Source organism: Arthrobacter sp. NEB 688 (genome assembly GCF_013201035.1).
GTDB lineage: Bacteria > Actinomycetota > Actinomycetes > Actinomycetales > Dermatophilaceae > Phycicoccus.
In genome coordinates this window covers 3,348,064-3,403,988 of the sequence record NZ_CP053707.1, presented here as the reverse complement: position 1 = coordinate 3,403,988, position 55,925 = coordinate 3,348,064, and the positions used below count along the sequence as shown (strand labels likewise).

General features: G+C 74.3%; 55 protein-coding genes (2 of these 55 only partly in view). 24 read left to right on the top strand and 31 right to left on the bottom strand.

The features are described from left to right. On the top strand, positions 1-418 hold the 3' portion of the coding sequence (locus tag HL663_RS16030; protein ID WP_173029298.1) for a VOC family protein. It extends 26 nt beyond the left edge of the window; the window shows 418 of its 444 coding nt (coding positions 27-444); the start codon falls outside the window, past its left edge; the stop codon is at positions 416-418. 151 nt (positions 419-569) lie between these two features. Here the strand turns inward: HL663_RS16030 and HL663_RS16025 are convergent, their stop codons facing one another. The 4 genes from HL663_RS16025 to HL663_RS16010 form a co-directional block, all read right to left on the bottom strand. Then, positions 570-950: a RidA family protein gene (locus HL663_RS16025; RefSeq protein WP_173029297.1), complete on the bottom strand. Its 381-nt coding sequence runs from the start codon at positions 948-950 to the stop codon at positions 570-572. Positions 951-1,002: 52 nt separating this feature from the next. Next, positions 1,003-2,658 carry an HNH endonuclease signature motif containing protein gene (locus tag HL663_RS16020; protein WP_173029296.1) on the bottom strand — a complete coding sequence of 552 codons (1,656 nt, stop codon included), beginning with the start codon at positions 2,656-2,658 and terminating at the stop codon, positions 1,003-1,005. Positions 2,659-2,805: 147 nt separating this feature from the next. Next, positions 2,806-3,294: an SRPBCC family protein gene (locus tag HL663_RS16015; RefSeq protein ID WP_173029295.1), complete on the bottom strand. Its 489-nt coding sequence runs from the start codon at positions 3,292-3,294 to the stop codon at positions 2,806-2,808. A gap of 1 nt (position 3,295) precedes the next feature. Then, positions 3,296-3,625, bottom strand: a complete 330-nt coding sequence (locus HL663_RS16010; RefSeq protein WP_173029294.1) for an ArsR/SmtB family transcription factor — start codon at positions 3,623-3,625, stop codon at positions 3,296-3,298. 238 nt (positions 3,626-3,863) lie between these two features. On the opposite strand from HL663_RS16010, the gene HL663_RS16005 reads away from it, so the two are divergent. After that, positions 3,864-5,009 (top strand): acyltransferase family protein, encoded by a 1,146-nt coding sequence (locus HL663_RS16005; RefSeq protein WP_173029293.1) that lies wholly within the window; start codon positions 3,864-3,866, stop codon positions 5,007-5,009. 18 nt (positions 5,010-5,027) lie between these two features. On the opposite strand, the gene HL663_RS16000 is transcribed toward HL663_RS16005, so the two are convergent. The 9 genes from HL663_RS16000 to HL663_RS15960 form a co-directional block, all read right to left on the bottom strand. Further along, positions 5,028-5,600: a 1-acyl-sn-glycerol-3-phosphate acyltransferase gene (locus HL663_RS16000; protein ID WP_173029292.1), complete on the bottom strand. Its 573-nt coding sequence runs from the start codon at positions 5,598-5,600 to the stop codon at positions 5,028-5,030. 61 nt (positions 5,601-5,661) lie between these two features. Then, positions 5,662-5,919 (bottom strand): formate dehydrogenase subunit delta, encoded by a 258-nt coding sequence (locus HL663_RS15995; RefSeq protein WP_173029291.1) that lies wholly within the window; start codon positions 5,917-5,919, stop codon positions 5,662-5,664. Then, complete coding sequence (gene fdhF / locus HL663_RS15990) at positions 5,916-8,807, bottom strand: formate dehydrogenase subunit alpha (protein WP_173029290.1); 2,892 nt, start codon at positions 8,805-8,807, stop codon at positions 5,916-5,918. Before fdhF ends, HL663_RS15995 begins: the two co-directional genes overlap by 4 nt. After that, positions 8,804-10,384 carry an NADH-ubiquinone oxidoreductase-F iron-sulfur binding region domain-containing protein gene (locus HL663_RS15985; protein WP_216842601.1) on the bottom strand — a complete coding sequence of 527 codons (1,581 nt, stop codon included), beginning with the start codon at positions 10,382-10,384 and terminating at the stop codon, positions 8,804-8,806. Before HL663_RS15985 ends, fdhF begins: the two co-directional genes overlap by 4 nt. Then, positions 10,381-10,866 carry an NAD(P)H-dependent oxidoreductase subunit E gene (locus HL663_RS15980; RefSeq protein ID WP_286175716.1) on the bottom strand — a complete coding sequence of 162 codons (486 nt, stop codon included), beginning with the start codon at positions 10,864-10,866 and terminating at the stop codon, positions 10,381-10,383. The genes HL663_RS15985 and HL663_RS15980 overlap by 4 nt, the downstream gene beginning before the upstream one ends. A 164-nt stretch (positions 10,867-11,030) precedes the next feature. Continuing rightward, the gene (fmdA, locus tag HL663_RS15975; RefSeq protein WP_173029289.1) at positions 11,031-12,284 is read right to left on the bottom strand and encodes a formamidase; all 1,254 of its coding nucleotides are present in this window, start codon (positions 12,282-12,284) and stop codon (positions 11,031-11,033) included. Between the two features lie 53 nt (positions 12,285-12,337). Next, a complete protein-coding gene (locus HL663_RS15970) occupies positions 12,338-12,958 on the bottom strand; it encodes an AmiS/UreI family transporter (RefSeq protein WP_173029288.1) in 621 nt (206 codons plus the stop codon). 40 nt (positions 12,959-12,998) lie between these two features. Further along, on the bottom strand, positions 12,999-13,286 hold the full coding sequence (locus HL663_RS15965; RefSeq protein WP_173029287.1) for a zinc ribbon domain-containing protein: 288 nt from the start codon (positions 13,284-13,286) through the stop codon (positions 12,999-13,001). Positions 13,287-13,385: 99 nt separating this feature from the next. Further along, positions 13,386-13,754, bottom strand: coding sequence for a MarR family winged helix-turn-helix transcriptional regulator (locus HL663_RS15960; RefSeq protein WP_216842600.1), 369 nt, complete (start codon positions 13,752-13,754; stop codon positions 13,386-13,388). A 24-nt stretch (positions 13,755-13,778) separates the two neighbouring features. On the opposite strand from HL663_RS15960, the gene HL663_RS15955 reads away from it, so the two are divergent. From HL663_RS15955 to HL663_RS15945, 3 genes are all read left to right on the top strand, one after another. Continuing rightward, a complete protein-coding gene (locus tag HL663_RS15955) occupies positions 13,779-14,927 on the top strand; it encodes a substrate-binding domain-containing protein (RefSeq protein ID WP_216842599.1) in 1,149 nt (382 codons plus the stop codon). Between the two features lie 352 nt (positions 14,928-15,279). After that, positions 15,280-15,549, top strand: a complete 270-nt coding sequence (rpsO, locus tag HL663_RS15950; RefSeq protein ID WP_173029286.1) for a 30S ribosomal protein S15 — start codon at positions 15,280-15,282, stop codon at positions 15,547-15,549. A 196-nt stretch (positions 15,550-15,745) separates the two neighbouring features. Continuing rightward, entirely contained in the window at positions 15,746-18,184 is a 2,439-nt protein-coding gene (locus HL663_RS15945) for a polyribonucleotide nucleotidyltransferase (RefSeq protein WP_173029285.1), read from the top strand. Between the two features lie 163 nt (positions 18,185-18,347). Here the strand turns inward: HL663_RS15945 and HL663_RS15940 are convergent, their stop codons facing one another. Continuing rightward, entirely contained in the window at positions 18,348-18,485 is a 138-nt protein-coding gene (locus HL663_RS15940; protein ID WP_173029284.1) for a hypothetical protein, read from the bottom strand. Between the two features lie 143 nt (positions 18,486-18,628). Between HL663_RS15940 and dapB the strand changes: the two genes are divergently transcribed. Genes dapB through HL663_RS15925 form a run of 3 tightly spaced genes read left to right on the top strand, consistent with a single transcriptional unit; the run spans position 18,629 to position 21,295 of the window. Continuing rightward, positions 18,629-19,375, top strand: coding sequence for a 4-hydroxy-tetrahydrodipicolinate reductase (gene dapB, locus HL663_RS15935; protein ID WP_173029283.1), 747 nt, complete (start codon positions 18,629-18,631; stop codon positions 19,373-19,375). Beyond that, positions 19,372-20,610, top strand: a complete 1,239-nt coding sequence (gene cobA, locus HL663_RS15930) for a uroporphyrinogen-III C-methyltransferase (protein ID WP_173029282.1) — start codon at positions 19,372-19,374, stop codon at positions 20,608-20,610. Before dapB ends, cobA begins: the two co-directional genes overlap by 4 nt. Beyond that, positions 20,603-21,295, top strand: a complete 693-nt coding sequence (locus HL663_RS15925; protein ID WP_173029281.1) for a sirohydrochlorin chelatase — start codon at positions 20,603-20,605, stop codon at positions 21,293-21,295. Before cobA ends, HL663_RS15925 begins: the two co-directional genes overlap by 8 nt. Position 21,296: 1 nt before the next feature. On the opposite strand, the gene HL663_RS15920 is transcribed toward HL663_RS15925, so the two are convergent. The 4 genes from HL663_RS15920 to HL663_RS15905 are packed head-to-tail and all read right to left on the bottom strand — an operon-like array spanning position 21,297 to position 23,714. After that, a complete protein-coding gene (locus HL663_RS15920; RefSeq protein WP_173029280.1) occupies positions 21,297-21,611 on the bottom strand; it encodes an AzlD domain-containing protein in 315 nt (104 codons plus the stop codon). Continuing rightward, on the bottom strand, positions 21,608-22,354 hold the full coding sequence (locus HL663_RS15915) for an AzlC family ABC transporter permease (protein WP_173029279.1): 747 nt from the start codon (positions 22,352-22,354) through the stop codon (positions 21,608-21,610). Before HL663_RS15915 ends, HL663_RS15920 begins: the two co-directional genes overlap by 4 nt. After that, positions 22,351-22,980 carry a GNAT family N-acetyltransferase gene (locus HL663_RS15910; protein ID WP_173029278.1) on the bottom strand — a complete coding sequence of 210 codons (630 nt, stop codon included), beginning with the start codon at positions 22,978-22,980 and terminating at the stop codon, positions 22,351-22,353. Before HL663_RS15910 ends, HL663_RS15915 begins: the two co-directional genes overlap by 4 nt. A gap of 2 nt (positions 22,981-22,982) precedes the next feature. After that, entirely contained in the window at positions 22,983-23,714 is a 732-nt protein-coding gene (locus HL663_RS15905) for an enoyl-CoA hydratase-related protein (RefSeq protein ID WP_173029277.1), read from the bottom strand. Positions 23,715-23,776: 62 nt separating this feature from the next. Between HL663_RS15905 and HL663_RS15900 the strand changes: the two genes are divergently transcribed. Further along, positions 23,777-24,715, top strand: a complete 939-nt coding sequence (locus tag HL663_RS15900; RefSeq protein WP_173029276.1) for an SMP-30/gluconolactonase/LRE family protein — start codon at positions 23,777-23,779, stop codon at positions 24,713-24,715. Here the strand turns inward: HL663_RS15900 and HL663_RS15895 are convergent. Together HL663_RS15895 and HL663_RS15890 are read right to left on the bottom strand one after the other, a co-directional pair. Further along, complete coding sequence (locus HL663_RS15895; RefSeq protein WP_173029275.1) at positions 24,700-25,167, bottom strand: dihydrofolate reductase; 468 nt, start codon at positions 25,165-25,167, stop codon at positions 24,700-24,702. The genes HL663_RS15900 and HL663_RS15895 overlap by 16 nt on opposite strands. Then, entirely contained in the window at positions 25,164-25,973 is an 810-nt protein-coding gene (locus tag HL663_RS15890; RefSeq protein ID WP_173029274.1) for a thymidylate synthase, read from the bottom strand. The genes HL663_RS15895 and HL663_RS15890 overlap by 4 nt, the downstream gene beginning before the upstream one ends. 34 nt (positions 25,974-26,007) lie before the next feature. On the opposite strand from HL663_RS15890, the gene dapA reads away from it, so the two are divergent. From dapA to HL663_RS15870, 4 genes are all read left to right on the top strand, one after another. Then, positions 26,008-26,904 carry a 4-hydroxy-tetrahydrodipicolinate synthase gene (gene dapA / locus HL663_RS15885; protein ID WP_173029273.1) on the top strand — a complete coding sequence of 299 codons (897 nt, stop codon included), beginning with the start codon at positions 26,008-26,010 and terminating at the stop codon, positions 26,902-26,904. Beyond that, entirely contained in the window at positions 26,901-28,586 is a 1,686-nt protein-coding gene (locus tag HL663_RS15880; RefSeq protein WP_173029272.1) for a ribonuclease J, read from the top strand. The genes dapA and HL663_RS15880 overlap by 4 nt, the downstream gene beginning before the upstream one ends. 745 nt (positions 28,587-29,331) lie before the next feature. Continuing rightward, complete coding sequence (locus tag HL663_RS15875; protein WP_173029271.1) at positions 29,332-32,076, top strand: FtsK/SpoIIIE family DNA translocase; 2,745 nt, start codon at positions 29,332-29,334, stop codon at positions 32,074-32,076. A gap of 34 nt (positions 32,077-32,110) precedes the next feature. Beyond that, the gene (locus HL663_RS15870; RefSeq protein ID WP_173029270.1) at positions 32,111-32,812 is read left to right on the top strand and encodes an ion channel; all 702 of its coding nucleotides are present in this window, start codon (positions 32,111-32,113) and stop codon (positions 32,810-32,812) included. A gap of 12 nt (positions 32,813-32,824) precedes the next feature. On the opposite strand, the gene HL663_RS15865 is transcribed toward HL663_RS15870, so the two are convergent. Next, on the bottom strand, positions 32,825-34,018 hold the full coding sequence (locus HL663_RS15865) for a dipeptidase (RefSeq protein ID WP_173029269.1): 1,194 nt from the start codon (positions 34,016-34,018) through the stop codon (positions 32,825-32,827). A gap of 58 nt (positions 34,019-34,076) precedes the next feature. Here HL663_RS15865 and rimO point away from each other — a divergent pair, with 58 nt between their 5' ends. From rimO to HL663_RS15845, 4 genes are read left to right on the top strand one after another with little or no spacing between them, the layout of a single operon-like run. Next, entirely contained in the window at positions 34,077-35,492 is a 1,416-nt protein-coding gene (gene rimO, locus HL663_RS15860; RefSeq protein WP_173029268.1) for a 30S ribosomal protein S12 methylthiotransferase RimO, read from the top strand. Continuing rightward, the gene (gene pgsA / locus HL663_RS15855; protein WP_286175714.1) at positions 35,489-36,232 is read left to right on the top strand and encodes a CDP-diacylglycerol--glycerol-3-phosphate 3-phosphatidyltransferase; all 744 of its coding nucleotides are present in this window, start codon (positions 35,489-35,491) and stop codon (positions 36,230-36,232) included. Before rimO ends, pgsA begins: the two co-directional genes overlap by 4 nt. After that, on the top strand, positions 36,229-36,501 hold the full coding sequence (locus HL663_RS15850; protein WP_173029267.1) for a CinA family protein: 273 nt from the start codon (positions 36,229-36,231) through the stop codon (positions 36,499-36,501). Before pgsA ends, HL663_RS15850 begins: the two co-directional genes overlap by 4 nt. After that, positions 36,498-36,806 (top strand): helix-turn-helix domain-containing protein, encoded by a 309-nt coding sequence (locus tag HL663_RS15845; RefSeq protein WP_173029266.1) that lies wholly within the window; start codon positions 36,498-36,500, stop codon positions 36,804-36,806. Before HL663_RS15850 ends, HL663_RS15845 begins: the two co-directional genes overlap by 4 nt. 311 nt (positions 36,807-37,117) lie before the next feature. Here the strand turns inward: HL663_RS15845 and HL663_RS15840 are convergent, their stop codons facing one another. Both HL663_RS15840 and HL663_RS15835 read right to left on the bottom strand, forming a co-directional pair. Then, a complete protein-coding gene (locus HL663_RS15840; protein ID WP_173029265.1) occupies positions 37,118-37,999 on the bottom strand; it encodes a DNA-formamidopyrimidine glycosylase family protein in 882 nt (293 codons plus the stop codon). Positions 38,000-38,005: 6 nt separating this feature from the next. Beyond that, complete coding sequence (locus HL663_RS15835; protein ID WP_173029264.1) at positions 38,006-42,709, bottom strand: ATP-dependent helicase; 4,704 nt, start codon at positions 42,707-42,709, stop codon at positions 38,006-38,008. Positions 42,710-42,810: 101 nt separating this feature from the next. Between HL663_RS15835 and HL663_RS15830 the strand changes: the two genes are divergently transcribed. After that, positions 42,811-43,740, top strand: a complete 930-nt coding sequence (locus HL663_RS15830) for a TIGR03619 family F420-dependent LLM class oxidoreductase (RefSeq protein WP_173029263.1) — start codon at positions 42,811-42,813, stop codon at positions 43,738-43,740. 10 nt (positions 43,741-43,750) lie between these two features. On the opposite strand, the gene HL663_RS15825 is transcribed toward HL663_RS15830, so the two are convergent. The 4 genes from HL663_RS15825 to HL663_RS15810 form a co-directional block, all read right to left on the bottom strand. Further along, positions 43,751-44,224: a GNAT family N-acetyltransferase gene (locus tag HL663_RS15825; protein WP_216842598.1), complete on the bottom strand. Its 474-nt coding sequence runs from the start codon at positions 44,222-44,224 to the stop codon at positions 43,751-43,753. A 3-nt stretch (positions 44,225-44,227) separates the two neighbouring features. Continuing rightward, on the bottom strand, positions 44,228-44,857 hold the full coding sequence (locus tag HL663_RS15820) for a dihydrofolate reductase family protein (RefSeq protein ID WP_173029262.1): 630 nt from the start codon (positions 44,855-44,857) through the stop codon (positions 44,228-44,230). A 71-nt stretch (positions 44,858-44,928) separates the two neighbouring features. Continuing rightward, positions 44,929-45,966: an agmatine deiminase family protein gene (locus HL663_RS15815; RefSeq protein ID WP_286175711.1), complete on the bottom strand. Its 1,038-nt coding sequence runs from the start codon at positions 45,964-45,966 to the stop codon at positions 44,929-44,931. Positions 45,967-45,969: 3 nt separating this feature from the next. Beyond that, positions 45,970-46,941 (bottom strand): nitrilase-related carbon-nitrogen hydrolase, encoded by a 972-nt coding sequence (locus HL663_RS15810; protein WP_173029261.1) that lies wholly within the window; start codon positions 46,939-46,941, stop codon positions 45,970-45,972. 68 nt (positions 46,942-47,009) lie between these two features. Here HL663_RS15810 and HL663_RS15805 point away from each other — a divergent pair, with 68 nt between their 5' ends. After that, positions 47,010-47,234 carry a DUF3046 domain-containing protein gene (locus HL663_RS15805; protein ID WP_173029260.1) on the top strand — a complete coding sequence of 75 codons (225 nt, stop codon included), beginning with the start codon at positions 47,010-47,012 and terminating at the stop codon, positions 47,232-47,234. Between the two features lie 3 nt (positions 47,235-47,237). Here the strand turns inward: HL663_RS15805 and HL663_RS15800 are convergent, their stop codons facing one another. The 4 genes from HL663_RS15800 to HL663_RS15785 form a co-directional block, all read right to left on the bottom strand. Beyond that, positions 47,238-48,254 (bottom strand): NBR1-Ig-like domain-containing protein, encoded by a 1,017-nt coding sequence (locus tag HL663_RS15800; RefSeq protein WP_173029259.1) that lies wholly within the window; start codon positions 48,252-48,254, stop codon positions 47,238-47,240. Positions 48,255-48,404: 150 nt separating this feature from the next. Continuing rightward, entirely contained in the window at positions 48,405-49,334 is a 930-nt protein-coding gene (locus HL663_RS15795) for a SpoIID/LytB domain-containing protein (RefSeq protein ID WP_173029258.1), read from the bottom strand. Then, the gene (locus HL663_RS15790) at positions 49,331-50,200 is read right to left on the bottom strand and encodes a peptidoglycan DD-metalloendopeptidase family protein (protein WP_173029257.1); all 870 of its coding nucleotides are present in this window, start codon (positions 50,198-50,200) and stop codon (positions 49,331-49,333) included. The genes HL663_RS15795 and HL663_RS15790 overlap by 4 nt, the downstream gene beginning before the upstream one ends. Before the next feature lie 73 nt (positions 50,201-50,273). After that, positions 50,274-51,107 (bottom strand): peptidoglycan-binding domain-containing protein, encoded by an 834-nt coding sequence (locus HL663_RS15785; protein ID WP_286175710.1) that lies wholly within the window; start codon positions 51,105-51,107, stop codon positions 50,274-50,276. 218 nt (positions 51,108-51,325) lie between these two features. On the opposite strand from HL663_RS15785, the gene HL663_RS15780 reads away from it, so the two are divergent. The 5 genes from HL663_RS15780 to recA all read left to right on the top strand — a co-directional run. Then, a complete protein-coding gene (locus tag HL663_RS15780; protein ID WP_173029256.1) occupies positions 51,326-52,255 on the top strand; it encodes an ABC transporter ATP-binding protein in 930 nt (309 codons plus the stop codon). Then, on the top strand, positions 52,255-53,124 hold the full coding sequence (locus tag HL663_RS15775; protein WP_173029255.1) for an ABC transporter permease: 870 nt from the start codon (positions 52,255-52,257) through the stop codon (positions 53,122-53,124). Before HL663_RS15780 ends, HL663_RS15775 begins: the two co-directional genes overlap by 1 nt. Beyond that, complete coding sequence (locus HL663_RS15770) at positions 53,121-53,936, top strand: ABC transporter permease (RefSeq protein WP_286175708.1); 816 nt, start codon at positions 53,121-53,123, stop codon at positions 53,934-53,936. The genes HL663_RS15775 and HL663_RS15770 overlap by 4 nt, the downstream gene beginning before the upstream one ends. 40 nt (positions 53,937-53,976) lie before the next feature. Next, positions 53,977-54,915: a homocysteine S-methyltransferase family protein gene (locus HL663_RS15765; protein ID WP_173029254.1), complete on the top strand. Its 939-nt coding sequence runs from the start codon at positions 53,977-53,979 to the stop codon at positions 54,913-54,915. 322 nt (positions 54,916-55,237) lie between these two features. Beyond that, positions 55,238-55,925: the 5' portion of a recombinase RecA gene (recA, locus tag HL663_RS15760; RefSeq protein ID WP_502709049.1), read on the top strand. The gene runs 311 nt beyond the window's last position; only the first 688 of its 999 coding nucleotides appear in the window; its start codon is at positions 55,238-55,240; its stop codon lies beyond the right edge, outside the window.

The window sequence follows — 55,925 nt, the reverse complement described above, 5'->3', positions numbered from 1 at the left end:
GGTCGTCATCGACTGCGCCGACCCCGCCGCGCTCGCGGAGTTCTGGGCCGGGGCCCTCGCACCGCGTGGCTATGCGGTGCCGGCGCCGCCGGGGGGCTTCCCCGACTGGCCGGCCTTCCTCGCCGCGCAGGGGGTGCCCGAGGAGCGCTTCAACTCCGCCTCGGCCCTCGAGGCACAGGGCCAGCCGCGCATCTTCTTCCAGCGGGTGCCGGAGCCGAGGTCCGGCAAGAACCGGGTGCACCTGGACCTGCTCGGCGGGGGTGGACCCGCGGTGCCGCTCGACGAGCAGCGTCGGCGGGTCGCCGCCGAGGTCGAACGCCTCGAGGCGCTCGGGGCGGTCCGGGGTGAGGAGCACGCCGAGATGGGCGTGCACTGGGTGACGATGCAGGACCCCGAGGGCAACGAGTTCTGCGTCTGACCCTCTGGCCGTCGGCACGCGGCGCCCGGCGGGCGCGGAGGTGGCTCGTCCGCGCGTCAGTCATCTGCGCCGGCGCGGTCGGTGGCGTGAGAGGTGGGGCGATCACCCCAGCTCTCACGCCACGAGCGGCGCCATGGTCGCCGTCGTCACGTCATCCCACGTGGGCGGTCATCCTGATGGACACCAGCACGCCGGGGATCACGGCGCCGAGCTTGGCGGCGTACCGCGCGGGAGGCGTGGTCGGGAGCCACTGCGAGTAGGCCGCGTTCATGCCCGGAAAGTCGTCGGGGTCGTGGAGCAGGATGCCGACCTCGAAGATGTCGTCCTTCGCGCCACCGGCCGCCACGACGACCGCCGTGCAGTTGGCGAGGGCCTGCGTCGTCTGTTCGCCGATCGTGTCACCGGCCAGCGCGCCGGTGGCCGGATCGATGCCGACGGTCCCCGACACGTGGATGAACCCACCGGCTGCCACCCCCTGCGCGAACAGCGGGTTGCGTGGCGCCTCGTCGGTGCTGATGACCTGGAATCCCATCGTCGGAGACTGCCCGAACGGGGGGCGATGCGCCAGACCGCGGAAGAGCGCGTCAGAACGGGGGATCGACGGGGAGTCGGGCGCGACGTCGCGGCGGGTGCAGGCCGGTGATGGTGACGGAGCGCCGTGGCCGGTGGACCTCGACCCGGCAGCCGCGAGCGGCGGCGGGCGCGTCGGCTCCGTGGTGCTCGAGGCGGAACTCCATGGGCGAGTGCACGGGATCGGCGGATCGGCGGGGAGGTGGGGGCGGACCGGGGTCGCCGGCCTCGAGGACGACGGCGCGGTGGTCGACCGGATGGGTCGTGCGGGTCGCCCCGGTGGGGTCGGTCCAGTGCAGGACAGCGTCGTCGGCCGCCCGGACCGACCAGCCGAGGCGCTGCTTGACCCGGTGGTGGCGACGACAGAGGCACGCGAGGTTGGCGGCGCTCGTCGGCCCGGCGGGCCACGCGCGGACGTGGTCGAGGTCGCAGAACCGGGCCGCGACGTGGCACCCGGGGAAGCGGCAGCGCCCGTCGCGGGCCCGCACGAGCGCGGCGAGCCGGGCGCCGGGGCGGTAGGCGTCGGTCGAGAGGAGCCCGTCGGGGTCGGTCAGGGCGCCGGTGGCCGCGTGGGGCACGGGCGACGTCGGGTCGGTGACGACCGCGGCCCTGGCCAGCCAGCCGCGGGGGACGAGGTCCGGGTCGCCGGCGTGCATCCCGTGGACGGCGACGAGGTCGTCATCGGCAGCCCGTGCACCGTCCTCGACCCCCGCGTCATCGGCAACAGGCGCGCCGTCTCCGACCTCGGCGTGACCGACAACCGGTGCGCCGTCCCCGACCGCTGCGTCCTCGGCCCGGGCCGCGACCCGCGGTGCCCCGGCGGTCGTGAGCAGCTGCACGTGGACCTCGACCGTCGCGTTCGAGGTGACCAGGTCCGTCAGCGCCCTGGCTCGCGCGCGCTCGAGGTGCTCGCAGGTGCCGTCCTCGACGTACCGCTGGGCGAGGGTGTCGACCGCGGCCCAGGCCGCGCAGGCCTCCTCGGAGGGGAAGGTCCCGAGCCACGTGTCGACCCCCGGCTCGTCGGCCCAGCGCCGCAGCCCCGAGGCCGCGCGCACACGGACCGCCCTCTGCCGCAGCAGGTCCGGGGAGACGGCGGCCAGCACCCGGCGGGCTCGCCGCCGCAACCGGGACGCGTCCTCGTGCTCGAACCACGGGGCGAGGGCCGCGACGACCCCGGACGCGACCTCGGCCGGCACCTCCTCGAGCTCGTGGGCGACGACCTGCGCACGGTGGGCGTCGAGCCGCCCGGCGGCCATCGCGGCGTGCAGCCCGCCGAGCCCGGTGCTCGTCGACGTGCCCTCCGGGCCGTCGGCCGCGCGGCGCACCGCCTCCCGCACCCGTCGCTCGGCGTGCACGGCCGAGATCGCCAGGACGCCCGAGACGACGGCGGGCGCGTCGAGCGCGACGTGCCCCAGCGCGCGGTGGGTCTCGACGACCTCACCCGTCTCGAGGGCGACCGGCTCGATGGCGGAGAGCCGCACGACGACCTCGTCCTGCGCCGCGGCGACGACGTCGGCCAGGGACTGCAGCTCGCCGAGGGCGGCCGCCCAGCCGGCGACCGAGCCGCCGACGGCCGTGGGGGAGAGGACCTGCGCGACGAGCGCCCGGGCCTCGACCGCCGCTGCCGCGACGTCCTCGGCATCCGCCCGGTGCTGCGTGCTGGTGGCCATCGGCTCCCCCTCCCCTCGTGCACTCATCCTACCCCCGGCGGGGTTCGGACGGAAGCACCATCCACAGCGAAAACGACTGTGGCGCAGGGGATCAGGGCGGGCAGAGGGCCTGTCGTGACGGGTGTGACGACAGGCTCGCGCACCCCCTCAGCCGCGAGCCAGGAAGGCGTCGATCTGGTCGATGGCCGACCGCGCGCCCTCCTCCATCCCCATGTCGAGCACCTGCTGCAGCGCCTCGGCGCTCGCGTAGGTCGTCGTGTAGACCGCGCGGGTGCCGCTCTCGGTGGCGCTGAAGTCGTAGACGCAGTCCGAGACGGGGAGGTCGGCGTTGGGGGTGAGGTCCTCGTGGGCGAAGCCGTCGCGGAAGGTGAACTGCCGGGGCGCGTCCACCCCCGTGACGTCCCAGTAGCCGGCGAACTTCTCGCCCTCGGGGGAGGTCATGTAGTAGGTCGTGCGGGTTCCCTCGCGCAGGGCGTGGTCGACGAACGTCGCGGGGTACTCCGGCGGGCCCCAGACCTTCTCGAGCTGGCGGGGGTCCTCGTAGAGGGCCCAGACCCGCTCGACCGGCGCGGCGAACTCCGCGGTGATGGTCAGCGTGCGGCTGTCGATGTCCTTGGTGATGTCGGTGACGGGCATGTCAGGGCTCCTCGGTGAGCAGTAGGTCGATCCGGTCGATCCGTCCCCGCCAGACCGCCTCGAGCTCGTCGAGCATCGAGGCGACCGACCGGACGGCCTGCACGTCACCGCTGGCCAGCTGCTCGCGACCGTTGCGTCGCTTCGTCAGCAGGCCCGCCCTCTCCAGGACGGCGACGTGCTTCTGGACGGCGGCGAAGCTCATGTCGTACCGCGCCGCCAGCGTCGTGACCGAGTGCTCCCCGGCGAGGACCCGGCGCAGGATGTCGCGCCGCGTCCGGTCGGCGAGGGCGTGGAACAGCGCGTCCGCGCGGTCCTCGCTGCTCCCGGTCACAGGACCAACATACAACCAAGTAGTTGTACGTTGTCAAGCGGCGGCGCGCGCCGACTCAGGGGAGCGGGCCGGCGCGCGTGACACATCTCGCACCGCCCGAGCCGCGGGACGACGTCCTCCCACCGCCGCACCGACCGCCTGACCTGCGCGGTCATCCATTCCCCGGCGCTCTCAGCCTCGCCGCACCCACCCGACCCCGACTTGAGGCGACCCGCCGACGCTCGGCAGGGTCGTGGGGATGGAGCTGCTGACCCGCCGGCCGGCCCTCCCCGCGCTCACCGGCCTCCGGGCGGTCGCCGCGGTGTGGGTCGTCCTCTTCCACTACCGCGAGGAGATCCTCGCCCTCGAGCCCGCGCTCGCCCCGCTCGACACCTTCATGCGCGCGGGCTACCTCGGCGTCGACCTCTTCTTCGCGCTGAGCGGCTTCGTCCTCGCCTACACCTACGCCGACCGGATGCGCTCCTTCCGCTGGCGCGACACGGGCTCGTTCGTCCGCAACCGCTTCGCCCGCGTCTGGCCGGTGCACGTCGTCGCGCTGCACATCGACGTCGTCACCGCCTTCCTCCTCGGCACCCTCGGGCGCACCGTCGAGGACAGCCGCCGCACCGGCGCCGCCTACGTCGAGAACCTCGGGATGGTCCACTACTGGGTCAGCGACCGACCGAGCTTCAACACCCCGGCGTGGTCGATCAGCGCCGAGTGGTTCGCCTACCTCCTCGCGCCCCTGCTCTTCGTCGCCGTCGCCCGCCTGCGCCGGTCCTCGACCGCGCTGGCCCTCGCCGCCGCGAGCTACGGCGTGATGCTCTGGATCTTCGCGACGATGGCCCTGCCGAACGGCAACCTCGAGAACATGTTCTGGGTCCGCATCCTGTTCGAGTTCGTCGGCGGGATGCTCCTGTGCCTGGCCTGGGTGCGTGGAGGCGCGCGCCTGGGCCGCCTCGCCCCGGTCCTGCCGCTCGCCCTCGTCGTCGCGGCGCTCGTGCCGCAGGCCTCGGCCGGCCGCTACTGGATGGCGCCCGCCCTCGGGCTCGGCGTCGCCGCGCTGGCGGCCTCCGGCGGGTGGGTCGCCAGGGCGCTGTCCCTGCGGTGGCTCGTGGCCGCAGGGGAGGCCTCGTTCGCGCTCTACATGGTCCACTGGCTCTTCGAGTGGCCGGTCGAGCAGGCCGTCGGTCTCGCGACGGGCAACCCGTGGCTCTCCCGGCTCGTGCTGGTCGCCGTCGCCGCGGTCCTCGCGCTCGCCGCCTGGGCGATGATGGTGCTCGTCGAGCGACCCGCGCGCCGTCTCGTCGTGCGGGGACGTGGCCCCCGCCGGGACGACCCCGCGCCCACCACGCCGCAGCCGGTTCCGGTCGCACCGCAGCCGGAGCTCGTCGGCCTCCGGTGAGCAGCGGCTGCCGGACGGTCACGCCCCGGCGGGGCGGTCCTCCTCGCGCAGGCGCGGCTCGGTGCGCTTCTCGGGGTGGATCCCGCGCTTGTCGCGGTAGAACTCCCGGACGAGGTCCATGTCGGCGCGCACGTCCGGCGTCGCCCTGATCGTCGGGCCGAACCCGGCTGTGCGGGAGGGGCCGTCGATGAAGGCCAGCGCGATCGGCAGCTTCGCGGCGCGGGCGATCCGCCAGAAGCCGGACTTCCAGTACTCGCCCTGGTCGCGGGTCCCCTCCGCCGCGAGGATGAGCAGGAACGGCTCGCCGCTGCGCGCCTCGCGCACGAGCTCGCGCACGACCTGACCGGGGTTGTCGCGGTCGAGGGGGATGCCGCCGAGGCGGTGCAACAGCCAGCCGAGGGGGCCCTTGAAGAGCTCCTGCTTGATGAGCACGCGCGGCGTGACGTCGCCGCGCCACATGACGAGCAGCATCATCACGAAGTCCCAGTTCGAGGTGTGCGGCGCCCCGACGAGGATGCCCGTGCGGGGGACCTCGCCGACGGCGCGCCACCGGGCCGCTCGCAGCACGGTCTTGGCCAGGGCGACGCGCATCAGGGACCTCTCCGCGGCCGGCCCGTCCGGCGCGCAGTCACCACGCTAGCGCCCGCGCCGGTCAGCCCCCGGAGGGCTCCCGCACCTCGTCCCGGTCGATCTCGCCGTCGACGAGGTCCTCGGCCGCGCGCACGAGCAGCGGGTGCAGGTCGGTGTCGCCGCGACGGACCCGGGCGAGCAGCTCGTGGCGCATCCGGGGCTCCCAGAACTTCTTGACGTGGGTCGCGATCTCCTCGGCGGCCTTCTCGCGCGGCAGGGCCTCGAAGTTGCGGACGAGGTCGTGCCCGAGCCGCACGACGGGCGCGATGTCGCCGCTCACCGGCGGTGCCTCGCCATCGCCCCGGCGGGCATCGGGGCGCCGCGCTCGGCAGGGACGTCGTGCCCCTCGGGCGCGGCGTCTCGCTCCGCCCGCGCGGCCTCGGTCGCCACCGTCACCTGGACGGCCGTCACCTTGTACTCGGGGCAGTTGGTCGCCCAGTCCGAGTTCTCGGTCGTCACGACGTTGGCGCCGGTCACCGGGTGGTGGAAGGTCGTGTAGACGACGCCGGCGGGCATCCGGTCGGAGACGAGCGCCGTGAGCCGGGTCGCGCCGACGCGGGAGGCGAGCTCGACGACGTCGCCGTCGCGGATGCCCCGCAGCTCGGCGTCGGACGGGTGGATCTCGAGCACGTCGGCCGGGTGCCACGTCGAGTTCGGCGTGCGGCGGGTCTGCGCCCCGACGTTGTACTGCGACAGGATGCGCCCCGTCGTCAGGACGAGCGGGAAGCGGCGGTTGGCGCGCTCGGTGGTCGGGACGTAGACCGTCGGAGTCAGCTGACCGAGCCCGCGGACGAACTCGCCGACGTGCATCGTCGGGGTGCCGTGCGGGGCGGCGTCGGTGACGGGCCACTGCATCGACCCCTCGGCGTCGAGCCGGGCGAACGAGACGCCGGCGAACGTCGGTGTCGTCGAGGCGATCTCGTCCATGATCTCGGCGGTCGACCCGTACGACATCGGGTAGCCCATCGCCGTCGCGAGCTCGCAGACGACCTGCCACTCGTCCTTGCCGACGCGGCTCGGCATGACCGGCCGCACCCGGTTGAGCCGGCGCTCGGCGTTGGTGAACGTGCCGTCCTTCTCGAGGAACGACGTGCCCGGCAGGAACACGTGGGCGAAGCGGGCGGTCTCGTTGAGGAAGAGGTCCTGGACGACGACCATCTGCATCGAGCGCAGCGCCGCCTCGACGTGCTGCGTGTTCGGGTCGGACTGCGCGATGTCCTCGCCCTGCACGTAGAGCCCGAGGAACGAGCCGCCGATCGCGGAGTCGAACATGTTGGGGATGCGCAGCCCCGGCTCCGGCTGGATGGTGACGCCCCAGAGCGTCTCGTAGATCTCGCGCACCTCGGGCCGCGACACGTGGCGGTACCCCGGCAGCTCGTGCGGGAAGGAGCCCATGTCGCAGGAGCCCTGCACGTTGTTCTGGCCGCGCAGCGGGTTCACCCCGACGCCCTCGCGCCCGAGGTTGCCCGTGAGCATCGCGAGGTTGGCCATGCCCATGACCATCGTCGAGCCCTGGCTGTGCTCGGTGACGCCGAGGCCGTAGTAGATGGCGGAGTTCGGCCCCGCCGCGTACAGCCGTGCGGCGGAGCGCAGCTCGGCCGCCGGGATGCCCGTCTCGGCCTCCGTGGCCTCGGGGGAGTGCTCGGGCCGGGCGATGAACTCGAGGTAGCCCTCGGCGCCCTCGGTGCGCGAGCGGACGAACTCCGCGTCGTGCAGCTCCTCGGTGACGATGACGTGCGCCATCGCGTTGACGAACGCGACGTTCGTGCCCGGGCGGACCGGCAGGTGGTGCGCGGCCTCGACGTGCGGGCTGCGGACGAGGTCGATGCGCCGGGGGTCGGCGACGATGATCTGCGCGCCCGCCCGCAGCCGCTTCTTCATCCGCGAGGCGAAGACCGGGTGCGCGTCGGTGGGGTTGGCGCCGATGAGGAGCATGACGTCGGCCTGCTCGACCGAGCGGAAGTCCTGCGTGCCGGCCGAGGTGCCGAAGGCGTGGTTGAGCCCGTACCCGGTGGGGGAGTGGCAGACCCGCGCGCAGGTGTCGACGTTGTTGTTGCCGAACGAGGCCCGCACCATCTTCTGGACGACGTAGACCTCCTCGTTCGTGCAGCGCGAGGACGAGATGCCGCCGATGGACCCGACGCCGTGCTCGGCCTGGATGCGCCGGAAGCCCTCGGCCGCCGTGCGGATCGCCTCCTCCCACGACACGACGCGCCACTCGTCGTCGATGGACTCGCGCACCATCGGCTCCAGCTGCCGGTCGTCGTGCGCGGCGTACCCGTAGGCGAAGCGGCCCTTGACGCACGAGTGGCCCTCGTTCGCGCCGCCGTCCTTCCACGGCACCATCCGCACGACGCGGGTGTCGTCGCCCGAGCCCTGCACCTCGGCCTTGAACGAGCAGCCGACGCCGCAGTAGGCGCACGTCGTGACGACCGAGCGGGTCGGCATCCCGAGCTGGACGACCGACCGCTCGGTGAGGGCGTCGGTCGGGCAGGCCTGCACGCACGCGCCGCACGAGACGCACTCGGAGCTCAGGAAGTCGGTGCCGCCGGGGGAGATCCGCGAGTCGAAGCCGCGCCCCTCGACGGTCAGCGCGAACGTCCCCTGCGTCTCGGAGCAGGCCCGCACGCAGCGCGAGCAGACGATGCAGGCGGCCGGGTCGTAGTCGAAGTACGGGTTGGAGCGGTCGGTGGTGTCGGCGAGGTGGCTCGCGCCGTCGAGCCCGTACCGGACCTCGGCGACCCCGGTCTCGCGCGCCCACTTCTGCATCTCGCAGCTGCCGCGCGCGCAGCCGGCGCAGTCGGTCGGGTGGTCCGACAGGTACAGCTCCATGACGTTGCGCCGCAGGGCCTGCACCTGCTCGGTGCGGGTGCCCACGACCATCCCGTCGGTGCACGGCGTGGTGCACGACGCCGGTGTGCCCTTGCCGCCCTCGACCTCGACGAGGCACAGGCGGCAGGAGCCGAACGCCTTGAGCGAGTCGGTGGCGCAGAGCTTCGGGATCTCGATGCCGGCCTCGGCGGCGGCGCGCATCACGGAGGTGCCCGCCGGCACGGTGACCTCACGACCGTCGATGCTCACGGTGGCCGGTGCCCCGCCGCGCACAGCCGGTGTGCCGTAGTCGGTCTCGCTGGTCAGGGCGTCGGGTCGCTCGTCGAGGGTGGTCATGGCCGCGCTCCTCCGGTGGTGCTGGTGGCTGACTCGGGCATCGCGTCGGTGGTGGCGTCGGCCGCGGCGGGCGAGACGCCGAAGTCCTCGGGCCAGTGCTCGAGGGCGCTGCGGACGGGCATCGGGGTGAGGCCGCCCATGGCGCAGAGCGAGCCCTTGGTCATCGTCGCGCAGAGGTCCTCGAGCAGGACGAGGTTGGACTCGCGCTGCGTGCCGGCCCGGATGCGGTCGATGACCTCGACGCCGCGGGTCGAGCCGACCCGGCAGGGCGTGCACTTGCCGCACGACTCCTTGGCGCAGAACTCCATCGCGAAGCGGGCCATCGCGCCGGCGTCCATCGAGTCGTCGAAGACCACGACGCCGCCGTGCCCGACCATGGCCCCGGCCTCGGCGAACGCCTCGTAGTCCATCGGCAGGTCGAAGCGCGAGGGCGGCAGGTACGCCCCGAGCGGGCCGCCGACCTGGACGGCCTTGACGGGCCGCCCGGACGCCGTGCCGCCGCCGTACTGCTCGACGAGCTCGCGCAGCGAGATGCCGAAGTCGGCCTCGACGACGCCGCCGCGCGCGACGTTGCCGGCGAGCTGGAAGACCTGCGTGCCCCGGCTGCGCCCGGTGCCGAGCGCGGCGTACGCGGCGCCGCCGTCGGCGAGCACCATGGGGACCGCCGAGAGGGTGAGGACGTTGTTGACGACGGTCGGCATCCCGAAGAGCCCCTCGAGCGCGGGGATCGGCGGCTTGGCGCGCACCTCGCCCCGCTTGCCCTCGAGCGACTCGAGCATCGAGGTCTCCTCGCCGCAGATGTACGCACCGGCGCCGACCCGGACCTCGAGGTCGAAGCGGCGGCCGCTGCCGAGCACCGACCCGCCGAGGACCCCGTGCGCGTAGGCGACCTCGACGGCGCGGCGCAGGGTGCGGATGGCGTGCGGGTACTCCGAGCGCAGGTAGACGAACCCCTCGGTGGCGCCGGTGGCCAGCGCGGCGATCGTCATCCCCTCGACGAGCGTGAAGGGGTCGCCCTCGATGAGCATCCGGTCGGCGAAGGTGCCGGAGTCGCCCTCGTCGGCGTTGCAGCAGACGAACTTCGTGTCGGACCGGGCCGTGCGGACCGTCTCCCACTTGATGCCCGCCGGGAAGCCCGCGCCACCGCGGCCGCGCAGCCCGGAGTCGGTGACCTCGCGGACGACGTCGGCGGGGTCGAGGGTGAGCGCCCGCTCGAGGCCGGCGAGCCCGCCGTGGGCGCGGTAGGCGGCGAGGTCGGTCGGCTCGATGACACCGACCCGGGCGAAGGAGACGCGGTGCTGGCCGGTCAGCCACGGGTGCTCGTCGACGACGCCGACGCAGCGGTCGGTGTCGTCGAGCACGCCGCCGAGCAGCGGGTCGACCTCGTGCGCACCGACGTTGGCGTACCCGACGCGACCCGCGTCGGTCTCGACCTCGACGAGGGGCTCGAGCCAGAGCATCCCGCGGGAGCCGTTGCGGCGGACGGTGGCGCCGGCCGCCTCGAGGGCCGCGGCGACCTCGTCGGCCCCGACCGAGACGGCGGCGGCGTCGGCCGGCACCCAGACGACGGGGTTCACGCGGGCCACCCCTCGGTCAGCACGTCGAGCCGCTCGGGGGTGAGCCGGCCGTGGAGGGCGCCGTCGAGCATCCCCGCCGGGCCGAGCGCGCAGTTGCCGAGGCAGAAGACCTCGCCGACCTCGACGTCGGTCGAGCCGCCCCAGCGGTCGGAGGCGGACGCCACCGTGGCCTCGGCGCCGCGGGCCTGGCAGGCCTCGGCGCGGCAGAGGGCGACGCGGTGCGCGGTCGGGGGAGTGCGCCGCAGGTCGTGGTAGAAGCTGAGCACCCCGAGGACGTCGGCCCGGCTGACGTTGAGGACGTCGGCCACGACCGGCACGTCGTCGTCGTGGACGAACCCGTGCTGCTCGACCACGGCCTGGAGCACCGGCAGGAGCGGGCCGCGCATCGGGGCCATCCCCTCGGCGAGCGCGCGCACCGCTGCGGCGCGGCCGGGGTCGGCCGGCGCGGGGGCCGGTGCAGGGCTGGGACCTCGCTGGCGCACGTCGTCCACCTCTCTGTGGCTGTGACCTGCCGCCGAGCCTACGTCGGGGCGGCCGCCGGAGACACCCCTGACGGCGGTTCCGGGCCCCCCGGTCGGGAGAGGGCGCGGGACCGCCGTCAGGAGGTCGTCGGGTCGGGTCGGGGTCAGGGTCGGTGTCGGTCGGGTCAGAAGGACGAGCGGGGCACGCCCATCCCGGGGTCGACCTTCGCCGGGCCGGCGCTCGACGGGCGGATGTCGACGTCGAAGATCGACGTCGGCAGGTACACGGTCGAGCACGAGTTCGGGATGTCGACGACCCCCGAGAGCCGGCCCTCGATCGGGGCGGCGCCGAGGATCATGTACGCCTGCTCGGGCGACCAGCCGAACGTCGTCAGGTAGTCGATCGCGTGCAGGCAGGCCCGCTGGTAGGACAGGTGCGAGTCGAGGTAGCGCTGCTCGCCGTCGAGGGTGACGGATGTGCCCGAGAAGGCCAGCCACTCGCTGAACTGCGGGTCGGTCGTGCCGGGCATGAAGATGGCGTTCTCCGAGACGCCGTAGGTCTCCATACCGCCCTTGATGAGGTCGACCCGCAGGTCGATGAACCCGCCCATCTCGATGGCCCCGCAGAACGTGATCTCGCCGTCGCCCTGCGAGAAGTGCAGGTCGCCCATCGAGAGGTTCGCGCCGTCGACGAAGACCGGGTAGAAGACCCGCGAGCCCTTCGTGAAGTTCTTGATGTCCTGGTTGCCGCCGTTCTCGCGCGGCGGGGCCGTGCGGGCGGCCTCGGCGGCGACCCGCGCGTACTCGGAGTCGGGCAGCGACCCGAGGATCGCCGAGCTGGGCTCCGGCGGCAGGGCCAGCGGCGGGACACGGTTCGGGTCCGTGGCGATGAGCGCCGCCTCGCGGGAGTTCCACCGAGCCAGCAGGTCGGCCGAGGGGGCGGTGCCCATGAGGCCGGGGTGGACGATGCCGACGAACGAGACACCGGGGACGTGCCGCGAGGTGGCGACCCCGCCGGTGAAGTCCCAGATCACCTTGTACGCGTCGGGGAACTGGTCGGTGAGGAAGCCGCCGCCGTGCTCCTTGGCGAAGATGCCGGTGTAGCCCCAGCCCTGGCCGGCGAGGGGGCCGCTGTCCTCCTGCGGGATCGGCCCGACGTCGAGGATGTCGACGACGAGCAGGTCGCCCGGCTGGGCGCCCTCGACGGCCACGGGGCCGGAGAGGACGTGCACGGTGTCGAGGGGCGCGTTGAGGATGTCGTCGGCGGAGTCGTCGTTGACGATGGCGCCGTCGAACCACTCCCGGCAGTGCATCCGGAAGCTGTCGCCCGGCTTGACGTGCACGGCGGCCGGGACCTCGGGGTGCCACCGGTTGTGGCCGAGGTAGCGCTGGTCGGTGAACTTCTTGGTCGAGTCGAGCGGGAAGATGAGCTCGGGCATGGCGGGTTCTCCTGACGGGTCGGGACGGGGCGGCACGGGCCGCCGGAGCGGGATCAGGCGGTGGCGGGAGCCGTCGCCGGGGACAGGGAGCCGAGGCGGGATCTGGCGAGGAGGAACCCCCCCACGGTGAGGACGAGGACGACGAGCGCCCAGACGGCGTTGGGGAGGGCGTCCCACCACCCGGTGAGGAGGAGGAAGGCCGGCACCGCGGCGGTGGTCCATCCCTCGACCGCGGCGACGACGCCGGTCCAGGCGGTCAGCTGCGCGCGGCCGCGCCCGAGCAGCTGGAAGAACAGCCACCAGAGGTAGGCCCACAGCAGCCAGATCACCGTGAACGCGTAGTCCTGGTAGGTGACGAGGTTGACGACGGCGTAGGCGACCGCCGCGACGGCGACGAAGAGGGAGAAGAAGCCCAGGCCGGTGGGCTCGAACCCCCAGATGGTGTTCATCGCGACGTACAGGTAGGTGAAGCCGAACAGGTAGAGCCCGGAGGCCCCGAAGACGACGTCGGCGTCGCCGCCGGCGGTGAAGATCAGGTACGTGGGCGTGATCACCTGGAGCAGCCCGACGAAGACGTTGAGGGGGACGGCGCCGTTGCCCCGGACCCATCCGAGGAGGGCACAGCCGTTGATGAACAGGATGGCGCCGACGTACAGGAGTCCGACGTTTCCCATGGTTCTCCTTGCCGAGATCGTGACGGGCCGGGCGGCCCGGTCAGGGGGACGGCAGCATCGCCGTCCGGGGGTCGGCCGTCGGCCGCCTCGTGGGGGAGCGGCGCCGACCGAGCGGCGCCGAGACGACGGCGGGCTCGCTCGCGCTGGCCTCGGTGGCGGCGATGACCCGCCGTGAGCGGGAGTCGCCGCGCTGCACCTGCGGGACGCCGAACAGCCGTCGCGCGGGGTCCTCGCAGGTGGGGCAGGCGATCGACGCCGGGGCCTGCCCACCGGGCAGCCGCAGCGCGATCACCCCGTCGCGCCGGCACAGGAACTCGTACGTCGCCATGACCACCTCCGCGAGACGGTCCCATCCGGGATAGTCCCAAATGGGAATATTCGGAGCGTAGGGGTGGGCGTCGGATCTGTCCAGACCCCCGGGGGTGGCTCAGCCGGGGAAGGGCTCCGTGGCGTCCGGCGGCTCGATCTCGCGGATGGCCTCCTGCGCCCGGCGCAGGCGCCGCAGCCCCTCGGCCGAGAGCCTCAGCGTGACGCGCCGACGGTCGTCGGGGGCCGGCGTCCGGAACACCGCGCCGCGCTCGACGAGCGCGTCGACGACCCGGGTGGCGGTCGACGACGGGATGACGAGGGCCTCGACGAGGTCGGCCATCGAGGCGCCCGGCGCGGCGCGGATCGTCAGGAGCACCCGCCAGCCGTCTACCGTAAGATCCAGGGGTCGCAAGGCGCCCTCGAGCCGCGACTGCGCCTCGGCCGCCACCCGCAGGACCGAGAGCAGGTGCTCTTCGCGGTCTGACACGGTGTGGGAAGGACGCGGACTCACATGCCCAGTATGGCAACGCCCGTGCCCGGCCCGGTCCGACCCCGCCCGAGCTCTTCGGACTACCGCGTCGCGCTCGTCCTGCCGCGGCAGGGCCCCGCCGGCATCTTCGGGCTCGAGTGCCTCGCCGCGGCGGAGCTGGCGGCGGCCGAGATCGACGCCGCGGGAGGGGTCGCGGGGCGCTCCGTGCGCTACGTCCACCTCGACGCCGGCGGCGACCCCGACGTCGTCGCGGGCCGCGTCGGCGCCCTGCTCGCCGCCGGCGAGATCGACGCGGTCACCGGCTGGCACCTGTCGAACCTGCGGCAGTCCATCGCCCGGGTCGTGGGCGGTCGGGCCCCGTACGTCTACGCCGCGGCCTACGAGGGCGGTGAGCGCGGTGACGGCGTCCTGTGCAGCGGCGAGGTCCCGGGCGACCAGATCCTCGCCTCGCTCGACTGGCTGCGCACCGAGCTACGACTGCGCCGGTGGTTCGTCGTCGGCAACGACTACGTCTGGCCGCGCGAGTCGGCGGCGCGCACCGTCGAGGGGCTGGCGGGGCGCGACGTCGAGGTGCTGCGGTGCCGGTTCGTGCCGCTCGGCACCGAGAGCCCGGAGGTCTGGGGCTCGGTCCTCGAGGAGATCGTCCACAGCGGGGCCGAGGGGGTCATCACCCTCCTCGTCGGCTCCGACGCGGTGCGGTTCAACCGGGCCTTCGCCGAGGCCGGGATGGACGCCTCGGTCGTGCGCTTCAGCCCGTTCATCGACGAGACCGTCGTCCTCGCCACCGGGGCGCAGGCCACGAGGAACCTCTTCGTCTCGGCCGGCTGGTTCTCCTCGCTCCGCACGGCCTCGGCCGAGGAGTTCGCCCGCAAGTTCCGCGGCGCCTGGGACCTCGTCTGCGGGGCCGAGCCCCTCGGGACCTCGCAGGCGCCGTCCCCGGGCACGATGGCCGAGACGACCTACTCCGGGGTGCACCTGCTCGCCGGCATCGCGGGGCGCAGCATCCCGACCGTCCACGACGCCCGGCGGGCGTTCTCGTCGTGGGCCTGGGACTCGCCGCACGGCACCGTCGAGCTGCGCGCGGGGGAGGCCCGGCACCCGGTGCACCTCGCCGTCGCCGACGGCGTCGACCTCGACGTCGTCGCCCGGGTCAGCACGGGCAGCCGCTGACCCTCCCGTCGCCGCGGGCGTCCCGGCCCTGTCACCGCAGGCGTCCCGGCCTCCCGAACCCCGCACGTGCGGGGTTTCCGAGGTCGCCGAGCAGCGCGGACAGCGACAACCCCGCACGTGCGGGCACCACCCGGGCAAGAACTGACACTTTCGTCGATTCCTGTCCGCAGGAGCGGGTGGGAGGATGGGCGCGCAGGTTCGCCGGTCGCCCGTCGTGCCGATTAGGGGTGGGTGCCGGGCCGCTGGTAACGTTGCCGACTGCCGTCAGATCGGCCGCGGATCCAGAGAGCCCCGGTGAACCAGCCCGGGAGCGCCGCGCAGCAGAAACCCCATGAAGGAGAGTCGTCGCCCCATGCCGCTGAGCACCGACGTCAAGAAGCAGATCATCGCCGACTACGGCACCGCCGAGGGTGACACGGGCTCGCCCGAGGTCCAGGTCGCGCTCCTCACGCAGCGCATCAAGGACCTGACCGAGCACAGCCGTGCGCACAAGCACGACCACCACTCCCGTCGTGGCCTGCTGCTGCTGGTCGGCCGTCGCCGCCGCCTCCTGCGCTACCTGGAGAGCATCGACATCGAGCGCTACCGCTCGCTGATCAAGCGCCTCGGTCTGCGTCGTTGAGACTTCCGAGAGGGCGGTCCCCGCACACGTGTGCAGGGGCCGCCCTTCTCGCATGAACGGGCCCGGCCCGTTCGGAAGAACCCACAACTGAACATCGACAGCACGACCGGCGTCGCCCAGCGCGCCGCCGCCTGAAGGACACACCCGCGCACAACGACGATGCGCGTGCGTGAATGACACGAGAGAAGGAGGCCCCGTGGAGGGTCCCGAGATCACCGCCACCGAAGCCGTCATCGACAACGGCAGCTTCGGTACCCGCACCGTCCGGTTCGAGACCGGACGCCTGGCCAAGCAGGCCGGAGGCGCAGTTGCCGCCTACCTGGACGAGGACACGATGCTCCTCTCCACCACCACCGCCGGGAAGCACCCGCGCGAGGGGTTCGACTTCTTCCCCCTGACCGTCGACGTCGAGGAGCGGATGTACGCCGCGGGCAAGATCCCCGGCTCGTTCTTCCGCCGTGAGGGCCGCCCCTCCACCGACGCGATCCTCACCTGCCGTCTCATCGACCGCCCGCTGCGCCCGACCTTCACCAAGGGTCTGCGCAACGAGGTCCAGGTCGTCATCACGGTCCTCGCGCTCAACCCGGACCACCAGTACGACGTGCTCGCCATCAACGCGGCCAGCGCCTCGACGCAGATCTCCGGCCTGCCGTTCAGCGGCCCGATCGGTGCCGTCCGCGTCAGCCTCATCGACGGCCAGTGGGTCGCCTTCCCGAACTTCAGCGACATCGAGCGCTCGACCTTCGACATGGTCGTCGCCGGCCGCGTCGCGGGTGACGACGTCGCGATCATGATGGTCGAGGCCGAGTCCACCGAGCACACCTGGGACCTCGTGAAGACCCTGGGCAAGCAGGCGCCGACCGAGGAGGTCGTCGCCGAGGGCCTCGAGGCCGCCAAGGGCTTCATCAAGACCCTGTGCGACGCGCAGGCCGAGCTCGCCCGCACCGCCGCCAAGCCGGTGCAGGAGTTCCCGGTCTTCCTCGACTACGAGGACGACGCGTACGCCGCGGTCGAGTCCGCCACCACCGGCGACCTCTCCGCCGCCCTGCAGATCGCGGGCAAGCAGGAGCGCGAGGAGCGCATCGACGAGATCAAGGAGTCGATGAAGTCCTCCCTCGCCGGCCAGTTCGAGGGTCGCGAGAAGGAGCTCTCCGCCGCGTACCGCTCGGTGCAGAAGAAGCTCATCCGTGAGCGCATCCTGCGCGACAAGGTCCGCATCGACGGCCGTGGCCTCGCCGACATCCGCGCCCTGAGCGCCGAGGTCGAGGTCCTGCCGCGCGTGCACGGCTCGGCGATCTTCGAGCGCGGCGAGACCCAGATCATGGGTGTCACCACGCTCAACATGCTCCGGATGGAGCAGCAGCTCGACACCCTCTCGCCGGTGACGCGCAAGCGCTACATGCACAACTACAACTTCCCGCCGTTCTCCACCGGTGAGACCGGGCGCGTCGGCTCGCCGAAGCGTCGCGAGATCGGCCACGGCGCGCTCGCCGAGCGGGCGCTCATGCCGGTCCTGCCGACCCGCGAGGAGTTCCCCTACGCGATCCGCCAGGTCTCCGAGGCGCTGGGCTCCAACGGCTCGACCTCGATGGGCTCGGTCTGCGCGTCCACCCTGTCGCTGCTCAACGCCGGTGTGCCGCTGCGCGCCCCGGTCGCCGGCATCGCGATGGGCCTGGTCTCCGCGGAGGTCGACGGGCAGACGCAGTACGCGGCGCTCACCGACATCCTCGGCGCCGAGGACGCGTTCGGCGACATGGACTTCAAGGTCGCCGGCACCCGCGAGTTCGTCACGGCCATCCAGCTCGACACCAAGCTCGACGGCATCCCCGCCGACGTGCTGGCCGGCGCGCTGACCCAGGCCCGTGACGCCCGCTTCCACATCCTCGACGTCATGAACGAGGCCATCGACGCCCCCGACGAGATGAGCCCCTACGCTCCTCGCGTCATCTCGGTGACGGTCCCGGTCGACAAGATCGGCGAGGTCATCGGCCCGAAGGGCAAGATGATCAACCAGATCCAGGACGACACGGGCGCCCAGATCTCGATCGAGGACGACGGCACCATCTACATCGGTGCGACCGACGGCCCGTCGGCGGAGGCGGCCCGCGCGGCCATCAACGCCATCGCCAACCCGCAGATGCCGGAGATCGGCGAGCGCTTCCTCGGGACCGTCGTCAAGACGACGACCTTCGGTGCGTTCATCTCGCTCCTGCCGGGCAAGGACGGCCTGCTGCACATCTCCGAGGTGCGCAAGCTCGTCGGCGGCAAGCGGATCGACGCGGTCGAGGACGTCCTGTCCGTCGGCCAGAAGATCCAGGTCGAGCTCAAGGAGATCGACCCGCGCGGCAAGCTGAGCCTCGCGGCGGTCACCGCCGACGGTGGCGCCGACGCCGAGTCCGACGCCGTCGCCGAGGCGCCCGCCGCCCCGGCCGCTGCGCCGGCCACCGAGGCCTCGGCCGCGGTGGAGGCCCCCGTGGCCGACCTCGACGAGGACGACACCGACGACGACGCCGCCGGCGACGAGTCGGGCGAGGGCGGCGACCGCCCCCGTCGCAACCGTCGTCGTCGCGGCGGTCGTGGCCGTGGCGAGCGCTCCGGCGAGGCCGGCGCGGACGACGCCCCGTCGCAGGACTGAGTCACCGGGCCACGGCCCGCACCGACCGGAGCCCCGGCACACCGCGTGTGTGCCGGGGCTCCGGCGCGTCCGGGGGAGGGGGCTGGTGGGGCTCGACCTGCGGGGACGCCAGAGGCCCGCGGCCCCTGTGGGGGTGCGGGCCTCTGGCGTGACGTGCGGCCGGTCAGGCGGCGGTGCGGGGGCGCAGCTGGTGCGGCGCGCTCCAGCGCATCTCCATCCGCGTGCGGCCCTGGGCGTCCGTGACCGGGACCCAGCGCATGGCCAGGCCGGTGTGGCTCGTCGTGGTCGTGACCTTCTTCATGACAGGCCCCCTTTCCGTGGCGTTCACCTGTTGTTCACCTTCAGGATAGCCGACGGAGCGTCAGAAGGTGAACGGACGGTGAACGACGGCGCGGCGCGGACGCCGCCGGAGCAGGTCGCGCGGCGCTGGCTAGGGTGTCGGGCATGAGCACGACACGGGTGGCGGTCATCGGCGCGGCGGGCCGGATGGGCTCGACGGTCTGCGCCGCGGTCGAGGGCGCGGACGACCTCGAGCTCGTCGGGCGCTTCGACGCCGGGGACGACCTCGGCGACCTCGGGGGCGCCGACGTCGTCGTCGAGTTCTCCGTGCCGGACGCCTCGCCGGCCAACGTCGCGCACTGCGTCGGGCGTGGGGTGCACGTCGTCGTCGGGACGACCGGCTGGAGCGAGGAGCGGCTCGCGGCCCTGCGCGGGCAGCTCGGTGACGAGCCCTCCGTCGGCGTCCTCGTCGCCCCGAACTTCGCGATCGGCGCCGTGCTCCTCATGGAGCTCTCCCGTCGCGCCGCGCCCTTCTTCGAGTCGGTCGAGGTGGTCGAGCTGCACCACCCGGACAAGGTCGACGCCCCGTCCGGCACCGCGGCCCGCACCGCCGAGCTCATCGGCGCCGCCCGCGACGAGGCCGGCTGCGACCCCGTGCCCGACGCGACGACGCACGACCCCGACGGCGCCCGCGGTGCGCGGGTCCACGGCGTGCCGGTGCACTCGGTCCGGCTGCGCGGGCTCGTCGCGCACCAGGAGGTGCTGCTCGGAGGCCCCGGCGAGATGCTCACGCTGCGCCACGACTCCTTCGACCGGGTCTCCTTCATGTCCGGCGTCCTCGCGGCCGTCCGGCAGGTCGGCGACCGCCCCGGCCTCACCGTGGGCCTCGAGCACTACCTCGGCCTCGGGTGAGCACCCTCGTCGGGCTCGACCTCGCCGGGCGGCGGGTCGTCGTCGTCGGGGCCGGCTCGGTCGGCGGACGGCGGGTGCGGACCTTCGTCGAGGACGGCGCCCGCGTCGTCGTCGTCGACCCCGCGGCCCGTGACGACGTGCGCCGGATGGCCTCGCACGGCGACCTCGAGCTCGTCGAGCGGCCGGTGCGCGAGGAGGACCTCGACGGCGCCTGGTTCGTCGTCGCCGCCACCGACGACGCCGAGACCAACCGCCGCGTCGCCGCGTGGTGCGAGGAGCGGCGCACGTGGTGCGTCGACGCCTCGGACGCGAGCGCCGGCACGGCCCGGGTCGCCGCCCAGTCGACCCACGACGACCTGCGGATCGGCGTCGTGACGACGGGTACGCCGGACCCGCGGCGCACCGTCGCGGTGCGCGACGCGCTCGGGGCGCACGTCGAGTCCGGGCAGGTCGACCTGCGCCGCCACCGCGCCGGCACCGGGCGGGTCGTCCTCGTCGGCAGCGGCCCCGGCGCCCCCGGGCTCGTGACGACCGCCGGGCGCGAGGCGCTCGCGACGGCCGACGTCGTCGTCACCGACCGGCTCGGCGCCACCTGGCTGCTCGACCACCTGCCCGACGACGTCGAGGTCGTCAACGTCGGCAAGAGCCCGACCAACCACCCCGTCCCGCAGGCGGAGATCAACCGCCTCCTCGTCGAGCACGCCCGCGCCGGGCGCACCGTCGTCCGCTTCAAGGGCGGTGACCCGTACGTCTTCGGTCGCGGCGGCGAGGAGGTCCACGCCTGCCGCGCCGCCGGGGTCGAGGTCGACGTCGTGCCGGGCATCACCTCCGCGTTCTCGGTGCCGGCGCTCGCCGGCATCCCCGTGACGCAGCGCGGCGTCGCGACCTCGGTGCTCGTCACCTCCGGTCACGCCGGCGCCGACCCGGCGATGACGGGTGCGCTGGCCGCCGGCGCCACCGTCGTGCTCCTCATGGCCGTCTCGGCGCTGCCCGGCATCTGCGCGGCCGCCCTCGAGCAGGGGGTGCCGTCCGACCTGCCGGTCGCCGCGGTCGAGCAGGGCTCGACCGCCCACGAGCGGGTGACCCGGGCGACCCTCGCGACCGCGGCCGGGGTCTTCGCGGCCGCCGGGGTCCGTCCGCCCGCCGTCGTCGTCCTCGGGCGGGTGGCGGCCGAGGGCTTCCTCGACGACCCGGTCTGCGCGACCTCCGCCGGACCCGCGTCCGACGATGGGTGAGCCGCCGGCCCTCGTCGTCTGCGGGCACGGGACCCGGGACGCGCAGGGGCGGGCGGTCGTGGCGGCCACCGTCGAGGCGGTCGCCGCGCGGCTGCCGGGCGTCGCGGTCCACGAGGCCTACGTCGACGTCCACGGGCCCGAGGTGGACGGGGTCGTGGCCGGGCTGCCCCCGCGTCCCGACGGCTCGCGCGCCGGCGTCGTCGTCCCGCTGCTGCTCGCCGCCGGCTACCACGTGCGGGTCGACCTCGCGCAGGCCGTGCAGGAGCGGCCGGACGTCGTCGTGACGGCGGCGCTCGGGCCGGACGACCGGCTCGTCGACCTCCTCCTGGAGCGGGTCGAGCAGGTCGGGGGAGTGCACGACGGCGACGCGGTCGTCCTGGCCCCTGCGGGCTCGAGCGACGAGCGCGCCCAGGAGGCGTCGGCCGAGACGGCCCGCCGCCTCGGCGAGCGGCTCGGGCGCCCGGTCCGCCTCGGCTACGCCGCCGGTCCGCGTCCCCCGGCCGCCTGCGCGGTGACGACGGCGCGCGTCGAGGGGGCCGAGCGCGTCCTGCTCGTCTCCTACCTGCTGGCGCCCGGGTTCTTCCAGCGCCGGCTCGAGGCGTGCGGCGCCGACGTCGTCACCGCGCCCCTCCTGCCGGACGAGCGGGTGGTCGACGTCGTCCTCGAGCGCTACCGCTCGGCCTGACTCAGCCCCAGCCGACGGCCCGCAGCAGCGCGGCCGTGGCGGCCGCCCCGGCGACGACGACGAGGAAGTTGGCCCGCAGGAGGAGCAGCCCGACGGCCACGGCCAGGGCGGCCGCGCGGGCGTCGAGCACGAGCGCGCCGGCGTCCCCGGCGACGGTCTGCACGGTGACGAGCGCCGCGAGCAGCGCGACCGGGAGCAGCGCGATGACGCGCGAGCGGCGCTCGCCCTCGACCCAGTGGGCCGGCACGAGGTACCCGGCGAGCTTGAGGGCGTAGGCGGCGGCACAGGCGAGCAGCACGGTGGTCCAGGTCGTCACGGCACCGGGTCCCGTCCGTCGAGCTCCCCGGGGTGCGCGGTCGGTGACCCCTCGTGCCGTCCGCCGCGGCGCAGCCCCACCGCGAGGGCGGCGAGCACGGAGAGGATGACCGGCACGCCCGGCGGCAGCAGCGGGCTCGTCACGAGCGCGACGAACACGGCGAGCACGGCCGTCGCGGCCGCGTCGCCGCTGCGCAGGCGCGGCCAGAGGAGCGCCGCGAAGGCTGCTGCGGCGGCGGCGTCGAGGCCGTAGGTGCGTGGGTCGCCGAGCGCGTTGCCGACGAGCGCCCCGACGAGGGTCATGAGGTTCCAGCCGAGGAACACGGCGATGCCGGTGAGCCAGAACCCGATCCGCTGCGCCGGAGGCTCGGGCTGGGCCACGCCGACGGCCGTCGACTCGTCGATGGTCAGCTGGGCCGCGGCGAGCCGTCGCAGCCCGGCGACGCCGAGGAAGCGCGAGGTCTGCAGGGCGTAGAGGCCGTTGCGGACACCGAGCAGGGACGAGGTCGCGACCGCGGCGACGCCCCCGCCCCCGGCCCCGAGGACCCCGACGACGGCGAACTGCGAGCCGCCGCTGAACAGCAGGAGCGAGAGGGCCTGGGTCTGCCAGACGTCGAGCCCGGAGGCCACCGACAGTGCCCCGAAGGACACGCCGTAGAGGCCGGTGGCGCCGCCGACGGACAGGGCCTGCCGGCGCACCTCGCGCCGCCGCTCGTCAGGGAGCGACGACGCGGCGGTGCTCATCCCCCGTCCGGCTCGTCGAGCCGGGCGAGCACCCGCACCTCGCGCAGCGTCTCGCCGTCGGGGGAGACCACGCGGTCGCGGAAGGCGCCGTCGGGGCCGAGGCCCGAGCCGGCGAGGAAGGCGCGGGTCTCCTCGTCGTCGGCGAGCAGCCACGCCGTGACGGTGTCGGCGCCGGCCTGGCGCAGCTGGTCGACGGCGGCGTTGACCAGCCGCGAGCCGTGGCCCTGGCGGCGGGCGTCCGGGTGCACGGCGAGGAGGGTGACCTCGCCCCACGCACCCTCGGCGTCGGGGTCCTGCGACGGGCCGAGTGCGACGGCGCCGACGACCTGCGGCCCGGCGCACGCGACGAGGAGCCGGTGCACGCCCTCGGGCGGGTTGGTCAGCCCGGAGCGCCAGGCGCGGGTGAAGGCCTCGGGCTCGAACAGCTCGAGGACGTCGGCGGGCAGCCGGCCGGCGTAGGTGGCGCGGTAGACGTCGGCCTGGACCCGGCCGACGGCGGGGGCGTCGTTGGCCCGGGCGACCCGGACGCTCGCGTCGGCGGTCGGCCCCGCGTCGGCGGTGTGGTCGTGAGGATGCTCGTGCCCGTGGTCGTGGGGGTGGTCGTGCCCGTGGTCGTGGGTCGTCATCGTCACACCCCCCGGAAGACCGGCGGACGCCGCTGCGCGAACGCGGCCCGGCCCTCGACGAGGTCCTCGCTCGCCCACGCGTGGGCGAACGCCGCCTCGAACCGGCCCAGGCCCGCCTCGTCGTCCGGCCGGACGTCGAGCCCGACCTTGGTCCCGGCCTGGCTGAGCGGCGAGAGCCCGGCGGCGCGCGTCGCGAGGGCCAGGGCGTCGTCGAGGCCGCCGCGCTGCTGGGCGAACCCGAGCCGCCAGGCGTCGTCGGCGTCGAGCACGGCGGCGGTGAGGGCCAGGTGGCGCGCGGCCCCCTCGCCCCAGCAGCGCGCGAGCCGCTCGAGCGTCCAGTGGTCGACCATGAGCCCGAGCTTCGCGACGGGCACGGCGAAGCGCGCCGAGGCGTCGACGACCCGCACGTCGCACGCGAGCGCGAGCTGCATCCCGAGGCCCATGCACGAGCCGTCGACAGCGGCGACGGTGACGACGGGCGCCGCCGCGAGGTGCTGGAGGACCTCGGCGAGGCGTCGGGTGAAGGAGACGTCCTCGAGGTCGGTGAGGTCGGCGCCGGCGCAGAAGTGCCCACCGGCCCCGGTGAGGACGAGGGCGCGGGCGCCGGCGTCCAGGGCCGCCACGACCTCGTCGTGGAGCCGGTCGAGGGTGGCGAGGTCGAGGGCGTTGCGCCGGTGCTGGCGGTCGATCGTCAGGACGGCGACCCGGTCGGCGAGCGAGGCGTGGACGGTCACGCCGCCGACCCTACCGAGCGGCCCGGGTGACGGCCGGGCCGGCAGCCCCTACGCTCCCGGGCATGACGCTGCCGCTGACCGTCGTGCCGGTGCCCGGACCCGGGGCGGAGGACGTGCTCGTGGGCGACGACGGGCGCGTCTGGACCGGGACGGCCGACGGCGTCGTCCACGTCCACGACCCCGGCGACGGGACGGTGCGGCCGGTCGGCGTCACCGGCGGGCGGCCCCTCGGACTGGAGTGGCTGCCGGACGGCCGGCTGCTCGTCTGCGACGCACACCGGGGCCTGCTCGCCCTCGACCCCGCGACCGGCGACCTCGAGACGCTGCTCACCGAGGTCGACGGCGAGCGGCTGCTCTTCACGAACAACGCCGCCGTGCAGTCCGACGGCACCATCTGGTTCACCGACTCGAGCCGGCGCTGGCAGGTCGAGGACTGGAAGAACGACCTCGTCGAGCACACGTGCACCGGTCGGCTGCTGCGGCGCGCCCCGGACGGCGGCGTGACGACGGTGCTCGACGGGCTGGCCTTCGCCAACGGCGTCGCGCTCCTGCCGGACGAGCGGGCCGTGCTCGTCGCCGAGACCGGCACCTGCCGCATCCGTCGCGTGCCGCTGCACGGCGGCGAGCCGGGGGAGGTGACGACGTGGGTCGAGGACCTGCCCGGCCACCCGGACAACATCGCGCTGGGCTCCGACGGCCTCGTGTGGGTGACCGTCGCCTCGCCGACCGACCCGGTGCTCGGGGTGCTGCAGCGCAGCCCGCGCCCGGTCCGTGGCCTCGTGCGGCGCCTGCCCGACCGGCTCAAGCCGGCGCCCCGGCGCACCGCCCGCGTCCTGGCGCTCGACGACACCGCGCGGGTCGTGCACGACCTGTCGTTCGACGCCACCCGCTGGCACGTCGCGACGGGCGTGCGCGAGCACGGCGGCCGGGTCTGGCTGGGCAGCCTCGTCGAGCCGGCGATCGCCGTCGGCGAGGTGCCGGGGGCTCAGCCGCGCTCGTAGGTGACCCAGGCGCAGCGCTCGCCGGCCACCCGCCCGGTCTCGGCCCACACCGCGTGGTCGACCGGCGGGAAGTGCGTGTCGCCCTCGGGCTCGAGGTCGACCTCGGTGAGCAGCAGCCGGTGCGCGTAGGGCATCGCCTCGGCGTAGACCTGCCCGCCGCCGGCGACGAACACCTCGTCCGCCGGGCCGGCGAGCGCGAGGGCCTCGACGAGCGAGTGCGCGGTCTCGACGTCGGCGTGCGCCCAGTCGGCCTGCCGGGTGATGACGATGTGACGTCGCCCGGGCAGCACGCGCCCGATGGAGTCGAAGGTGCGCCGGCCCATGACGAGCGGGTGCCCCATCGTCGTCCTCTTGAAGAACGCGAAGTCCTCCGGCAGGTGCCACGGCATCGACTGCCCCGCGCCGATGACGCCGTTGCGGGCGACGGCGGCGATCAGCGAGACCCGGGTCATACCGCGATCGGCGCCTTGATCGACGGGTGCGCCTCGTAGCCGACGAGCTCGAAGTCCTCGAGCTCGTAGGCGTCGATCGAGGGGCGCGGCGCGATGGTCATCGTCGGCAGGGGGAGCGGCTCGCGGGTCAGCTGGAGCGTCGCCTGCTCGAGGTGGTTGAGGTAGAGGTGCGCGTCGCCGAGGGTGTGGACGAAGTGGCCGGGGCGCAGCTCGGTCTGCTGCGCGACCATCATCGTCAGGAGGGCGTAGGAGGCGATGTTGAAGGGGACGCCGAGGAAGACGTCGGCGCTGCGCTGGTAGAGCTGGCAGTCGAGGAACGACGGCCCGCCGTCGGCCGCGGGGCGCACGTAGAACTGGAACATCGTGTGGCACGGCGGCAGCGCCATGTCGTCGACCTCGGCGACGTTCCACGCCGAGACGACGTGCCGCCGCGAGTCCGGGCTGGTGCGCAGCGCCTCGATCACCTTCGCGACCTGGTCGACCGTGCGGCCGTCCGGCGTCGGCCACGAGCGCCACTGGTGCCCGTAGACCGGCCCGAGGTCGCCGTGCTCGTCGGCCCACTCGTCCCAGATGGAGATGCCGCGCTCCTGCAGCCAGCGCACGTTGGTGTCGCCGCGCAGGAACCACAGCAGCTCGCCGATGATCGAGCGCAGGTGCAGCTTCTTCGTCGTGAGCACCGGGAAGCCCTCGGCCAGGTCGAAGCGCATCTGGTAGCCGAAGACGCTGCGGGTCCCGGTGCCCGTGCGGTCCGACTTCTCGACCCCCGTCGTCATCACGTGGTCGAGGAGGTCGAGGTACTGGCGCACGGTCCCAGCCTAGGGGCGCACTACGCTGGCCCGCATGACCACCACCCCCTTCGGCCGCGTCCTCACCGCGATGGTCACGCCGATGGCCCCCGACGGCGCGGTCGACGGCCCGGGGCTCGAGGCGGTCGTCGAGCACCTCCTGGCCACCGGCCACGACGGGCTCGTCGTCAACGGCACGACCGGCGAGGCCTCGACCCTCACCGACGACGAGAGCGTCGACGTCGTGCGCCGCGTCGTCGCGGCCGCGGCCGGCCGGGCGAAGGTCGTCGCGGGCTGCGGCTCCAACGACACCGCCCACGCCGTCGCGATGGCGGGCCGGATGGCCGGGGCCGGCGCCGACGCGCTCCTGCTCGTCTCGCCGTACTACAACAAGCCCACCCAGGCCGGCCTCGTCGCGCACTGCCGCGCCGTCGCCGACGCCACCGAGCTGCCGGTCATGCTCTACGACATCCCCGGCCGCACCGCCGTGCCGTTCGCCACCGAGACCCTCGTGGCCCTGGCCGAGCACCCGCGGATCGTCGCGGTCAAGGACGCCAAGGGCGACCTCGCCGCCTCGACCCGCGTCATGGCGGCGACCGACCTGCTGTGGTTCAGCGGGGAGGACGCCCTCAACCTGCCGCTCCTCGCGATCGGCGCCGTCGGCGTCGTCTCCGTGGTCGGCCACGTCGCGGGGTCTCAGTACCGCGCGATCCTCGAGGCCGTCGACCGCGGCGACCTCGCCGAGGCCCGCCGCCTGCACCGGGGCCTGGTCCCGGTCGTCGACGCGATCATGTCGCCCTCGCAGGGCGCCATCATGGCCAAGGCCGCCCTCGTCGAGCTCGGCGTCATCGAGCACGCGAGCGTGCGGCTGCCCCTCGTCGAGTCCCCGCCCGAGCACCTCGAGGCGCTCCGGGCGGCGCTCGCCACCCTCCCCACCCCGAAGGACTCATGAGCCACCCGCACCCCGACCTCGACCTCCCCGCACCCCTCGCCCCCGGGGGCGTGCGCGTCATCCCGCTCGGCGGGCTCGGCGAGGTCGGCCGCAACATGACCGTCCTCGAGCACGAGGGCCAGCTCCTCGTCATCGACTGCGGCGTCCTCTTCCCGGACGACCACCACCCCGGCATCGACCTGATCCTCCCGGACTTCAGCTCGATCGAGGACCGCCTCGACGACATCCAGGCGATCGTCCTCACGCACGGCCACGAGGACCACATCGGCGCGGTGCCCTACCTCCTGCGCCTCAAGGCCGACATCCCCGTCGTCGGCTCGCAGCTGACGCTGGCGCTCATCGAGGCCAAGCTCAAGGAGCACCGCATCACGCCCTACACCCTCGGCGTCGCCGAGGGCGGGCGCGAGCGGCTCGGCGTCTTCGACTGCGAGTTCGTCGCGGTCAACCACTCCATCCCCGATGCGCTGGCCGTCTTCGTCCGCACCCCGGGCGGCACGATCCTGCACACCGGCGACTTCAAGATGGACCAGCTGCCGCTCGACGGCCGGCTGACCGACCTGCGCGCCTTCGCCCGGCTCGGCGAGGAGGGGGTCGACCTCTTCCTCACCGACAGCACCAACGCCGAGGTGCCGGGGTTCACGACGCCCGAGCGCGAGATCGCGCCGGCCATCGACAAGGTCTTCCGCCACGCGCAGCGCCGGATCATCGTCGCGTGCTTCTCCTCGCACGTGCACCGCGTGCAGCAGGTCCTCGACGCCGCCGACAAGGCCGGCCGCAAGGTCGCGATGATCGGCCGCTCGATGGTGCGCAACATGGGCATCGCCGCCGACCTCGGCTACCTCCACGTGCCGGACGGGGTCCTCGTCGACCTCAAGCAGCTCAACGACCTGCCCGACGACAAGGTCGTCCTCGTCTGCACCGGCAGCCAGGGCGAGCCGATGGCCGCCCTGTCCCGGATGGCCAACCGCGACCACCGGATCGAGGTGGGGGAGGGCGACACCGTGCTGCTCGCCTCCTCGCTCATCCCGGGCAACGAGAACGCCGTCTACCGGGTCATCAACGGCCTGATGCGCCTGGGCGCCAACGTCGTGCACAAGGGCAACGCCAAGGTGCACGTCTCGGGCCACGCCAGCGCCGGTGAGCTCCTCTACTGCTACAACATCGTCAAGCCGCGCAACGTCATGCCGGTCCACGGCGAGTGGCGCCACCTCGTGGCCAACGCCGACCTCGCGGTCGCGACAGGTGTGCCGCGCCGCAACGTCGCGGTCGTCGAGGACGGGGTCGTCGTCGACCTCGTCGACGGCCGGGTCAGCGTGGCGGGGGCCGTCGAGTGCGGGTACGTCTACGTCGACGGCTCCTCGGTCGGCGAGGCCGACGAGACGCTGCTCAAGGACCGCCGCATCCTGCGCGACGAGGGCTTCATCTCGGTCGTCGTCGTCGTCGACTCGATGAGCGGCAAGATCGTCGCCGGCCCGGAGATCACCGCCCGCGGCTTCGTCGAGGACGACGTCGTGTTCGACGAGATCCGCCCGCGCATCGAGAAGGCGCTCGCCGAGGCCACCGCGCAGGGCGTCACCGACTCCCACCAGCTCCAGCAGGTCGTCCGCCGGACCATCGGGCCGTGGGTCGGGCGCAAGATCCGCCGTCGCCCGATGATCATCCCGACCGTCATCGAGGCCTGAGCGCCGACGCCTCCCACGACCGGAGCCCCCGCGACCGCCACCCGGCCGGTCACCGGGGGCTCCGTCGTCTCCGGAGGTCGTTGCGGCTTCAACCGATTCCGTGGTGGGTTCCGCTGCGGGGGAATGGGCCCGATCGGCGGTCCCTGACCAGAGAGCCTTCGGAATCCGTTGCCGTACACCCGCGTCCACGAGTCATCCATTCGGCCGAGCTTGTCGACGACATCGCCGAAATCGAGCGAAAAAGGTAAAGGCTCCGTAAAGTACTGACCAGAGGACGACAAGCGGACGCCGAGCAGGGACGGTCGCGAGTGGTCCGGACAGCAGGACGTCCACCAGCCGGACGGGTCGAGGAAATCTCGTCCGACCTCTGGCGGACCGGGTAAAGAGTTCGTAAAGTACGGGTCAGCACCTCGTCAACTCCACTTCGGTGGAAGGGGCCGGGTGCGGGACCTCACCGGAGGCGCAGGGCTCCCGGTGACCTGAACTCCGGCAGGACGGCGGCCGGCTCCGCAGGGGGAGCCAGGTCCGACGGCCACGGGTCGGCTCCGCAGGGGGAGCCGCGCCCGGGGCACCGGCCGGCACGACAGTGCGGCGTCCCGCTCGGCGACAGGGGTCGAGCGGGGCGCCGCACGTCGGCGTTCCCGGAGCAGTCCTCCCGCCGCCGCGCCCCCGACCGGTCAAATCCGTGGCTCCCGTGCCGCGTGTGACACGTGAGTCGGCTGTGACGCTCGCGTAGCCTGCGACCATGGCGACACGTACGTCCTCCACCTCCCGCTCCCGGGGTGGCACGACGCGCCCCGCGACGCGGAAGAAGGCGGCGACCCCCCGGGCCCGCACCCGTCCGGCCCGCGCGGGCGGGCTGCCGCTGCCGCTGCGCGCCGCGCAGTCGACCTGGATGGGCCTGGCCCACGCCACCGGCGCCGTCGCCCGCACCGTCGGGGACGCCGGGCGCGACCTCGAGCCGGAGCACCGCCGCGACGGGGTCGGCTTCCTCCTCGTCGCCCTCTCGGTCGTCGTCGCCGCCCGCGAGTGGTGGGGGATGCCCGGGGCCGTCGGCACGATCGTCCACGCCGTCGTCGCCGGCACCTTCGGCAAGGTCGGCTACGCCGTGCCGATCGTCCTGCTCCTCTTCGGCATCCGCGTCCTGCGCGCCCCGCGCGACGAGGCCACGACCTCGCGGGCCGCGGTCGGCACCACCGCGCTCGCCTTCGCCGCCTGCGGCCTGGTCCACGTCGCCGCCGACATCCCGACCCCGCCCGAGGGCGCCGAGGGGATGCGCGCGGCCGGCGGCATCATCGGCTTCCTCGCCTCCAGCCCGCTCGAGGCGGCCGTGTCCGTCTACGGCACCGTCCCGCTGCTGCTGCTCCTCGGGCTCTTCTCCCTCCTCGTCCTCACCGCCACCCCGCTGCACCAGGTGCCCGAGCGCCTGCGGGAGGCCATGGACCGGCTGACCGGCCACGACCCCGCGGCCGCCGCGGACCCCGAGCCGGAGCCGGCCGCGAAGGCGCCGCGCCGCCGCCGCACCGCCCGCGAGCTCGCCGAGGCCGAGGCCTCGATGCACGGCGACGAGGCGTTCGAGCAGGCCGCCGTCGTCGACCCCCGCACCGGCAAGCGCCTGCGCCCGGGGCAGAAGCGCCCCGCGGCCGCCCCGGCCCCGGCGGTGTCGGCCGAGGCCGAGCCCACCACGGCTCCGCCCGCGGCGGCCGCCGCGCTGGCGCGCCAGGTGCAGGCCAAGGCGCCGCTCGAGGCGCCGCCCACGACGCAGCTGCCCCCGCGCGTCGAGCAGCTCTCGCTCGCCGGCGACATCACGTACACGCTGCCGGACTCGGGGGTCCTCGAGCCGGGCAGCCCGCACAAGGCCCGCAGCGCGGCCAACGACGCCGTCGTCGACTCGCTGACGACGGTGCTCGACCAGTTCGACATCGACGCGCAGGTCACCGGCTTCACCCGCGGCCCGACCGTCACCCGCTACGAGGTCGAGCTCGGCCCCGGCATCAAGGTCGAGCGGGTCACCGCCCTCTCGAAGAACATCGCCTACGCGGTGGCCAGCGCCGACGTGCGCATCCTCAGCCCGATCCCCGGCAAGTCCGCGATCGGCATCGAGATCCCGAACACGGACCGCGAGAAGGTCAGCCTCGGCGACGTCCTGCGCAGCCAGGTGGCCCGCAGCTCCGAGCACCCGATGGTCATGGGCGTCGGCAAGGACGTCGAGGGCGGCTACGTCATCGCCAACCTCGCGAAGATGCCGCACCTGCTCGTCGCGGGCGCCACGGGCGCCGGCAAGTCGAGCTTCGTCAACTCGATGATCACCTCGATCCTCATGCGCTCCACGCCCGACGAGGTGCGGATGGTCCTCGTCGACCCCAAGCGCGTCGAGCTCACCGCGTACGAGGGCATCCCGCACCTCATCACGCCGATCATCACCAACCCCAAGAAGGCCGCCGAGGCCCTCCAGTGGGTCGTGCGCGAGATGGACACCCGCTACGACGACCTCGCGGCGTTCGGGTTCAAGCACGTCGACGACTTCAACCGGGCGGTCAAGGCCGGCAAGGTCAAGCCGCTGCCCGGCTCGGAGCGGGTCATCACGCCCTACCCGTACCTGCTCGTCATCGTCGACGAGCTCGCCGACCTCATGATGGTCGCGCCCCGCGACGTCGAGGAGTCGATCGTCCGCATCACGCAGCTCGCGCGCGCGGCGGGCATCCACCTCGTCCTCGCGACGCAGCGTCCCTCCGTCGACGTCGTCACCGGCCTCATCAAGGCCAACGTCCCCTCGCGGATGGCGTTCGCGACCTCCTCGCTCGCCGACAGCCGCGTCGTCCTCGACCAGCCGGGCGCCGAGAAGCTCATCGGCCAGGGTGACGCGCTGTTCCTCCCGATGGGTGCGAGCAAGCCGATGCGCGTCCAGGGCGCGTGGGTCACGGAGTCCGAGATCCAGGCCGTCGTCACGCACGTCACCGAGCAGCTCAAGCCCCGCTACCGCGAGGACGTCGTCGTCGTCGCGCCGAAGAAGCAGGTCGACGACGACATCGGCGACGACCTCGACCTCCTGCTCCAGGCGACCGAGCTCGTCGTGACGACGCAGTTCGGGTCGACCTCGATGCTCCAGCGCAAGCTGCGCGTCGGGTTCGCCAAGGCCGGCCGGCTCATGGACCTCCTCGAGTCGCGCGGCGTCGTCGGGCCCTCGGAGGGCTCGAAGGCCCGCGACGTGCTCGTCAAGGCCGACGACCTGCCGACGACCCTCGCGCTGCTGCGCGGCGAGGACGTCCCGGAGGCCGACGTGCCCTTCGACGGCCAGGCGATGGACGGCGACGCGCACACGCTGGCCGCGGCCTCCGTCGTGCCGGAGGACGACACGGCCGAGGTGCCGGTCGTCCGCTACGGCGGCGACGCGGTGGCCGACGACCTCGACCGCTACCCCGTCGCGGTCGAGTACGGCGACGACGACGAGGGCGGCGAGGACGCCTGGGAGCTGACGGGCCGCCGGTGACCGGACGCGGTCGCCCCCGGGCTACCGTGCTCCCATGACCTCGACCTGGGAGGAGCTGCGCGAGCCCCCGTCCCGGAGCGCCCGCTGGCGGGCGACCCTCCGCAAGCAGCCCTCGGCCTTCCTGCTCGGGATGCAGGTGCTCGTCATCCTGCTGCTGCCCTTCCTCGAGGAGGCCGACGGCGGCTCGTCGGTCATCTCGCTGCTCAGCCTGACGGCGCTCGTCATCGCCGTGTTCACGGTGCGCAGCACCCCGGCGCTCACGTGGCTCTCGGCGACGCTGGCGCTGCCGGCGGCGTCCTTCGAGGTCTGGTCCTTCTTCAGCGACAGCTCGACCGTGCTCGCCCTCGCGCACACCGCGCTGGCCCTCTTCTACTTCTACACGGCGTACGCGCTCATCTCGTACATGTTCGAGGACTACTGGGTCACCAAGGACGAGCTGTTCGCCGTCGGCGCCTGCTTCACGGTGCTGATGTTCGCCTTCGCGTACGTCTACCTCGCGGTGCAGGAGTTCTGGCCGAGCTCGTTCACCTCGTTCACCGGCCCCGGCAAGCGGACGCTCCTGGAGCTCCTCTACTACTCGGCGGCCAACCTCACGAGCGTCGGTCTCTCCGACGTCGTCCCGATCAAGCCGCAGGCGCGCGCGGTGGGCACCCTCGAGCAGCTCGGCGGCGTCATGTACGTCGCGATGGTCATCTCCCGCCTCGTGGCGCTGACCGTCATGCGCTCGCGCCAGTGAGGCGGGCGGGCCTCAGGCGGGGACGCCGTCGAGGTCCTCGATGCGGGCCAGGCCCGGCCCGCGGGTGGCGGCCAGCGCGACCGCCCGCTCCTGCGCCTCCCCGAGGACGCGCAGGGCGTTGCCGCTCGTGAGCGCGCCGAGGTCGGCGTCGCTCCACCCGCGCTCGGCGAGGGCGGCGAGCAGGCGCGGGTAGCCGCTGACGTCCTCGAGGCCCTCCGGCTGCACGTCGACGCCGTCGTAGTCGCCGCCGAGGCCGATGTGCTCGACGCCGGCGACCTCGCGGACGTGCTCGCAGTGCGCGACGACGTCGTCGATCGTGGCCGCCGGTGCGGGGTGGGTCCGGCGACGGGCGGCGGTGAAGGCGGTGTAGGCGACGAAGTCGGACGACGAGATGCCCTCGGCGGCAGCGACGTCCGCGGCCTCGAGGTCCCACTCGCGCACGGCGGGGGAGACGAACTTCGGCACGAAGGTGACCATGCAGACGCCCCCGTTGTCGGGCAGCCGCTCGAGGACGTCGTCCGGGACGTTGCGCGGGTGGTCGCAGACGGCGAGGGCCGAGGAGTGCGAGAAGACGACCGGCGCCTCAGCGACCTCGAGCGCGTCGCGCATCGTGCCCGCGGAGACGTGGCTGAGGTCGACGAGCATCCCGAGCCGGTTCATCTCGCGCACGACCTCGCGGCCGAACGCGGACAGGCCGCCGAGCACGGGCTCGTCGGTCGCGGAGTCGGCCCACGGGACGTTGTCGTTGTGGGTGAGCGTCATGTAGCGCACGCCGAGGGCGAAGAGCATCCGCAGGGTGCCGAGCGAGGAGTCGATGCTGTGCCCGCCCTCGGCGCCCATGAGCGAGGCGATGCGCCCGGTCGCGAGGGCCTGCTCGACCTCGGCGCGGGTCGTCGCGAGCGCGAGGTCGCCGGGGTGGCGGCGGACCATCTCGTGGACGGCGTCGACCTGCTCGAGGGTGGCCGCGACGGCGGCGTCGCCCTGGAGGTCCGAGGGCACGAAGACCGACCAGAACTGGGCGCCGACGCCGCCCTCGCGCAGCCGCGGGAGGTCGGTGTGGGTGCCGAGGCCGCCGGCCGCGAGGTCGAGGCGGTCCCAGTCGTAGCCGACCCGCTCGCGGGCCTCCCAGGGCAGGTCGTTGTGGCCGTCGAGGACCGGGTGGTGGCGCAGCAGCGCGCGGATGCGGGCCTCGGTGTGCTCGAGCATGCGCGCGACCCTACCGGGGGTGCCCGAAGGCCTCGCCGGGCGCAACTAGAGTGGCGGCATGACGACTTCTGCGACCCGCGGCAGCGTCGCGCTCGTGACCCTCGGCTGTACCCGCAACGAGGTCGACTCGGAGGAGCTCGCCGGCCGGCTCGCCGCCGACGGGTGGACCCTCGTCGACGACGCCGCGGACGCCGACGTCGCCCTCGTCAACACGTGCGGGTTCGTCGAGCAGGCGAAGAAGGACTCCATCGACACCCTCCTCGAGGCGGCCGACCTCAAGGAGACGGGCCGCACCCAGGCCGTCGTCGCCGTGGGGTGCCTCGCGGAGCGCTACGGGCAGACCCTCGCGGACGAGCTGCCCGACGCCGACGCGGTGCTCGGCTTCGACTCCTACGCCGACATGTCGACCCACCTCCAGGGCATCCTCGCCGGCGGCAAGCCGCGCTCCCACGTCCCGACCGACCGCCGGCGGCTGCTGCCGCTGTCGCCGGTCGAGCGTCCCGCGGCCTCCGACGCCGTCGCCCTGCCCGGCCACGACGCCGAGGTCGTCCGCGCGCGCCTCGGGTCCGCCCCGTGGGCGCCGCTGAAGATCGCGAGCGGCTGCGACCGGCGGTGTGCCTTCTGCGCCATCCCGATGTTCCGCGGCTCCTTCGTGTCGCGCCGGCCCACCGACGTCCTCGCCGAGGCGCGCTGGCTCGCCGGGCAGGGCGTGCGCGAGCTGTTCCTCGTCAGCGAGAACTCGACGTCGTACGGCAAGGACCTCGGCGACCTGACGCTGCTCGAGGCGATCCTCCCCGAGCTGACCGCCATCGACGGCGTCGAGCGGGTCCGGGTCTCCTACCTCCAGCCGGCCGAGGTCCGCCCCGGCCTGCTCGAGACGATGGCCGCCACGCCGGGCGTCTCGCCCTGGTACGACCTGTCCTTCCAGCACGCCTCGACGCCGCTGCTGCGCCGGATGCGGCGCTTCGGCGGCACCGAGCCCTTCCTCGGGCTGCTCGAGGGCGTGCGCTCGCGCCAGCCGCTGGCCGGCGCCCGCAGCAACGTCATCGTCGGCTTCCCGGGCGAGACCGAGGCCGACGTCGAGGAGCTCGAGCGCTTCCTCGTCGCGGCGCGGCTCGACGTCGTCGGCGTGTTCGGGTACTCGGACGAGGACGGCACCGAGGGCGAGAACCTCGACGGCCACCTGCCCGAGGACGTCGTCGCCGAGCGGGTCGAGCGGGTGTCCGCCCTCGTCGAGGAGCTGACCGCCCAGCGCGCCCTCGAGCGCGTCGGCGAGCACGTGACCGTCCTCGTCGAGGAGCGCGACGAGGACGACGCGTCGGTCGTCGTCGGCCGGGCCGACCACCAGGGGCCGGACGTCGACGGGGTGTGCCACGTGCGGACGGCCGGAGGCGCTCTGCCCGCCGTCGGCTCGTTCGTCGAGGGCGTCGTCGTGGGGGCGGAGGGAGTCGACCTGCTGGTGGAGCCGCGATGAGCGAACCCACCCCCCGCCCGCCGCGCCCCGTCCGCCCCGGGCCGCTGGCCGACGGCCGGATGAGCGACCCCTACCGGGTCGGCATCGACCCGGCCAGCCCCGCCGTCCCCGAGACCGGCCCGAGCGCTTGGAACATCGCCAACTACCTCACCGTGCTGCGGCTGGCCCTCGTCCCGGTCTTCGGGTGGCTGCTGCTGACCCACGGGGGCGAGGACCCGACCTACCGCTGGGCGGCCTTCGGCGTCTTCGCCGTCGCGATGATCACCGACCGGATCGACGGCGACCTCGCCCGCAGCCGGGGCCTCGTGACGAACTTCGGCAAGGTCGTCGACCCCATCGCCGACAAGGCCCTGGTGACGATGGCGCTCGTCGGCCTCTCGAGCGTCGGCGAGGTCATGTGGTGGGTGACCGTGCTCGTCCTCGTGCGCGAGTGGGGCATCACCGCGGTGCGCTTCTGGGTCATCCGGCACGGCGTGATGGCCGCGGGGCGCGGCGGCAAGGTGAAGACGCTGCTGCAGACCTTCGGCATCGGGTTCTTCCTCTGGCCGCGCACGACGCTGCCGTTCACCGGCTTCTGGGACGCCCTCGCGTGGACGCTGCTCGGCGCGGCCGTCCTCGTCACGGTCGTCACCGGCGTCGACTACCTCGTCCAGGCCCTGCGGCTGCGGCGCACGAGCGAGCGGGCGGTGCGCAAGCGCGCCGAGCGCGCGGCCCGCCGGTCCGGGGGAGCCACGCGGTGAGCGCCGCGGTCGCGTCGGAGCTCGTCGGGCCCGACCCGGCGGACGGGCGGCCGGTCGGCACCGTGTTCGTCGCCGTGGCCGGGCCGGCGGGAACAGCCGTCGAGCAGCACGCGTTCTCCGGTGACCGGGCGCAGGTCCGGGCCGCGAGCGTCACGGCGGCCCTCGTCCTGCTGGCCGGGACGGTCCGGAACCTCCCTGCCGACGAGGCGCCGGCGCGGTACCGTAAGGCAACGACCGACGAGCAGACGTCCCGAGAGGAGGCGCCGTGATCCTGCTCCGCCACGAGCTGGGCGAGGTGCTCCGTGAGGTGCGCACTGCCCAGAAGCGCACGCTGCGCGACGTCGCCAAGTCCTCCGCCGTCTCGCTCGGGTACCTCAGCGAGATCGAGCGCGGGACCAAGGAGGCCTCCTCCGAGCTGCTCGCCTCCGTCTGCGACGGCCTCGGGATGACGCTCTCGGACCTGCTCTCCCTCGTCCGCGACCGCGTCGCGCACGTCGAGACGATGAGCGCCCCGGTCACCCTCCCCGTCGGGCCGGCGCGCGCCGCCGACGAGGTCTCCGCCTCCGCGGCCTGACCGCCGACCGGTCCCGCACCCACCGCAGCACGGCGCTCTCAGTACGCTCGCTGGCCCCCGGCCGCCAGGGCATCGCTGTGCCGTATAAGTCGCGCTGTGCCGCCCCGACCTCGCCCTGCCGACCCGACCTCGCCCTGCCGCCGCGCCATGGCACCCCGGCAGAGCGAGATGACCCCGCCGCGGCGAGGTGACTCCGGCCAGGGCGCGAGACACGGGCTCGTCCGCCAGACCCGGCCCCGAGGTCGTGTCTGGTCGACCTGTCGGGGTGCCCCCGACATGTCCAGGCGCGTGGGGTTCGTGGGGCGGGCCGGTCAGGGAGTGCGGCGGCGGTAGGCGCCGCGGGGGCCCGGGCCGGGGGTGCTGCCCAGGGGGCGCTGGGGGCGCCCGTCGTCGGTGGGGGCGAGACCGCCCTGGCACGTCGGGCAGGAGAAGATCGTCCGCTCGCGTGGCGGGACGCCGGCCATCGCGACCCGGACGGTGTCGCCGCAGCGCCGGCACGGACGGCCGGAGCGCGCGTGGACGTAGGACTCCTCGCCGGCCCGCTGGATGCCGGTGGCGGACTGCCACCCGGTGCGCTCGGCCGCCGCCATGAGGCGGTGCAGCCGGGCGAGCATCCGGTCGAGGCGCTCGGGGTCGGCGTCGGCAGCCGGCTGCCACGGGAAGAGCCGCTCGATGAACAGCAGCTCGCTGGCCCAGTACGTGCCGACCCCCGCCAGGGTGCGCTGGTCGAGCAGCGACTCGACGAGCGTGCGCGGGTCGGCGAGGACGTGGTCGCGGGCGAGGTCGGGGTCCCAGTCGGGGCCGAGGACGTCCGGCCCGAGGTGCCCGACGAGGTCGGCCTCCCGGCTGGTGGGCACGAGGTCGAGCATCCCCAGGCGCAGGCCGAACCCGGACCACTCGTCGGTGAGCACCGCGGCGCGCAGGTCGGAGCGCCGCAGCGTGCGCTCGGTGCGCGGCCCGGGGTGCTCGACGCGCCACTGGCCCTCCATCCGCAGGTGCGTGTGGAGGGTCGAGCCGGTGTCGAAGCGCTGGAGGACGTGCTTGCCGCGCGCGACCACCTCGAGCGTCGTCGCCCCGCGCAGGTCGACGTCCGGAGCCGACGGCCAGCGCAGCTCGGCGTGCGTCACGACCCGGCCCGCGAGGGCACGGTGCAGCCGGTCGGCGGTGCGGTGGACGGTGTCACCCTCGGGCACGCCGGCTCACCGCCGCATCCGCAGGCCCCGTGGGGTCAGGTGGAACCCCGCGGCCTCGAGGGCCCCGACGACCGGGTGGTCGGAGCCGAGCAGCTGGCCACCGTCGGCCTTCTCGACGGTGATCCGCCCGAGGTGCCCCCGCCGGACCGCGTCCGCGAGGGCCGCCGCCGCGCGCGCGAGGACGTCGGCGTCCTCGGCGAAGGTCAGCAGCGTCTTGCCGCCGCGCTCGACGTAGAGCGCGAGGACGCCGTCGACGAGGACGACGACCGCACCGGCCTTGCGGCCCGGCTGGTGCCGGCGCCGCTTGTCGTCGGGCTCGCCGTCGGCGGGGTCGGCGACGCGGTCGGGCCAGGGGAGGGCCGCGCCGTACGGGTTGGCGGGGTCGCTCGCGGCGAGCACGACGGTCGTGGGCTCGCCGCGCCGCTCGCTGCCGGCCGGGCCGGTGCCGGCCCGCAGCCGGTCGACGGCGCCGGCCGTGCCGAACTGCGAGGCCCCGAGCCCCTCGACGAAGTATCCCCGGCGCACCCGGCCGCTCTCCTCGGCCTTGCCGAGCACGCGGTAGACACCGGCGAAGCCGCCGGGCACCTCCTCGGCGGCGACGGCGCCCCGGGTGACGATGCCGTAGCGGTCGAGCAGGAGCTCGGCGGTGGCGAGGGCGCGCAGCGTGGGGTCGGCGTCGGCCGGCGGGAGCAGGGCCCAGCGCCCGGTGACCCGCGGCGGGCCCGAGCGGGCGGGGAAGGCGGGGCGGGAGGGCGCCGAGCCCAGGGCGCCGAGCGGCCCGCGGCGGTTGCCGTAGCGGGTGCGGCGGGGCGCCGGCGTGCTGCGCTTGTGCGCGGTGCGGCCACCGGCGAGCACCGCCCGCACGGGGGCGAAGGTGTCGCCGGTGACCCGGCCGGACCACACGAGGTCCCACAGGGTCGTGGCGAGCGCCTCGTCGTCGGTGCTGCCGACCTGGTCGGACAGGCTGCGGAAGAAGTGCGCGCCACCGCCCGCGAGGACGTCGAGCACGGCGAGACCCTCCTCGCCGGGGACCTTCTCGAGGTCCGGGCCCGGGAGGGTCAGGTGGGCGGAGTCGGCCACGTGGAGCGACACCCAGCCGTCGTCACCCGGGAGCGACCCGTGGCCGCACCAGAGGACCTCCCCGCCGGCCATCAGCTCGTCGAGGAGGGCCGGCGTGTAGTCGGCGACGCGAGCGGGCAGGACGAGCGACTCGACGGCGCTCGCGGGCAGCACGGCGCCGCTCAGCTGCTCGACGGCCCGCAGCACGCCGTCGCGCCCGCGCAGCCGCCCGCCGACGCCCTGCCACTCGGTGACGAAGCGGCCGAACGCGTCGGGCGTGACCGGCTCGACCTCGGCCCGCAGCGCGGCGAGCGAGCGGCGGCGGAGCATCCGCAGCACCTCGGCGTCGCAGAACTCGGTCGAGCCGCCGCCGGTCGGCAGCAGCTCGCCCTCGACGACGCGCCCGGACGACACCAGCCGCGCGAGGGTCTGGGCCGCCACGGCCACGCCGATGCCGTAGGAGCGCGCGACCTCGGCCGCGTGGAAGGGCGCGTGGGTGCGGGCGTAGCGGGCGACGAGGTCGCCGAGCGGGTCCGGGACCGGCTCGAGGAAGGTCTGCGGGACCCCCGGCGGAAGCGAGGCGCCGAGGGCGTCGCGCAGCCGGGAGGCGTCGTCGATGGCCGCCCAGCGCTCCTCGCCGGCGACCCGGACCGGGATGACCTGGCGCGCGGCCCCGAGGTCGGCGAGCCAGCCCTCGACGTCGGCGCCGTTGACCCCCTCGCGGCAGCGCTGGAGCACGCCGTCGACGGACAGCGGGCCGAGCACCCGGAGCAGGTCGAGGACGTCGTCGCCGTCGCGGGCGGCCCGCTCCGGGGTCAGCCGCTGGAGCTCGGCCTCGGTGCGCGCGACCTGCTCGGCGTCGAGGAGGTCGCGCAGCGCGAGGCCCTCGGACCCGCCGAGCAGCTCGGCGAGGAGCGAGGGGTCGAGGGCCAGGGCCGCGGCGCGCCGCTCGGCCAGCGGGGTGTCGCCCTCGTAGAGGAACTGGGCGACGTAGCCGAAGAGCAGCGACTTCGCGAAGGGGGAGGGCGTGCTCGACTCGACCTCGACGACGGTGACCTTACGGCCGGCGACGTCGCGCATCAGCTCGACGAGGCCGGGCACGTCGAAGACGTCCTGGACGCACTCGCGCACGGCCTCGAGGACGATCGGAAAGGTCGGGAACCGGCTCGCGACCTCGAGCAGCTGGGAGGCGCGCTGGCGCTGCTGCCAGAGCGGCTGGCGGCGGTCGGGGCGACGACGGGGCAGAAGAAGGGCCCGGGCGGCGCACTCGCGGAAGCGGCTGGCGAACAGGGCCGAGCCGCCGATCTCCTCGGTGACGGTGGCCCGCACGTCGTCCGGGTCGAGCGTCACGAGGTCGAGCAGCTCGCGCCCGACACCGCGCCGGTCCAGGCCCTCGACGTCGTCGAACTCGAGGTCCGGCAGGCGCAGGACGATGCCGTCGTCACCGTGCATCGCCTGGACGTCGACCCCGAAGCGGTCGCGCATCCGGGCCGAGAGGGCCAGCGCCCACGGGGCGTGGACCTGGGCGCCGAAGGGGGAGTGGACGGCGATGCGCCAGTCGCCGAGCTCGTCACGGAAGCGCTCGACGACGACGGTGCGGTCGTCGGGGACGTGGCCGGTGGCCTCGCGCTGCTCGCGCAGGTACGTGAGGAGGTTGTCGGCGGCCCAGTCGTCGAGCCCGGCGGCCATGACGCGCTCGCGGGCGGCGGTGGGGGAGAGGGCCTCGACCTCGCGGACGAACTCTCCGACGGCCCGGCCGAGCTCGGCGGGGCGCCCGAGGGAGTCGCCCTTCCAGAACGGCAGCCGCCCGGGCAGGCCCGGTGCGGGGGTCACGAGCACGCGGTCGTGCGTGATGTCCTCGATGCGCCAGGTGCTCGTGCCGAGGGTGAACAGGTCGCCGACGCGCGACTCGTAGACCATCTCCTCGTCGAGCTCGCCGACGCGGCGGCCCGGCCCCTCGCCGGTCGCGAGGAAGACGGCGTAGAGGCCGCGGTCCGGGATGGTGCCACCGGACGTGACGGCGAGGCGCTGTGCCCCGCGGCGGCCGGCCAGGGTGTCGGACAGGCGGTCCCACGTGATGCGGGCCCGCAGCTCGGCGAAGTCCTCGCTGGGGTAGCGGCCCGCGAGCATGTCGAGGACCGACTCGAGCACCGGCCGGGTGAGCGTCGCGTACGGCGCCGAGCGGCGGGCCAGCGCGAGGACGTCGTCGACGGTCCACTCGTCGAGCGCGCACATCGCGACGACCTGCTGCGCGAGGACGTCGAGCGGCGTCTGCGGGACGTGGAGGGCCTCGATGCTGCCCGAGAGCATCCGCTCGACGACGACGGCCGTCTGGACGAGGTCGCCGCGGAACTTCGGGAAGAGCACCCCGCGCGAGACGGCGCCGACCTGGTGGCCGGCGCGGCCGACGCGCTGCAGCCCGGAGGCGACCGACGGCGGCGACTCGACCTGGACGACGAGGTCGACCGCGCCCATGTCGATGCCGAGCTCGAGGCTGCTCGTCGCGACGACGGCCGGCAGCCGCCCGGACTTGAGGTCCTCCTCGATCTGGCCGCGCTGCTCCTTGCTGACCGAGCCGTGGTGGGCCCGCGCGAGCACCGGTGCGGCGCCGGCGGACTGACCCGTCTGGGCCATCACCTGGGCCGGGGCGGCCTTGAGCACCGCCGGCCGAGGAACGGCCCCCTCGGCGCCCACCTCGGCGGCGCCGTCAGCCGCCTCGACCCGTTCCTCCCAGATCTCGTTGAGGCGCGTCGTCAGCCGCTCGGCGAGGCGCCGGCTGTTGGAGAACACGAGGGTCGAGGTGTGGTCGGCGACGAGGTCGACGATGCGCTCCTCGACGTGCGGCCAGATGCTCGCCCGCTGCTCCTGCCCGGACGCGGCCCCGGCGAGGTCGCCGGTCGGCTGCCCGAGCTCGCTCATGTCGGGGACCGGCACGACGACCTTGAGGTCCCACTCCTTGGTCGAGGGCGGCTGCACGATGTCGACGGGCCGGCCGCCGGCGAGGTAGCGGGCGACCTCCTCGACGGGACGGACGGTGGCGGACAGCCCGATCCGCTGTGCCGGCCGGTCGAGGAGCCCGTCGAGGCGCTCGAGCGAGAGGGCCAGGTGCGCGCCGCGCTTGGTGCCGGCGAGGGCGTGGACCTCGTCGAGGACGACGGTCTCGACGCCGGCCAGCGCCTCGCGCGCCGCGGAGGTGAGGATGAGGAAGAGGGACTCGGGCGTCGTGATGAGCACGTCGGACGGCGTGCGCGCGAAGGCCCGCCGCTCGTCGGCCGGGGTGTCGCCCGAGCGCACCGCGACGGTGATGTCGGGCTCCGGCAGGCCCAGGCGGGTCGCCGCGTGCCGGATGCCGACGAGCGGGCTGCGCAGGTTGCGCTCGACGTCGACGGCGAGCGCCTTCATCGGCGAGACGTAGAGGACCCGGCAGCGCTTGAGCCGCTCCTCGGGCACCGGCTCGGCGGCGAGGCGGTCGAGCGCCCAGAGGAACGCCGACAGGGTCTTGCCCGACCCGGTCGGGGCCACGACGAGCGCGTGGTGCCCGCTGCTGACCGCCTCCCAGGCGCCGGCCTGCGCCGCCGTGGGTGTGCTGAAGCTCCCGCGGAACCAGGCGGCGGTGGCGGGGGAGAAGCGGTCGAGGACGTCGGTAGCCATGTGCTCCACACCCTCTCACCCGGCACCGACACCTCGGGTCGGTGCGGACGGCCCCTCGACACGGACCGGTCCGGGGCCGGTCGACCTGCCAGCATGGGCCGATGGACGACGACCTGCCGGTGCTCGGGTTCGGCCTGCCGGTCGCCGGCGCGTGGGCCACACCGGCCACGGTCGTCGAGGTGGCCCGTCGGGCCGAGGAGCGGGGGTGGGCCTCGCTCTGGACGTTCCAGCGCACCCTCTGGCCGGTCGACGGCCGGCTCGGGGCATCCCACCGCAGCGTCCTCGACCCGGTCGTGGCCCTCGCCCTCGTGGCCGGGCACACGACACGCATCCGCCTGGGCACGGCGACGATCTGCGCGCCGTTCACCGCCCCGGCGCTGCTCGCCAAGCAGACGGCCTCCCTCGACGTCGTCTCCGGCGGGCGGCTCACGGTCGGCGTGGGGATGGGGTGGCTGCCCGAGGAGCACGTCGCCGCCGGGGTGCCGATGCACCGACGCGGTGAGCGCTTCGAGGAGTACCTGCGCTGCCTGCTCGCCCTGTGGACCGAGGACCCGGTCGCCTTCACCGGCGAGTTCTACACCGTGCCGCCCTCGCACCTCGGTCCGATGCCGGTCCAGCGGCCGCACCTGCCGCTCCTCGTCGGGGGCACGGCCGAGCCCGCCCTGCACCGCGCCGGCCGGCTCGCCGACGGATGGGTCGCCGGCAGCACCCACGACCTCGCGCGGCTCGCCCACGACGTCGAGGTGGTGCGGGCCGGAGCCCGCGACGCCGGGCGCGACCCCGGCGACCTCCACGTCCTCGTCCGCGTCGTCCCCGAGCTCACCCCGCGCGACCCCGGCCCCGGGCGCAGGCCCTTCCACGGGACGGCCGAGCAGCTGCGCGACGACGCCGGGGCGCTGGCCCGGCACGGCGCGACGGAGGTGCTGCTCGACCTCAACCTCTCGCCGCGGGTCGGGACCCTCGAGGTGCCCGAGGACGCGGCGCGCGAGCGGGCGGAGGAGCTCCTCGAGGTGCTGGCCCCCGGCTCCTGACGCCGGGCGGTCAGGCGTCGAGCCGCAGCACCAGCTCGCGGACCTCGGCGCCCCGGCCGGCCGCCCAGCCGGAGTCCTCGCCGACGACGCGGAACCCGTTGCGCTCCAGCACCGTCCGCGACCGGACGTTGTCGGCGACGACGCGTCCGAACACCGGCCGCGCCGGCTCCTCGAGCAGCAGCAGCCGCAGGGCCTCCGCCGCGATGCCCTCGCCCCAGCGCCCGGGGTCGACCCAGTAGGTGACCTCGCGCTCGCCCTCGACGGTGAACGCCGCGACGGTGGGGACGAGCACGCCGTCGCGCTCGACCGCCCGGTGCCGGACGGCGGGGTCGGACCGGATGCGGTGCTGGTGGGCGTCGAAGGCGGCGCGGTCGTCGGGGTCCTCACGGGTGAAGGCGGCCATCCGGACGGCGGCGGGGTCGCGCTGCCAGGCGAAGAGGACGTCGTGGTCGTCGTCGCGCTCCGGGCGCAGCACGGTGACCACGGGTCAGGCCTGACGGGTCAGCAGCAGGTGGACCACACCGCTCGGCGAGGCAACCGCCTCGATCGCGTAGGAGTCCTCGAGCGACTCGAGGCCGTCCCAGAGCCGCACGCCGCGCCCGAGCAGGACCGGCACCTGCACGACGTGGGCGTGGTCGACGAGCCCGGCGGCGAGGTAGTCGCGCACGACGGTGGCGCCACCGCCGATGCGGACGTCGAGCCCGCCGGCCGCCTCCCGTGCGACCTCGAGCGCCTCCGCCGGGGAGGCGTCGAGGAAGTGGAAGGTCGTGCCGCCCGCCATCTCGAGCGGGGGCCGCGGGCGGTGGGTGAGGACGAAGGTCGGGGTGTGGAACGGGGGGTCCTCACCCCACCAGCCGCGCCAGTCGGGGTCGTCCTGCCAGCCCGGCGGACCGAACCTGTGCGAGCCCATGACCTCCGCGCCGATGCCGACCGAGTGCTGCTGCGCCAGGGCGTCGTCCACGCCCGCCGCGCCCTGCGGCCCCCAGAACCGCGTGGCGAACATCCACGTGTGCAGCCGCTGGCCGGCGTGGCCGAACGGGGCCTCGCGCGACTGCGGCTCGCCCGTGGCGAACCCGTCGAGCGAGACGGAGAAGTTGTGGACCCGGGTGCGGGACATCGGCGGCCTCCTCGGTCGGTGGTCGACACCGTGGCACGCGGCACCGACGGGCGGCCACCCCGGCCGCGCGCTCAGCCCGCCGGCTGCTGCTGGGTGATGCAGTGGATGCCGCCGCCGCGCGCGAAGAGCGGCCGCGCGTCGACGCCGACGACGCGGCGCCCCGGGTAGGCCTGCTCGAGCACCGCGAGGGACTCGGCGTCGCGCGGGTCGTCGAAGGCGCAGGCCACGACGCCGCCGTTGACGACGAGGTGGTTGATGTAGGACCAGTCGACCCAGCCCTCCTCGTCCTCCAGGGTGCGCGGAGCGGGCACCCGGACGACCTCGAGCGTGCGGCCCGCGGCGTCCGTCGACGACGACAGCAGGCCCTCGAGCTCGACCGAGACCTCGTGGTCGGGGTGGGCCGGGTCGTCCTGCCAGTGCAGCAGCACCGTGCCGGGCGCGGCGAAGGCGGCGACGATGTCGACGTGCCCGCGGGTGCCGAACTCGTCGTAGTCGCGGGTCAGCCCGCGCGGCAGCCAGAGGCACCGGGTCGCGCCGATCGTGCGGGCCATCTCGGCCTCGACCTCCTCGCGCGAGAGCCCGGCGTTGCGGCCCGGGTCGAGCTGCACCGTCTCGGTGAGCAGGACGGTGCCCTCGCCGTCGACGTGGAGCCCGCCGCCCTCGTTGACGAGCTCGGAGCCGATGCGCTCGGCCCCGGCGCGCCCGGCGACGAAGGTCCCGATGCGGGCGTCGTGATCCCACGACGCCCACTCCTGCGCGCCCCAGCCGTTGAAGACCCAGTCGACGGCGCCGAGCGTGCCGTCGTCGCCGCGGACGAAGGTGGGCCCGATGTCGCGCATCCACGCGTCGTCGAGCGGCGCCTCGAGCAGGTCGACGCGGTAGCGGCCGTGGCGGCCCTCGTCGAGCCAGTGCCGGGCCACCGCGACGGCGTCGGGGTCGACGACGACGGTGACCGGCTCGAAGCGCGAGACCGCGAGCGCGACGTCGGCCCACGTCGCCCGGGCCTCGTCGGCGTCGGCGTCGGTCTCGCCGAGCGTGTACCCGGACGACGGCCAGGCCATCCAGGTGCGCTCGTGCGGCGCCCACTCCGGGGGCATCGTCCAGGGCACGGCTCAGCCCTCCCGGCGGTGCTCGGGCCGGATGGGCGCGGCGAGCGAGGCGTAGGAGTCGGGGCGGCGCGTGGAGAGGAAGGGGAAGAGGTCGATCCAGTCGCGGCCCTGCGCGAGGTCGAGGTCGGCGACGAGGACGGCCGCCTCGTCGCGCGGCGCCCGGACGAGCACGCGGCCGTACGGGTCGGCGATGAACGACGAGCCGTAGAAGGTGATGAGCCCCTCGGTGCCGTAGCGGTTGGGGACGACGACGAAGACGCCGTTGGCGATGGCGTGGCCGACGATCGTGTGCTCCCACAGGGGCTGGGTGTCGAAGTCGGGGTGGTCGGGCTCGGACCCGATCGCGGTCGGGTAGACGAGGACCTGCGCGCCGGCGAGACCGTAGGAGCGGGCGACCTCGGGGAACCACTCGTCCCAGCAGGTCGGCAGGCCGACGCGCATCCCGCCGACGGCGTCGAGGTCGTAGACCGGGTAGGCGTCCTGCGGCGGGCCGGCGCGGAAGTACTTGTCCTCGTAGTAGCCGGCCGTCACGGGGATGTGGGTCTTGCGGGTGCGGCCGACGAGCGTGCCGTCCGGCGCGACGAGCACGGCGGTGTTGAAGCCGAGCCCGTCGTCGGCGCCGTCCGGGGCGGGGGCCTTCTCGTACAGGCTCGCGTGGACGTGGAGGCCCGCGCTCGCGGCGGCCTCGCGGGCGAAGGCCATCGTGGGGCCGTCCTCGAGCGACTCGGCGGTCGTGTCGGGGCGGCCGCTGGGCAGCGTGTCGGCCGGGTAGCGCGAGAGCGTGAGCTCGGGGAGGAAGACGACCTGCGCGCCGGCGTCGGCGGCGGTGCGGACGCCGTCGAGCAGCGTCGCGCGCAGCCGGTCGGCGTCCTCGTCCCAGGCGTGCTGGACCAGCCCGACCCGGACGGGCGGCTGCGAGGGCTCGTGGACACGGGCGAGCGAGGGGAGGACCCCGTCGGCGGTGAGGAGGCGCATGGCGTCAGTATGCCGTCGAGCGGCGGCCCGGCCGCACCGGCCGTGAGGGGCGCCCCTACGATCGGCGGATGCGTCACTCGAGGTTCTGGGAGCTCATGGCCGAGGAGTTCGGCGACGCCTATGCCCGCTCGTTGGCCAACAACCAGCACCTGACGGCACTGGGGGGCCGCACCGCCCAGCAGGCGCTGGACGCCGGGGAGGCGCCGCGCGAGGTCTGGGCCGCCCTCACCGAGCAGATGGGCGTCCCGGTCGAGCGGCGGCACGGCCGAGAGATCCCGCCGCCGCCGGCCTGACCCTCAGCGCACGACGAGCTGGTAGGTGACGGGGCGGCTGCCGGGGAAGGCGACGGCCCCGGTGGCGTCGGTCAGCTTGAACCGGCCGATGCAGAACGTGCCCGTGGCCGGCGCGGTGACGGCGGTCGCGACCTCGACGACGTCGCCGGGTGCGGTGTCGGGCACCGGGACGTGCGTGATGGTCTGGCAGTCCTGCGCGGACGGGGCGCCGCCGACGCGCTGCAGCCGGTAGCCGACCCACGGCCGGGTGCCGGCGTTCTTCAGCCGCCAGACCTTGGTGCTCGTGCTCCGGGGCTCGACGACCGAGCAGTCGGGGAGCGTCGCGTCCCCGACGAACACCGCGAGGTCGCCGGGGTGGGCGGGCTCGGCGGCCGGCGGGTTGGGCTGCTGGACGGGGCAGCGGGCCGGGGTGGGCAGGGGCGCGGCGACGAGGGCCCCCGTGCCCACGGCCGCGGCCCGCTGGACCCCGGTGCCGGTCAGGCCGTCGGGGGTGGTCAGCGAGGAGACGACGGCGGCGACGAGGGCGACCGCGGCCGCCACCCCGGCCAGGGTGAGGGCCCGGTGGAGGACGCCACGACGTGGGGTCGCCCCGAGCGGGGGCTCCGGCTGGTCCGTCGGCGACCCCGTCGGCGGCACCTCCACGACCGGCAGGGCCGGCGCGGTCGGCGCAGGTGGCGTGGTCGGCGCGGGCGGTGCGGCGTCCGACGGGACGGCGTCGACCGGCGCCGGCGACCGGTCCTGTCCCGGGCAGCCGGGGGCCACGACGTGGTGGGCGGCGTCCCACGCGGCACGGGTCGGTTCGAGGTCGGCGTCGCACGCACGGACGTACTCGCGCACCGTCTCCCACGTCGGCAGGCGGTGCCCCCGGGCCGCCTCGTGCAGCGTCGTGTGCGAGATGGCGCTCGAGCGCGCGGCCATCGCCCGGTACGACGGTGTGCCCGCGGCCTCGCGGACCTCGCGCAGGTGCTCGGCGAAGGCGCTGACGGCCGCGCTGCGAGCGGACCGGTCGGCGTCGGTCACGATGGCTCTCCCCTCGTCCCGGTGGCGTCGGTGCGCCGAGCCCGAGGCTACCGACGCGTGGCGAGACTGCCACCCGGGGAGCGGGGAGGTCGATGGGGAGGCCTCCCCCACACGGGTGGTGGGAGAGGCCTCCGGTCCGGGCGCGTCCGGTCAGGACAGGGTGATGCCCCGGTAGTAGTACGTGAGGATGGCCCGGTACCCCTTGCCGGCGTTCGCCATGTCGCGGGAGCCGTTCTGCGAGAGCCAGTCACCGGTCACCCACGCCGAGCACGCCGTGGACGTGGCGCAGTAGTGGGCCCGCAGGACCGACCCGTCACGGGTCATCCGCACCGACCACGTGCGGTCGACGGCCGCGCTCGTCGAGCTGACCGCCGAGCCCGGCCGGTAGACCTGGTCGCCGGTGTCGTCGCGCACGTCGTAGCAGGCGCCGGAGGGGGTCTTGCGGGTCGAGTGCAGCGCCCAGTACCAGGCGTAGCTCTTGACCGCGGTGGCGCCGGCGTCGAGCGAGGCCGCGGGCCAGGAGCTGACCCACTCGTTCGGCAGGACGTTCTTCACGTAGGTCCTGAAGTCCACCCGGTCGACCCGGCCGAGCGAGGTGCGGTAGACGAGGATCGTCGACGGGAGCCTCGTGTTCGTGCCGTCCGTCGTGCAGCTGCCACCCGCGCCGCCGTCGCCGATGCGGTGGGAGGCGTTGTTGTTCTTGAGGGTGGCGTTGAGGTTGGCCCTGGTGCCGTCGGTGAAGGTCTGGGAGGCGCCGGCGAAGTCGCTGTTGAAGTAGACGGTGACGCTCTTGCCGGTGCGGTTCCAGACGGAGGCGGCCTCGTTCTTGACGCACAGGCCGTGGCCGGCCTTGTCGGTCTTGAAGTCGTAGCAGGAGGGCTGGGTGGTGCCGTAGTCGGCGACGGAGGTGGTGAAGTCGCTGACGGCCCCGGCGTTGTCGCTGTTGTAGTAGAGGCAGAACTCGCCGGTGTCGCAGACGCCGTCACGTGAGGCCGCCTGGGCGGGGGTCGCCACGACACCCGTCGCGACGACCACCGCCCCGGCCACCGCGGCCCAGCGGGCGCGGGTCAGCGTGCTCACGGGCACGACTGCTTGCGCTGGAGGTTCGTCGTGTTGTTCGGGTACGCCGGGCTGCCGTCCTTGAAGGTGGCCTTGACGACGGTCCCGTTGAGGCGCTGTTCGTAGTGCAGGTGCGGGCCGGTCGACCCGCCGGTGCTGCCGACGCGACCGATCATCGTCGTCGCGGTGACGCTCTGGCCGACCGACACGTCCTGCGAGCTGAGGTGGGCGTAGTAGGTCTTGTAGCCGCCCGCGTGCGAGATGACGATGTAGCGGCCGTACGAGGTGTTGCCGAGGTTCGCGACGGTCGTCACGGTGCCCGGGGCGGAGGCGTACACCTTCCATCCGAGGTCGTCGGGGTAGTGGTTGAAGTCGACCGCGAGCGACGGGCTGTGGTTGCTGCGGGTCTGGCCCTCCCAGGTCTCGCCGCAGGGGAAGGGCAGGAGGAAGCCCGACGAGGAGCCGCCGCCGCTGCCGATGCGGTGGGAGGCGTTGTTGTTCTTGAGGGTGGCGTTGAGGTTGGCCTTGGTGCCGTCGGTGAAGGTCTGGGAGGCGCCGGCGAAGTCGCTGTTGAAGTAGACGGTGACGCTCTTGCCGGTGCGGTTCCAGACGGAGGCGGCCTCGTTCTTGACGCACAGGCCGTGGCCGGCCTTGTCGGTCTTGAAGTCGTAGCAGGAGGGCTGGGTGGTGCCGTAGTCGGCGATCGAGGTGGTGAAGTCGCTGATCGCGCCGGCGTTGTCGCTGTTGTAGTAGAGGCAGAGCTCGCCGGTGTCGCAGACGCCGTCACGCGAGGCCGCCTGGGCGGGGCTGCTCGCGGCGACGAACGCCGTCGTCGCGGCGAGGGCGGCCGCGGCGCTCGCCGCGACCTTCTTGAGGGTGGTGCTCATCAGGTCCTCCTGACAGGGGGTGGACGGGCGCCGCGGTCGCGGCCGCCCGGGGTGGGGGCAGGGCCCCCGGGGGTCACGACAGTCGCTGGTACTCCTCCCAGGTCCGGATGGTGACGCGGGGCCCGTCGTCGGGGCCGCGGTTGGCGAGGCCGTTGCGGCCGAGGTGGTAGTCGCCGACCTGGTGCTGGGCGGCGCTCGAGAGGTCGGTGTCGCTCATCGCGACGGCGTGGACGTGCCAGGGCCAGTCGCCCTGCGAGGGCGAGCGCAGCCACGCGGCGAACCCGACCTCGCGCAGCGCGCGGACGACGGCCGTGCGCGCCGTCGTGCCGAGGGCCTCGGCGTCGAGGTCGAGCGTGCCGCCGCCGTCGTGGGTGCCGGCCGACGTCGGGTCGCCCCCGGGGTTGTAGGAACCCTGCTCGAGCACGAGGGTGCGCCCGGCGCGCGACTCGGCCGCGAGCAGCATCGAGCGGGTCCGGGTGTTCACCGTGACGTCGCGGAAGGTCACCTTCGAGCCGGGGGAGAGCGGCCGCACGACGCTCCAGCGGCCCTCGCCGAGCGAGGTGAGCGACGAGCGTCCGGGCAGGCCGTTGGCCGCGAGGCCGCCGTACCCGAGCGAGCGCTGCCAGGCCGCGTACGCCGAGACGGTGAGGGTGCCGAAGTGGCCGTCGACGTACGCGGGGTCGAGGAGGCCGCGGTCGGCGAGGGCCCGCTCGACGAGCCGCACGCTCGGGCCCGCGCCGGTGGTCAGGGCGCTGTCCGGGCGGCGCGGGTCGACCTGGGCGGCGAGCACCACGGACTCCATGTCGACCGTGCCGGCGGCCGCGGCGCTCGGGGCGCCGAGGGCGAGGCCCAGCGGGGCGACGACGGCGCCGGCCAGCGCGGCGCGGCGGGTGGGGCGGTGGGGCACGGGGTCCTCCTGAGGACGGCGAGGGGTGGTGCGGCCACGCTGGTCGTCCGGGGCGGCGTCCGCGCGCCGGCGGTGTCCCCGGACGTCCTGACACCGGCTGTCAGGCCGCTGACCTGCGCTGACACCCGTCCTGTCAGGGCGTCCCGGGCCGGACGCGTGCACAGGTGGGTCGCGAATATCGCGCGACGACGTCGGAGGCCTCGGCTAGCGTCACCCCCGTGAGCGACGACGTCCTGCTGCAGGCCCGGGGGCTGACCAAGAGCTTCGGCGACTTCACGGCCGTCGACGGCATCGACGTGCAGGTGCTGCGCGGCGAGGCGTTCGGGTTCCTCGGGCCCAACGGCGCCGGCAAGTCCTCGACGATGAAGATGGTCGGCTGCGTCTCCCCGGTCTCGGGCGGCGAGCTGCGCATCCTCGGGATGGACCCCGCCGCCGACGGCGCCGCCATCCGGGCCCGGCTCGGCGTCTGCCCGCAGCAGGACATGCTCGACGAGGACCTCTCCGTCGAGGAGAACCTCTGGGTCTACGGGCGCTTCTTCGGCCTCTCGCGCAAGGAGGTCCGCGCCCGCACCGACGAGCTGCTCGACTTCGCCCAGCTGACCGAGCGCCGCCACGACCGCGTCGAGCCGCTCTCCGGCGGGATGAAGCGTCGGTTGACCATCGCCCGGGCGCTCGTCAACGACCCCGAGGTCCTCCTGCTCGACGAGCCGACGACCGGCCTGGACCCCCAGGCGCGCCACGTCCTCTGGGACCGCCTGTACCGGCTCAAGCGCGAGGGCGTCACGCTCATCATCACGACGCACTACATGGACGAGGCCGAGCAGCTGTGCGACCGCCTCGTCGTCATGGACCACGGCCGGATCGTCGCCGAGGGCAGCCCGCGCGAGCTCATCGACACCTACTCCACGCGCGAGGTCGTCGAGCTGCGCTTCCCGGTCGACGAGCAGGAGCGGCACGTCGACGCCGCGCGGGCCGTCGCCGAGCGCGTCGAGGAGCTGCCCGACCGCCTCCTCGCCTACACCGCCGACGGCGACGAGGCGCTCGCCCGGCTCCACGAGCGCGGCGTGCGCCCGCTGTCCTCGCTCGTGCGCCGCTCCACGCTCGAGGACGTCTTCCTCCACCTCACCGGCCGCTCGCTCGTCGACTGATGTCCGCGCCCACCGCCCCCGGCCCGACCGCCCGCGGTCCCGTGCTCGCCGACGCCCCGAGCGGCCGTCTCGGCCCCGGCCCGCGCCGCCCCACGACGCGCGGCGAGCGGCTCGGCGCCGTCATGGCCCACCACCTGGCCGTCTACCGGCGCACCTGGAAGGGCTCGGTCATCGGGCGCTTCGTCTCGCCGCTGTTCTTCCTGCTCTCCATGGGCCTGGGCCTCGGGGCCCTCGTCGACGAGCGCGCCGGCGGGGTCGACGGCCTGCCGTACCTGCGCTTCGTCGTCCCGGGCATCCTCGCGATGCAGGCGATGATGCTCGCCTTCGGCGACTCGACGTACGCCGTCATGGGCTACATCAAGTGGAACCGGATGTACTCCGCGATGCTCTCGACGCCGCTGCGCGTGGGGGAGGTCCTCTGGGGGCACCTGCTCGTCGTCGCGCTGCAGCTCGGCGTGGCGACGCTGATCTTCCTCCTCGTCGCGGCGCCCTTCGGGGCGTTCGGCTCCTGGTGGGTGCTGCTCGCGGTTCCCGTCGCCGTCCTCACCGGGATGGCGTTCTCCGTCCCGACCTTCGCCCTGGCGGCGTGGCTCGACAACGACAACGGCTTCAGCATCCTCTTCCGGTTCGTCATGACCCCGCTGATGCTCTTCTCCGGCACCTTCTTCCCCGTCGACCAGCTGCCCGCGTGGATGCAGCCGCTCGCCTGGGTCACGCCGCTCTGGCACGGGGTCGAGCTCTCGCGCGACGCGTCCGAGGGCGTCTGGCCCGGCTGGGCCGGCGCCGGGCACCTCGCGGTGCTCACCCTCTACGTCGGCGTCGGCGCCGTGCTGGCCCACCGCTCCTTCACCCGCAGGCTGCTGTCGTGAGTGCCGGCACCCTGGCGCGGGCGGCGCGCGCCGTCCCGGCCCCGGCGGGCATCGGCCTGGCGCGGTACGTCCTCATGCGCAACGTCACCGCGTTCCGGCGTGCGTGGCTGCTGCTGCTCAGCGGGTTCGTCGAGCCGGTCTTCTACCTGTTCTCGATCGGGGTCGGGCTCGGCGCGCTCGTGCGGACGGTCACGACCGACTCCGGCACCGTCGTCCCGTACGCCGAGTTCATCGCGCCCGCGCTGCTCGCGGCGTCGGCGATGAACGGGGCGATCGCCGACAGCACGTACAACGTCTTCTTCAAGCTGCGCTACCAGAAGCTCTACGACGCGATGCTCGCGACGCCGCTGTCCCCGCGCGACATCGCGGTCGGCGAGATCCTCTGGTCGCTCTCGCGCGGCGCCCTGTACTCGGCGATGTTCCTCGTCGTCGCCTGGGTCGCCGGCCTCGTCCACTCGTGGTGGGCGCTGCTCGCCGTGCCCGCCGCCGTGCTCGTCGGGCTGGCCTTCGGGGCGGTCGGGATGTTCGCGACGACGTTCATGAGCTCGTGGCAGCACTTCGACTACGTCACGCTCGCGGTCCAGCCGATGTTCCTCTTCTCGGCGACCTTCTTCCCGCTCTCGACCTACCCCGAGGCCGTGCAGTGGCTCGTCGGGCTGACGCCGCTCTACCACGGGGTCGCCCTGGAGCGCGGGCTGATGCTGGGCGAGGTCTCGTGGGGGCTGCTCTGGCACGTCGGCTACCTCGTCGTGCTCGGGGCCCTGGGGGTCTGGGGCACGGCGCGACGCATCGCGACGCTGCTGCTCACCTGAGGGCTTCCCCCGCGCCTGGCCGGGGAGGACACTGCGGGGGATGGAGAGCACCGGGCCGCTCGCGGTCCTGCACGACCCCACGCTGCGCGGCTTCGTCACCGACGGCGGGCTCGAGACCGACCTGGTCTTCCACCACGGGGTCGACCTGCCCGAGTTCGCCGCCTTCCCGCTGCTGGACGACGCCGCCGGGCGCGACCTCCTGGCGCGCTACTACGACGGGTACGCCGCGGTCGCGGCGGCCGCCGGGGCCGGGCTCCTGCTCGAGTCCCCGACGTGGCGGGCGAACACCGACTGGGCCGAACGGGTCGGGTACGACGGGTCGGCAGCGGCCCGGGTCAACGCCGACGCGGTCCGCTTCCTGCGGGAGCTGGCCCACGGGTACGACGTCCGGGCCGTCCTCGTGGCCGGGCAGGTCGGGCCCCGCGGCGACGGGTACGTCGCGGGGGACGCCCCGGACCCCGAGGAGGCGCGCGACTACCACCTGCCCCAGGTGCGCGCCTTCGCGGACGCCGGCGCCGACCTCGTGTCGGCGCTCACCCTGACGACGGCGGCCGAGGGCATCGGTGTCGTCCTCGCGGCGCGCGAGGCCGGGGTGCCCGTCTCGGTCGGCTTCACCGTCGAGACCGACGGTCGGCTGCCCGACGGGACGCCCCTCGCCGCGGCGGTGGCGGCCGTCGACGCCGCCGCCGCGCCCGAGCACTTCGTCGTCAACTGCGCCCACCCCACCCACGTCGTGCCGGCCCTCGACGAGGGGGAGTGGGTGCGCCGGGTGCTCGGCACGCGGGTCAACGCCTCGACGATGAGCCACGCCGAGCTCGACGCGGCCGAGGAGCTCGACGACGGCGACCCGTCCCGCCTGGCGGCCGACCAGTCGGACCTGAGCCGGCGGCTGCCGGCGATGCGCGTGCTGGGCGGGTGCTGCGGCACCGACGTCCGGCACGTGGCGGCCATGTGGGGCGTCGCGGTCCCGCAGGGCTGAGGGTGCGCGCCGACGCCCGGCGTGTCGTGGCGCGCCCTCCCGAGGTCGAACACGTGTTCGCCTATGCTCGTCCACAGGTGGTGGCTCCGACAGCACTCGTCCACAGGTCCCACGGCGACCCGTGACCGGTGTCGGTGCCTCCGCCTAGCGTCTGACCCAGACCTCGCGACGAGACCGACGGCGGGGGCCAGGTCGCCGGTAGGCGCGCTCGGATGACGACACGAAGGACTGGTGTGACATGGCTGGATCTCGCGGAAGCGTGATGCCCAACCCGGTGGCCGCGGCCAACGGCAGCGAGAAGGACAAGGCCATCGCCTCGGTGATGGCCCAGATCGAGAAGCAGCACGGCAAGGGCGCGGTCATGCGCCTCGGCGACGACGTCCGCCCGCCGATCGCCGTCATCCCCACCGGCTCGATCGCGCTCGACGTCGCGCTCGGCATCGGGGGCCTGCCCCGCGGCCGTGTCGTCGAGATCTACGGCCCGGAGTCCTCCGGTAAGACGACGGTCGCGCTGCACGCGGTCGCCAACGCGCAGAAGGCCGGCGGCATCGCGGCGTTCATCGACGCCGAGCACGCGCTCGACCCGGAGTACGCGAAGAAGCTCGGTGTCGACACCGACGCGCTCCTCGTCTCCCAGCCCGACACCGGTGAGCAGGCGCTCGAGATCGCCGACATGCTCATCCGCTCCGGCGCGCTCGACATCATCGTCATCGACTCCGTGGCGGCGCTCGTGCCCCGCGCCGAGATCGAGGGCGAGATGGGCGACAGCCACGTCGGCCTGCAGGCCCGCCTCATGTCGCAGGCGCTGCGCAAGATCACCGGTGCCCTCAACACGACCGGCACGACGGCGATCTTCATCAACCAGCTCCGCGAGAAGATCGGCGTCATGTTCGGCTCGCCCGAGACGACGACCGGTGGCAAGGCGCTCAAGTTCTACGCCTCCGTCCGCCTCGACGTCCGGCGCATCGAGACTCTCAAGGACGGCACCGACCCGGTCGGCAACCGCACCC

Bases quoted from the DNA above. Each gene is read 5' to 3' on its own strand.
- HL663_RS15895 (WP_173029275.1), bottom strand. From the start codon at position 25,167: ATGACCCGGGTCTCGCTGATCGCCGCCGTCGCCCGCAACGGCGTCATC.
- dapB (WP_173029283.1), top strand. From the start codon at position 18,629: ATGAGCACGACACGGGTGGCGGTCATCGGCGCGGCGGGCCGGATGGGC.
- HL663_RS15955 (WP_216842599.1), top strand. From the start codon at position 13,779: ATGCCCAGTATGGCAACGCCCGTGCCCGGCCCGGTCCGACCCCGCCCG.
- dapA (WP_173029273.1), top strand. From the start codon at position 26,008: ATGACCACCACCCCCTTCGGCCGCGTCCTCACCGCGATGGTCACGCCG.
- HL663_RS16005 (WP_173029293.1), top strand. From the start codon at position 3,864: ATGGAGCTGCTGACCCGCCGGCCGGCCCTCCCCGCGCTCACCGGCCTC.
- HL663_RS15765 (WP_173029254.1), top strand. From the start codon at position 53,977: ATGGAGAGCACCGGGCCGCTCGCGGTCCTGCACGACCCCACGCTGCGC.
- HL663_RS15870 (WP_173029270.1), top strand. From the start codon at position 32,111: ATGACCTCGACCTGGGAGGAGCTGCGCGAGCCCCCGTCCCGGAGCGCC.
- HL663_RS16020 (WP_173029296.1), bottom strand. From the start codon at position 2,658: ATGGCCACCAGCACGCAGCACCGGGCGGATGCCGAGGACGTCGCGGCA.
- HL663_RS15835 (WP_173029264.1), bottom strand. From the start codon at position 42,709: ATGGCTACCGACGTCCTCGACCGCTTCTCCCCCGCCACCGCCGCCTGG.
- HL663_RS15965 (WP_173029287.1), bottom strand. From the start codon at position 13,286: ATGGCGACGTACGAGTTCCTGTGCCGGCGCGACGGGGTGATCGCGCTG.
- HL663_RS15820 (WP_173029262.1), bottom strand. From the start codon at position 44,857: ATGTCCCGCACCCGGGTCCACAACTTCTCCGTCTCGCTCGACGGGTTC.
- HL663_RS15970 (WP_173029288.1), bottom strand. From the start codon at position 12,958: ATGGGAAACGTCGGACTCCTGTACGTCGGCGCCATCCTGTTCATCAAC.
- HL663_RS15865 (WP_173029269.1), bottom strand. From the start codon at position 34,018: ATGCTCGAGCACACCGAGGCCCGCATCCGCGCGCTGCTGCGCCACCAC.
- HL663_RS15880 (WP_173029272.1), top strand. From the start codon at position 26,901: ATGAGCCACCCGCACCCCGACCTCGACCTCCCCGCACCCCTCGCCCCC.
- HL663_RS15925 (WP_173029281.1), top strand. From the start codon at position 20,603: ATGGGTGAGCCGCCGGCCCTCGTCGTCTGCGGGCACGGGACCCGGGAC.
- HL663_RS15875 (WP_173029271.1), top strand. From the start codon at position 29,332: ATGGCGACACGTACGTCCTCCACCTCCCGCTCCCGGGGTGGCACGACG.
- HL663_RS15805 (WP_173029260.1), top strand. From the start codon at position 47,010: ATGCGTCACTCGAGGTTCTGGGAGCTCATGGCCGAGGAGTTCGGCGAC.
- HL663_RS16015 (WP_173029295.1), bottom strand. From the start codon at position 3,294: ATGCCCGTCACCGACATCACCAAGGACATCGACAGCCGCACGCTGACC.
- HL663_RS15900 (WP_173029276.1), top strand. From the start codon at position 23,777: ATGACGCTGCCGCTGACCGTCGTGCCGGTGCCCGGACCCGGGGCGGAG.
- HL663_RS15910 (WP_173029278.1), bottom strand. From the start codon at position 22,980: ATGACGACCCACGACCACGGGCACGACCACCCCCACGACCACGGGCAC.
- HL663_RS16025 (WP_173029297.1), bottom strand. From the start codon at position 950: ATGGGATTCCAGGTCATCAGCACCGACGAGGCGCCACGCAACCCGCTG.
- HL663_RS15915 (WP_173029279.1), bottom strand. From the start codon at position 22,354: ATGAGCACCGCCGCGTCGTCGCTCCCTGACGAGCGGCGGCGCGAGGTG.
- HL663_RS15830 (WP_173029263.1), top strand. From the start codon at position 42,811: ATGGACGACGACCTGCCGGTGCTCGGGTTCGGCCTGCCGGTCGCCGGC.
- HL663_RS15775 (WP_173029255.1), top strand. From the start codon at position 52,255: ATGTCCGCGCCCACCGCCCCCGGCCCGACCGCCCGCGGTCCCGTGCTC.
- rimO (WP_173029268.1), top strand. From the start codon at position 34,077: ATGACGACTTCTGCGACCCGCGGCAGCGTCGCGCTCGTGACCCTCGGC.
- pgsA (WP_286175714.1), top strand. From the start codon at position 35,489: ATGAGCGAACCCACCCCCCGCCCGCCGCGCCCCGTCCGCCCCGGGCCG.
- fdhF (WP_173029290.1), bottom strand. From the start codon at position 8,807: ATGACCACCCTCGACGAGCGACCCGACGCCCTGACCAGCGAGACCGAC.
- HL663_RS16000 (WP_173029292.1), bottom strand. From the start codon at position 5,600: ATGCGCGTCGCCCTGGCCAAGACCGTGCTGCGAGCGGCCCGGTGGCGC.
- HL663_RS15940 (WP_173029284.1), bottom strand. From the start codon at position 18,485: ATGAAGAAGGTCACGACCACGACGAGCCACACCGGCCTGGCCATGCGC.
- rpsO (WP_173029286.1), top strand. From the start codon at position 15,280: ATGCCGCTGAGCACCGACGTCAAGAAGCAGATCATCGCCGACTACGGC.
- HL663_RS15810 (WP_173029261.1), bottom strand. From the start codon at position 46,941: ATGCGCCTCCTCACCGCCGACGGGGTCCTCCCCTCGCTCGCCCGTGTC.
- HL663_RS15790 (WP_173029257.1), bottom strand. From the start codon at position 50,200: ATGAGCACCACCCTCAAGAAGGTCGCGGCGAGCGCCGCGGCCGCCCTC.
- fmdA (WP_173029289.1), bottom strand. From the start codon at position 12,284: ATGCCCGAGCTCATCTTCCCGCTCGACTCGACCAAGAAGTTCACCGAC.